The organism is Terrisporobacter mayombei (assembly GCF_020748465.1).
GTDB lineage: Bacteria > Bacillota > Clostridia > Peptostreptococcales > Peptostreptococcaceae > Terrisporobacter > Terrisporobacter mayombei.
The window spans coordinates 346,029-403,699 of the sequence record NZ_JAHZMP010000003.1 but is presented as its reverse complement, the minus strand read 5'-3'; the positions used below and the strand labels follow the sequence as shown (position 1 = coordinate 403,699).

Sequence of the window (57,671 nt, the reverse complement as noted above, 5' to 3'; positions counted from 1 at the left end):
TAAAGAAGGATTCATAAAAGCACCAACAAAATAAGCAAGATTCTATAATTGATTATTATATTTAAATAAACCTTAAGTTACAAAAAGCCTAACTGGAAGCAGTTAGGCTTTTTGCTTTTATGAATATTATTTCATAGGTACAAGTATTGAGAAAATATTTCTATTTACTTAATATTTATCACAATGTTGAAGAAGTAATACTAAATAATAGCTAGATGTATTATGATATTGGTGATAACTATTATTGTGATGAAAGTTATTTTAGAGGAGGTATAATATGATTATTAGGATTATTAGTGATAAACGTATTGTTAGCGAAAGTTATACATACATATATTGTCCTAACAATATTAATATAAAACGAAAAAATATTAAATTTGAATTTATAAAGTGGGAACTAAGTTCAGAAACTTGGGATACGGAAAGAGATAAAGAGTTTTTTGAACTTCATAAAGTAGGATATGGTTATTGTTATGACTTAGAAGATATGATGATTTATTGGATAAATAAATATCTCTTAGATTATGAACATGGAGATAAAGCATATTTGTTAGAGAGTAATAAAAATCCAGATGGTAATTACGATATGGAAATAAATGCAGATGGCATTTCCATATAAATACAACTGTCTTAATTATACAAAAACTATTTACAAAAAAATTAGATATGGTACAATAAGATAAAATTAAATGACTCGTATATTTGACGGTAATATGGTCCGTAAGTTTCTACCTGCTAACCCTAAATTAGTGGACTACGAGGTATAGTTTAAAGAAAATATAAATATAAATTAGTCAAAATTAATTTGTATTTGTTTTAGGATAAACACCTCGATATTTATATCGAGGTGTTTTTGTTTTAACTTAAGCAATGGAGTTGCCTGAAGCGGCAGCAAAGGCACATCGTTGGCTATATGAGCGAAGCGAATTTCTTATAAAACTATCAGAAACTGAGTCATACACACAAAATAAAATTACGGGAGATAGTGTTATGAGTTCATCAAACATAAAACAATTAAACAATTTAAAGTATGGTGTTGAAGATAATCCAACCGTGGCTACGAAAATTCTTCTAGGACTTCAGCATATATTTGCGGCATTTGGAGGGATTATAGTTGTTCCATTAGTAATATCTAGTGCATTAGGATTTGACGCTACTACGTCAACGGCTGTAATTAGTGCATCAATATTAGCAGCAGGTATAGCAACAATAATTCAAGCAAAAGGAGTCGGCAGAATAGGATCTAAAGTTGCATGCATAATGGGAACAGATTTTACATTTGTATCACCAGCCATATCAGTAGGTTCTGTATTAGGATTACCGGGAATAATAGGAGCAACAATTTTAGGCGCATTTTTTGAAATTATCTTAAGTTATTTTATAAAGCCTTTAATGAAGTTATTCCCACCAATAGTAACTGGTACAGTAGTTTGCTTAATAGGACTTACGCTACTACCAGTATCAATGGACTGGGCAGCTGGAGGAGTAGGAGCAGCTGATTATGGTAGTTTAACAAATGTATCGATAGCAATGCTTGTTATGATGATTACTTTACTTTTAAATAGGTATGGAAAAGGAATGTTAAGTAGTGCATCTATACTTATAGGAATGGTTGTAGGATATATAATTTGTATACCTCTTGGAAAAGTTGATTTTTCATCAGTAACACAAGCAAACTTTATAGCAATACCACAAATATTCCAATATGGTGTGACATTTGATTTAAAAGCTTTAATAGCATTTTTACCAGCATATTTTGTTACAACAATAGAGACAGTAGGTTGCTTAAAAGCTATAGGAGAAGTATCTGACGTAGATATGGATGACAAAAGAGTTGGATCAGGAGTATTGGCTGATGGTGTAGGAAGTATGATTGGTGGAGTTGTGGGAGCATTCCCAAATACATCTTTCAGCCAAAATGTAGGATTAATACCATTAACAAAAGTAGCAAGTAAACATGTTGCAATAATGGCAGGTATATTATTAGTTGTACTTGGTTTATTCCCTCAATTTGCAGCTTTAATAAATGGAATACCACAGCCAGTTCTTGGTGGTGTTGGTATAGTAATGTTTGGAACTGTTGCGGCAGCAGGAATAAAAACATTAAGTAGAGTAGAAATAAATGATAGAAATTTATTAATAATAGCAACTTCTATAGGTCTTGGTCTTGGGGTTACTTTCAGACCAGACTTTATATCACAATTACCAGAAGGATTACAAATGATATTTTCTTCAGGAATATCAACTGGTACAATAGTTGCTTTAATTTTAAATATAATACTTACAGAAGACAAAGAAGAAAAAAATAATAAAGAATCAGATAGAGAGGCAATATAAAATGAAAGAATTAAAAGATAGAATATTAAAAGATGGAAGAGCATTAAATGAAACGGTTCTTAAAGTAGATTCATTTTTAAATCATCAAGTAGATGCAAAGTTAATGTATGAAATGGGAACTTACTTTAAAGAATATTTCAAAAATCATGGTATAACTAGAATACTTACAATAGAAAGTTCAGGAATAGCACCAACTGCTATGACTGCTCTTCAAATGGAATTACCTATGGTCACTTTAAAAAAACAACAGTCTAAAATACTAAATGGAGAAGTTTATCAAACAACAGTACATTCATTTACAAAAGCTATGAACTACGAATTAACTTTATCTAAAAACTACATTCATGCTGATGATAAGGTTCTTATTATAGATGATTTCTTAGCAAATGGAGAGGCATCCCTAGGAGCAGCTAGATTAGTAGAAGAAGCTGGAGCAACTGTTGCTGGAATAGGAATTGTTATAGAAAAATCTTTCCAAGTTGGAAGAGGAAAGCTAGAAGAAAAGGGATATGATGTTTATTCATTAGCTAGAGTAGCTAAACTAGGAAAAGACTTAATCGAATTTTTAGATTAATAATAAATTAAAACTACAAGTTACAAATAATTTACCTTAGAGTACAAAACTTAACATGAATAACATTATTTTAGGAGAAATAATACAAAATCAGTATTATTTCTCCTTTTTTATTTATTAGGATATTATCGTGCACTTTTGTTTATTAAAAAGTAGTAAAAAAGTGGATTTTGAGCAAGGTCATTGCCTGAAGCGGTAGCGCCCACACAGTGGATTAAGCGAAGTGAATTTTACATAGACTTAACCTAAATCTAATATACATTTAACCTTTGAAATGTATGATTGAATTGTAGAAATACAAGATACATTTAAATAAATTGAAAGAATGAAGGGGGAAATGTTTTGATTAATCAACAAATTACAGGAAAAAATCAAATCGTCACCAAAGATAAAAATAAAAAGAACAATAATAGAAAGTATTTAATTGAGAATATATCAAGTAAAGTATTTATGATAAGTGCATCAATATCGGTAATAAGTTTACTATTGATTATAGGATTCGTATTTTATAAAGGTTTAACGCCATTTTTATTTAAAGGATATTCATTTATAGACTTCCTAACGGGAACAGATTGGTTACCAAATTCGGATAAATTTGGTGTGGCTCCGATGATAGTAGCATCTATAGTAGCTACAATGGGTTCTTTAATAATAGGAGTTCCAATAGGAATATTTACAGCAGCATTTTTAGCTGAAATCGCACCAAAACCTGTGCAAAAAATTATATCACCAGCAGTAGAACTACTTGCAGGAATACCTTCGGTATTATATGGATTATTCGGATTAGCATTTATTGTACCAAACATTCAGAAATTATTAAACTTACCAAAAGGACAAAGTTTATTGGCTGTAATTTTAGTCTTAGCAATAATGATGTTACCAACAATAATATCAGTTTCGCAAACAGCAATAAAAGCAGTACCAAAAGCTTATAAAGAAGGATCATTGGCGCTTGGAGCATCGAAGATAGAAACTATTTTTAAGGTTGTTTTACCAGCGGCGAAATCAGGAATATTAGCAGCAGTAGTATTAGGAATAGGTAGAGCTATAGGAGAGACAATGGCAGTTATATTAGTTGCAGGAAATTCACCTGTTATACCTACTTCTATTGTAGATAGTGTAAGGCCTTTAACTACAAACATAGCTCTTGAAATGGGATATGCATACGGGACGCATCAAGAAATGCTATTTGCTACGGGTGTTGTATTATTCATGTTTATACTAATACTTAATCTAGTATTAAGAAAACTTACTAGTAAGGGAGAGCAGTAAGATGAGAAAAATTAAAGATAATTTTTTAAGCTTCCTATTATATCTATCATCATTTGTAACAGTTGGGATTTTAGTACTAATAGTAGGATTTATATTTGTTAACGGAATTAAAGGTATTAACTTAAGTTATATATTTAGTGACTATTCAGCATCAGGAGATGGAGGAATACTACCAATGATAGTAAGTACTGTGTATATGGTACTAATCGCCATCGCCATAGCAACTCCAATAGGAATTTTATCAGCTATATATCTTCATGAATATGCTAAAAAAGGAAAAATAGTAGAAATAATAAGATTTGCAACAGAGTGCTTAGCAGGAATTCCATCAATAATTTATGGTTTATTCGGGGGAATATTCTTTGTTGTAACATTAAAAATGCAATACTCAATAATTGCAGGGGCTTTAACAGTATCAATAATAATACTTCCTGTAATTATAAGAACAACTGAAGAAGCTTTAAAAACAGTGCCAAATGAATTTAGAGAAGGGTCATTGGCAATGGGAGCGACAAAGTTCCAAACTTTATATAAGGTTATAATACCAAGTGCACTTCCAGGAATATTATCAGGAGTTATATTATCAATCGGACGTGTAATCGGTGAATCAGCAGCTGTATTATTAACGGCAGGAACAGTTGCTAGTATGCCAACAAGTATATTTGACAGTGCTAGAACATTAACTGTTCATTCATATCTTTTAACAAAAGAAATGGGTGATATAAGTGGGGCAGCTAGTGTAGGAGTAGTATTAATCGTAATAGTATTAATTCTAAATACAAGTACTAAGCTAATTGCTAAAAAGTTAAGTAAGGGTAATATATAGTGGGCATGATATAAAAGGAGATAAATGAGATGAGTATAAATGATTCAAATAAATTAAGTGTTAAAGATTTAGATTTGTTTTACGGAGAAAAACAAGCGCTAAATAAAATAAATATTGACATAAAACCTAATAAGGTTACTGCTTTAATAGGTCCATCAGGATGTGGAAAATCAACTTTCTTAAGAACTTTAAATAGAATGAATGACTTAATAGAAGATGTTAAAATAAAAGGAATAGTAAAAGTTGACGGTGATGATATTTACAAAAATAATGATGTAATAAAATTAAGAACAAAAATAGGTATGGTATTCCAAAAACCAAACTTATTCCCAATGAGTATATATGATAACGTAGCGTATGGTCCTAGAGTACATGGAATAAAAGATAGAAAAACTTTAGACAAAATAGTAGAAGAAAGTTTAAAAGGAGCAGCTATTTGGGATGAAGTAAAAGATAGATTGAAATCTCCAGCCCTTGGTTTATCTGGAGGACAGCAACAAAGAGTATGTATAGCAAGAACTATAGCAATGAAACCAGATGTAATTTTAATGGATGAACCAACTTCAGCTCTTGACCCTATATCTACAGCAAAAGTTGAGGAGTTAATCTTTGAATTAAAGAAAGATTATACTATTGTAATAGTTACTCATAATATGCAACAAGCGGCTCGTATATCAGATGAAACAGGATTCTTTTTAAATGGTGAACTAATAGAGTATAATAATACTAAAGACATATTCACTATACCGTCTGATAAGAGAACAGAGGATTATATTACAGGAAGATTTGGTTAAGATTAATTGTTTAAGAAAGAGGGGCGAATAATGGTTATTACTAATTTAGATGTAAGTATTCAATCTCTTAAAGAATACACTTTAAGAATGATTGAGAAGTGCCAAGATTCTGTTGATTTATCAGTAGAATATATGATAAAGAAAGATATGAAAAGCACAAAAAAAGTAATTAGACAAGATGATGATATCGACGTATTAAGGGAGTATATAAGAGATAGAAGTATCGAACTTATGGCCTTAAAGCAACCTTTAGCTAGGGACCTAAGATATATTTATGCTCTTTGTGATATATCTACAGAATTAGAAAGAATAGGCGACTATGCAGCTAATATATGTAGAGAAAGTTTAGAAATAGGTGAAGAACCATTTATAAAAGAGTTAATAGACATACCTATAATGAAAGAAATATGCTGTGAAATGCTTAAAGATTTATGGGTTGCATTAAAAGATGATAATGCAAATTTAGCTTATGAAATAGCTCAAAAAGATAGCGAAATAGATATTTTATATGAAAGAGTAAGACAAGATTGCTTACAAGTTATGCATAATGATCCAGATAAAAATATTAATCAAGGAATGAGATTAGTATTTATAGGCAGATATCTTGAAAGAATTGGTGATCATGTAACTAATATATGTGAAAAAATTATCTATGCTAAAAATGGCGAGATGATAGAAATTGGATAGATTATAAAAAATAAAACTGCTTTTAAACAGTTTTATTTTTTTTTAGCATATATTTTATAAAGAGATAAATAAAAATATATGAGGTGATTAAATGAGCAACTACTATGAATATTGTAGGAGTTTATCTATAAATTACTATCCTAAAGTTTATAATGATATTAATATTGAAATAAAAAAAGTACTTAAAGAAACTCTACAAAGTGTACTGTTACCATTTCCAATTAGAGATGATTTTGATGATTTAGTTGATAAAATTTATTTAGGTTATAAAGAAAAAGTTTACAAGGATATGAATGAAGGTAAAATTTATTATGTTCATTTTTGTAATGATGATTTAACCAGGATAATAAAAGATTTAATATCAATACTTCTTATTAATACACTGTTAGATAATAGAAAATTGTTAAAAAACTATCCATGTTATTACTAAATATATTATACGAGGTAAGGACAAATGATATGGGTGGAGGAAAGAAATGCGGTTACAAAATATTATAGGCATGAGGACTATGAAGACAGGAACAGCAGTTATGCTGTGTTGTATATTAACTAATTTTGCCGTAGACAATATGTTTTATTGCGCTACAGCATGTGTAGTTACTATGCAAGACACAATAAAGACATCTTTTAAAATGGGACCCCAAAGAGTATTGGGTACATTGATAGGAGGCTTAATAGGATTTTTGCTTGTATTAATATTTCCAGCAAATCCAATTTTATGTGGAATTGGAATTATGATAGTTATAAAATTCTGCGATATGTTTAAGTTATCTTCTTTAGTAGTGTCAAGTGTTACATTTTTCTCTTTATATTTGGGATATGTTGATAGTGCACCACTAGTTTACTCTATTCAAAGGATAATAGATACATCTGTAGGTGTTATTATGGGACTTATTATTAATTACAGCGTGGCAAGGCCGAATTATTATAACAACGCTATGAATGAATTTAAAAAGATTAAATCCCTATACAAGGAAAACTTGAGAAATATAGCTCTTGGTAAGAAAAATTTAGAACTTGATGGTATTGAAAATAAGATAAAGACTTCAGAAGCAATTTATTCAAAGCTTATAGACGAATTAAATTATAGTAATGGCAACTTTAACCTAGATATTATAGACAAATCTTTAGATTTATGCAGACACATATATTTCCACATAAAGTCAATAGAGCTATTGGAAAAAGAATTATTTTTAACTAAAGATAATTATAAAAGATTAAAAAAACTTTATAGAAATGAACCAATTTTATTACAGGTTAATGAAGATGAAAGTCCTGTATTTAACTTTCATTTAAACAAATTAATAGAAAAAACAAAGTCACTAGAGGAATTAATAGGGCCAAATTATTAATATGAGCTTGCATAAAAGTATGAGATAAAGGAAACAATTACTGTATAAAATATAATTAAAGAAGTGACTATATATGATGAGACTAAGGAAAAACATAATAATAAAATCATTTATTTTTTGTGTGTTAATTACAGTAAGTATTTTAGGCTTCAATAGCAAAGTGGTTAATGGTGTTGAAGGTAAGAAAATTGCATATATTACATTTGATGATGGACCGTCCAAATATACTAGCCGAATAATCGATACATTAGATGATAATAATGTCAAAGGAACATTCTTTATGATAAACGATAACATGATAGTGTTTAAAGATGATGTCAGAAGGATGACTGCAGAAGGTCATGGAACTGGATTCCATGGAGTGACTCACGACATAAAAGAATTATATAAAACTGAAGATTCAGCTATAGAAGAGTTTAGAACTTGCAATAGGACATTTTATAAGATAACAGGTGAAACATCAAGGTTAGTAAGAATACCATTTGGTAGCAAACCATATATGGTGGAAAGCATCTATAAAAAATTTATTGATGAAGGATTTTTAGTTTGGGATTGGACTCTTGATACAGAGGACTGGAAATCATCAGAAGACCAAATAGTAAGTAACATATTGTATTATGCAAGAGAAAGAAATGAAGTAGTAATATTATTACATGAAAATCAAAGAACGGTAGACTGCTTAAACAATATTATAGCTATATTAAAAGAAAGAGGATATGAAATAAGACCTATTACTCATGATTTAAAACCAAAAAACTTTTGGTAATATTTTTGACAATAGACAATATAGAATAATAGATAATTAAATTGACAATAATCATGAAAATTAGTTATAATAAATATTAATAATAATTTAATATAAAAACTGTGAAAAAGAGGAGTATGTAAATACACTACAAGAGAGGAAAATTAATAGCTGAAAGATTTTCTTAGTAAATGTTTACAGAAGGTAGCTTTGGAGTTTCTAAGCTGAACTAATAGTAAGTTTAGACGGTGGGAATCGTTAAGATCTATTAAGAGCCATAGTAGATATGTAATCTAGTGTGGAATTAAGGTGGTAACGCGAGCTTTTCGTCCTTATTTATAGGATGAAGAGCTCTTTTTATATTTAAAAAATTATATTTTATCTAATTTTTAGGATAAATTTTATAATCATAAATACCAATAAATTTGAAAAAAAGATATTAATAATAAAAGGAGGAAATAACGATGGCAATTAAAAACTTATCAAAAACTTATGATCCAAAAGAGTTTGAAAAAAGATTATATGATGAGTGGTTGGACAAAGGTTACTTCAAATCAAGCCCAAATCCTGATAAGAAACCTTACTGTATAGTTTTACCACCGCCAAATATAACAGGGAAATTACATATGGGGCATGCTCTTGATCAGACATTACAAGATGTTCTTATAAGATGGAAACGTATGGATGGTTTCGAAGCTTTATGGCAATCAGGAACTGACCATGCTTCTATAGCAACAGAAGTTAAAGTTGTTGAAAGAATAAAAGAGCAAGAAGGGAAGACTAAGTACGAATTAGGAAGAGAAGAATTTCTAAAGAGAGCTATGGACTGGAGAAATGAATTTGGTAGAAAAATAGTATACCAAATGCAACAATTAGGAGACTCTTGTGACTGGGATAGAGAAAGATTTACAATGGACGAAGGGTGCAATGAAGCTGTTACTGATTTCTTCGTAAAACTTTATGAAAAAGGTCAAATATACAGAGGAAACAGAATAATAAACTGGTGTCCAGATTGTAAAACTACATTATCTGATGCTGAAGTTGAACATGAAGAAAAAGACGGAAACTTCTATCACATAAAATACTTCTTAAAAGATAGTGATGACTTCTTAGAAATAGCTACAACTAGACCAGAAACTATGCTTGGAGATACAGGTATAGCTGTAAATCCAGAAGATGAAAGATATATTCACTTAGTAGGAAAAACTGCAATACTTCCAATAGTAGGAAGAGAGCTTCCAATAGTAGCAGATGACTATGTAGACAAAGATTTCGGTTCTGGAGCTGTTAAAATGACTCCTGCTCATGACCCTAACGATTTTGGTGTTGGTCAAAGACATAACTTAGAAGAAATCAACGTTATGAACGAAGATGGAACTATGAATGAACTTGCTGGTAAATACCAAGGTATGGACAGATATGAGTGTAGAAAACAATTAATGAAAGATTTAGAAGAAGCAGGGTATGTTATAGCTGTTAAAGATCATCCACATGCAGTTGGTACTTGCTACAGATGTCATACTATAATAGAGCCAAGACTTTCTGAGCAATGGTTCGTTAAAATGGATGAATTAGCAAAACCTGCTATAGATATATTAAAATCAAAAGAATTAGAATTTGTACCAGAAAGATATGATAAAACATATTTACAATGGTTAGAAAATATAAGAGACTGGTGTATTTCTAGACAGTTATGGTGGGGTCACCAAATCCCTGCTTACTACTGTCAAGAATGTGGTGAAGTTATTGTAGCTAAAGAAAAACCAGAAGAATGTAAATGTGGATGCTCTGACTTAAAGCAAGATGAAGACGTATTAGATACATGGTTCTCATCTGCTCTATGGCCTTTCTCAACATTAGGATGGCCTCATAACACTAAAGAATTAGAATACTACTATCCAACTAATGTACTTGTTACTGGTTACGATATAATATTCTTCTGGGTTGTAAGAATGGCATTTGCAGGAATGTTCTGTATGAACGAAAAGCCATTTGACCATGTATTAATACACGGACTAGTAAGAGACTCTGAAGGTAGAAAAATGAGTAAGTCTTTAGGAAATGGTATAGATCCACTTGAAGTAATAGACCAATACGGAGCTGATGCTTTAAGATTCATGTTAGTAACAGGAAACTCTCCAGGGAATGATATGAGATTCTACATGGAAAGAGTTGAAGCATCTAGAAACTTCGCTAATAAATTATGGAATGCATCTAGATTTGTATTCATGAACATAGATGAAGAAATAATGAATGGAGTAACTAGAGAATCTGTAGAAGCTAACTTAACAATAGCTGACAAATGGATAATATCTAGAGCTAATAATGTTGTTAAAGAAGTTATAGACAACATGGACAAGTTTGATTTAGGTATAGCAGCACAAAAAATCTACGATTTCGCATGGACTGAATACTGTGACTGGTATATAGAAATAGTTAAACCAAGATTATACGGAGATGATGTAGAACCTAAGAAAGCTGCTTTATACACTCTAACTTATGTTCTTGAAACTATATTAAAATTATTACATCCATATATGCCTTTCATAACAGAAGAAATATACACTTATCTTCCAACTGTAGAAGGAAGCATAGTTATAGCTAACTGGCCTCACTACAAAGAAGAAGATAGCATGGCAAGTGAAGGAGAAATGATGGAACTTGCAATGGACGGTATAAGAAATATAAGAAATGCTAGAGCTGAAATGGATGTTCCGCCATATAAGAAAGCTAAAGTGATAATAGTTCCGACAGAAGGTAAAAAACCAGCTGTAGAAGCTACTAGGGAGTACTTTGTAACTCTAGCATCAGCTTCAATGGTAGAAATAGCTGACAATGAAAACAACATACCAGAAGATGCTGTATCAGTTGTTATAAATGGAGCTAAAATATTTATACCACTTGATGAATTAGTTGACTTCGAAAAAGAAAAAGAAAGATTAACTAAAGAAAAGGCTAAATTAGAAGGTGAAATCAAAAGAGTTAATGGAAAACTTTCTAACCAAGGTTTCTTAGCTAAAGCGCCAGAAAGCTTAGTTAACGAAGAAAAAGCTAAAAAAGAGAAATTCGAAGAAATGATGAAATCAGTTCTTGAAAGACTTGAAAATATAGAATCAAAATTAAAATAATTTCTAAAGAAGGTCATGTTTATAAATTTTATAGACATGGCCTTTTAATTTTTTCTCAAATCATGTGACAAGCCTCAAAATGTATTATAATAAACTATAGATACTTAAATTTTAAAAAAAATAAAGCATAATTATATATAAATACTTAATTTAGTTGAGGGGGAAGAAGAATGAATTACCAAGAGGCGCTGGAGTTTATCGAAAAATCGCATAAATTTGGAATGAGATTAGGCTTAGAAAACACTTTTAAATTATTAGAATTATTAGGAAATCCACAAGATAAGCTTAAATTCGTTCATGTGGCTGGAACTAATGGAAAAGGTTCAGTATGTTCTTTTATTTCAAACACATTAAAGGAGCAAGGATACAAAGTAGGTCTTTACACATCTCCATATTTGGAAACTTTCACAGAAAGAATAAGACTTAATGGAAATAATATTCCAGAGGAAGACGTGGCAAGAATAAGTACCATAATGAAAGAAAAAATAGAGCAAATGGCGTCAGAAGGACATGCATATCCTACAGAGTTTGAAATAGAAACTGCTATGGCATTTTACTATTACTATGAGCAACAAGTTGATTATGTAGTGCTTGAAGTTGGCCTAGGAGGAAGATTTGATGCTACAAATGTAATAAAATCACCACTTGCTAGTGTAATAGTTTCTCTTAGTTTAGACCATATAGGAATTCTTGGTGATACATTAGGAAAAATCGCTTATGAAAAAGCAGGCATAATAAAAGAAGATAGTATTGCAGTTGTTTATAAACAAAAACAAGAAGCTGAAGAAGTAATCAAAGGTGTATGTAAAGAAAAAAATACTAAATATATAGAAGCTAATTTTGAACATTTAGTAATTAAAAAATATGATATAAATTCACAAGTATTTGATTGTACAATATTAGGTGAGAAATTTGAAGATATGGAGATAAGCCTAATAGGAGAGCATCAAGTAAACAATGCAGTATTAGCATTGACAGTAATAAAAGTATTAAGAGATGAGAGAAAAGTAGAAATAAGTTATGATGCTATAAGAAAAGCACTATTAAATACTAGATGGCCAGGTAGAATCGAAAAAATAAAAGACAAGCCAACGTTTATAATAGATGGTGCTCATAATGAAGATGGAGCAAGATCTTTATCTAAAGCTCTAGAAAAACATTTTAGTGGAAAGAAAATGACTTTATTAATAGGAATGTTAAAGGACAAGGATATTGATGGTGTTCTTGAAATACTTATGGATAAATTTGATAAAGTTATTACAACTACACCAGAAAGTGACAGAGCCATGAGCTGTGAAGAGTTAAAAGAAAAAATAGAAAAATATGTACCAAATGTTACTGCTATTGCAAATATAGATAATGCAGTAACATATGCTTTAGATAATGCTTCGGAAGATGAAATAATAATCTCGGCAGGTTCTTTGTATATGATAGGACATGTTAGAAAAATATTTAAATAATATAAAAAAGGTGGTTAAATTAATTAACCACCTTTTATAATGCCTATAAAGCCTCAACTATTGCTTTTGATAATTGATCTGGACATGAAGTATCTTTAGAACCACAAGTAGTTCCTTCTAATCTTGCAGCAACTTCTTTAGCATTTTGACCAACTATTAATTTGCTTATACCTGATAAGTTTCCGTTACATCCGCCCTCAAAATTGGCTTCTTGTATTATATTATTTTCATCAACTTCTAAAGTTATTTGACGGCAACAAACACCGCTAGTTTGGAATTCTATCTTCATATATGTACACTCCTTATTTGTAATACTCCAATGAATATGATAACAATAGATAAAATATAAAGCAACTATAATAGAATAATTATATATTTTATCTAATATATTATTATAGTATAAAAAACATAGAAGGGAGGGTAATCTATGAAGGTGTATGTTTCGAACTATCTATCAAAAAGTATTAGCATAATAGACTATGAGACTTTAACTTTAGAAAAAGAAATTAAACTGGATGACAATATTTATCCACATCACTTCTGTATAGATAAAGAGAAAAGCAAGATGTATTTACCCAGTTCTAGTAATGGTATCTTGTATGTTTTAGACATGAAGGAGGAAAAAATAATAGACTCTTCATCTATCGGAGGAAGCTTAACTCAAATAGCTATGTTCGAGGAAGAAGTGTTTATTGCCAATGAGGATTCCAACAGTATTTATTTTATGAATAAAAATACATTAGATCCAATAGGCATAATTTGTGTAGATGACATGCCCCATGGTTTTTGCTTTGATTTGCCTAGAAAAAAATTGTATGTCCCTTGTATGGACTCAATAACATGCATTGATATTATTAATAAAGTTATAGAAAGTAAAATAGATATAAATTTCAAGGCATGGCATGTGCAACTAGATAAGTATAAGAGCGAGATTTATGTATCAACTTTAGACGGGAAGGTAGTGATAATTGATGAAGATACTTTGGTTACCAAAAGAGTTTTTGATGAATTTTTGCTACCAGTGCAAATATCTTTTAATTATAAGGATAAAAAAGTGTATGTAGCGGATTTGGGATACAAAAATATAAAGATATTAGATTATAGTTTAGGAAAGTATGTTGGTAATATAGATATAGATGGAATACCTCAGGGATTAGAAATCTCCCCAGACGAAGAAAAATTATTCATATCTGATACTCAGAAAAATTCAGTTAAAGTTTATGACACTTCTACAAATAAATTAATAAAGGAAATAAAAGTAGAAAAAGAGCCTACAACAATTATTTGTATGTAGGCCCTAGTGTATATCTCGGATTAATAAATTTATAACTTCTGCATACATATTAGAAGCATTATTATTCCAATTATTGCATATTTGTTTTGCTTGTTTTTCTGATGAAACGTTTAAGTTTAAATCTATTAAGTTGCTTTGGTTTTCAATAACTCTTAAATTAACAATAAACTCATTTTCACTTTGTTTTACAAAACTAGATTTAACTTGAGTATCAGCTAATAAACTTTCTTTATTATTTTTTATGTATTCGTCAATTTTGACTGCATAAGATTCTGGTATTCTGTTTAAAAAGTACTCTAGTGTTTCAAGTCCTTTTTGTGTTAGACAATAGTACTCTCTGCCAGAGTCTTTGTATGGCTTTATAAACTTAGAATCCATAAGTTGTGATAATATTTGCTGAAATGAGAAATAATTCATCATATCAGTTTCTAAAACAACTTGTGTCATCTGTGAGTTAGTTAGGTCCATATTTATTTTGTCTAAAATATATAAAATTAAAAGTTTATGATATGCCAACTCTTCAGTTGAGTTTTCAAACATATTATTATCCTCCATAAAACAATTTATATTATTATATTAAACTAAATTATAAAAAAATAAAAGTGGTATTTAAAATAAAAAAATATATAACAAAGGCTACCTAATTAGGTAGCCTTACATTAATGTGTTTTTAAAAAAAAACTATTTACCTGCCATTTGCTTTTCAGCCATCTCAACTAATTTTTTAGTCATATATCCACCAACATAACCGTTTTGTCTTGCAGTTAAATTACCTTTGTCAATATTTTCGTAATTAGACATTCCTAATTCACCAGCTATTTCTAATTTCATTTGATTTAATGCAGCTTTAGCTTCAGGTACAACTTTGCTTGTTGACATAGTAACTTTCCTCCTCAAGTTGAAATATATTTTTTTAACATCGTTTAATTGATGTTAATTATAATTTCTCCAAATACAAAAGTTATATTCTGAAAAATAAATCCAAAAAAGTCGAATTTAGCAAAAAAAATTGAGAGCAAGTATTTATCCTATTTTCACAAACTAATATATAAATGTGGCGAATTTTAGTACATGCTTTTGTAATTTTTTTTTAATTTTAAAAATAAATATATTGTAGGAGTATTTTATATAGGAGGTAAAAAATGAACTCAGCGTATAAAAGAACAAAGGCTTTTATCTTAAGTATAACTTTATTTTTTGGAGCATTATTTATTATAGGTGGTTTCGTATTGGGAATAAAAAATATATGCTCTGCTATTCAAGGATATGAAACACCTATAAATAGAGTTCATACAAAGGATAAAAAAGTTGCGCTAACCTTTGATGTTGCTTGGGGAAGTGAAAATATTGAGGAGATATTAGACATATTAGATAAGCATAATGCAAAAGCTACATTCTTTTTGGTTGGTAGTTGGGTTGATGACAACAAAGAATTAGTCAAAGAAATACATAATAGAGGTCATGAAATAGGTAATCATTCAAACACACATAGCTCTTTTCCAGACATATCTAATGAAGACAAAATAGAAGAAATAATATCGACAAGTAATAAAATAAAAGATTTAACAGGTGAAAAAGTAAATTTATTCAGACCTCCTTTTGGAAATGTGGATAAGGACACTATGAGTACTTGCAAATCTTTAGGATATTACACAATTAAATGGGATGTGGATTCTGGAGATTGGAAAAATATTGGTTCAGTACATGTTGTAGATAGAGTAAGCAAAAATACTTCACCTGGTTCAATTATATTATTTCACGCAAATGTTAAAGACGTAGGTTTATATTTGGATAATTGTCTATCTAATTTAGAAAAGAAAAATTATGAAATGGTTACAGTGTCTAATCTAATTTATAAAAACAATTACAAAATAAATTCTTCTGGTGAGCAAAATATTCAAAGAAATGATTAAATGTAATAAAAAGTAAATACTATAAATATATTTATGGTAGAAGAAAAGATAAAGTTATAATTAACAATTTTGGGGGGATAAATAATATGATAATTGTTAAGGACGATACTAATGTTGTAAATTTAAAAGGTGAACTAGAAGATGAATTAAAATTCAGTCATGAAATATTTGGTGAAAAGTTTTATAGCACAAAAATAAAAATTGACAGGCTAAGCAATTCCTACGATGTTCTTCCAATGACTATCTCAGAAAGATTATTACAAGATATAGATTTTGAGAGTGAAAAATTGGTAAGTGTTGTTGGCCAACTAAGATCATATAATAAAAATATTGATAATAAAAATAAACTTGTTTTAACGGTATTTGTTCGCGAAATAAAGGCTATATCAGAAATTGATACAAAGGATCCTAATAGCATATTCTTAGATGGATATATATGTAAGTCACCAATATATAGAAAAACACCACTTGGAAGAGAGATAACAGATTTATTAGTTGCAATTAATAGACCTTACAATAAATCTGATTACATTCCGTCTATAGTATGGGGAAGAAATGCCAAATTTGCAAAGAGTCTTAATGTTGGAGATAGAATTCAAATGTGGGGAAGAGTGCAAAGTAGAGTCTATGATAAAAAGTTAGAGGGTGGTGATTCTGTTAAAAGAACAGCCTATGAAGTTTCTGTATCAAAAATAAAAAAAGCTACATCAGATGACGAAGAATAAATTATATTACAAATAATAATATATGTATTGAATACTTAATTAGGATTTATTATAATCTAATAATGACTGCAATTATACGAAAAGCTTTATAGGGAGGATAACGTGGAAAGTTTACTATACAATAAATACGAATCATGTTCAGGATTACTTGAGTTTTCCGAAGAAGTGCTATCATTTTTAAATAATATAAAACATGATATCGGAAGCAAAGTCTTATTAGTGGGTAAAGTTGGAGAGCTAGGCAAGAGAATAAGGGCATTTGGTGTTCAGGTAACCATTTTAGAGCATAACAATAGAGAAGAGGTTTGTTTTTCTCATGTAATGAATGAGAATTGCACAGTAGTAAGTGGACAGTTAGAATATATGCCTTTCAATGACAATTATTTTGACAAAATTATAGTATTAGATTATTTAAATCATACAGCAAATTGTAATAAGTCTGTAAAAGAAATCAATAGGGTGCTTAAACACAATGGAGAAGTAATAGTTGAAGATTTAAACTTAAAAGATTTAAAAGTAAAATTAAAATACTTTAAACATAGAATTTGTGGAGACAATATTCATTATAATTATCCTAGTGAAGTACAAAATATATTCAAAAGATTTGATTTTGAAGGAAAATTAAAAGAAATAGAAAATAAAAGATACATTTATATAGGAAAAAAAAAGTAAAAGAGCTAGAATATAATTAAATAATATGATAAAAGACTAGGTTAACCTAGTCTTTTATCATATATCAAGGAAACCTATTAGAAGGAGAGATAAAAGTGAAATTGGGTATTGATTTTACAATTGTGGGGGCAGCAATGTTATTTGTGGTTCTTATAACTATTCAAATAACATTAAACAGAATATATATTGTTTTAAAAGATATAAGATCTTTGCTAAATATTAAAAAAACTAAGGATTGATGAAGATGAATGGTCTAAAAGATATAAAAGATGATATTCAAAACATAGCTGAAGCTATGCTTTCAGTTTTAAATATTGATGTTACTATAGTTGATGAAGATTTAATAAGAATAGCTGGGACAGGAATTTATCTAGACAAGATTGGTGAAAGAGTAAATGGATATTCGGCATTTAAAAAATGTTTAGAAGAGCAAGTATTAATTTATATAGATGATTCAGAGCAAAATGATATTTGCAAAGAATGCTCTAATAGTGGTAGTTGTAAAGAGTATGCAGAAGTATGTTGTCCAATCACCTTAGACGGATATGCTTATGGAGTGGTAGGCCTTATAGCATTTAATGAAGAGCAATCTTCAATAATAACTGATAATGCAAAGGATCTAACTAACTTTTTAGGAAAAATGGCAGATTTAATATCTAATAAATTGAAGGCTCAAAATAAAACAGAAGAATTAGAGTTGGAAAAGAAAAAGCTGGAGATATTGCTAAATGGTATGAACAAAGCTGTGGTATCCATAGATACTAGGGGAAATATTGATAAATATAATGTTAAATTCAGAGAAAGCTTTAATATAGAGGATGAAAAGTTAGAAGGCGGAAATATTTTTCATCTACTAGACTTTATTAAAAAACCATCAGCTTTAGATTTTGAAAAATATAAAACAGGAATTTTTTATTATAAGAAACAAGGAAGAAATTTAAAAGGAATATATAACATTAGTGAAATAGTAGTTAAAAATAAGTTAAAAGGATATGTTATTGATTTTATTGAAAATAAAGAAGCAATTAAAAACTATAATAAAATTAATAAAGATTATAAAATTACATTAGACAATATTGTTGGTAATAGTCAAATAATGGAGTATACAAAGCAAAAGGCATTAATTGCAGCTAAATCAAATTCCACAGTGCTTATTACAGGTGAAAGTGGGACAGGTAAGGAACTCTTTGCTAGAGCTATTCATAATCATAGTGATAGAACAGACTATCCTTTTGTGGCAGTTAACTGTGCAGCCATACCAGATAATTTATTGGAAAGTGAATTATTTGGGTATGAAGAAGGTGCTTTTACAGGAGCCAAAAAGGGTGGAAAACTAGGTAAATTTGAGTTGGCTCATAAAGGAACTATATTTTTAGATGAAATAGGAGATATGAGTATTCACTTACAAGGGAAACTTTTAAGAGTACTACAAGAAAGAGAGCTAGATAAAATTGGAGGAAAGTCCAACATATTTATTGATGTTAGAGTTATTGCAGCCACTAATAAAAATTTAGAAGCTTTAGTTAAAAATGGGCAATTTAGAGAAGACTTATATTATAGACTAAAAGTAATTCCAATAACTTTACCAACCTTAAGAGAACGTAAAAGTGATATTCCTTTACTAATTAATTATATGATAAAGGAATATGCTCATAAACTAAATAAGGATGTAATTGGAATAGAAGAAGATGCTAGTAAGACATTGGCTGATTATACATGGCCAGGTAATGTTAGAGAGCTACAAAACATAATTGAATACAGTATAAATATGTCTACTTCACCTTTATTAACCTTAGATATTATACCTAACAATATAAAATCAACATATTATGATGAAAAATCACATAAAGAAGAGGAAATAAGAACTTTAGAAGACTTAGAAAAAGAAGAAATAAGAAAAGCCTTTAATAAATATAAACATTATAAAAAAGATAAGGAATTAGTAGCAAAGGCATTGGGTATATCTAGAGCTACATTATATAGAAAACTTGAAAAATATAATTTAATCTCAAAATGATACAAAAATCTCATTTTGAGATTTTTTTTGCTTATTTTGAGATTTATATAATTCGTTATAATTACACAACCTATTAAAGTATATAAAATTGGCTTGTTAATCTCATTTTTTTCATTTTATAGATTTTTAAAAGTTGGCACGAAAATTGCTATATTATAGTTTGATGACAATATAAAAATAATAATTTATTTTAAATTATGAGGAGGATTATAAAATGAGAGATTTAAGAACAAACTTAGTTGATATATTAAAGGCTGAAGTAAAACCAGCAGTAGGGTGTACTGAGCCAGTTGCTGTAGCATTAGCTTGTGCAAAAGCAAAAGAACTATTAGGAGAAGAAATAGTAAAACATAAAGTATTAGTTAGCCCAAATGTTTATAAAAATGCAATGTGCGTTGGAATACCAGGAACTGATAGATTAGGATTAAAAATAGCTGTTGCTATGGGATTTGTTGGAGGAAAATCTGAGGACGGATTAACTTTATTAGAAGGACTAAGTGATGAGCAAGTTAAGGAATCAGAAAAATATGTGGATGAAAATCCAATAAGTATAGAGCCTTTAGATACTAAGGAAAAGGTTGTTATAGAAGTAAGGTTAGAAGGAAAGAACAATACATCAAGAGTTGTAATAAAAACTAAACATGATAATTTTGTATTCTTACAAGCAAACGATTTAGTTCTATTAGATGAAGCGGACGGATTCGCAGAAAAAGCTGAAGCACAAACTACAGAGAAAAAAGAAAATATAATGGACACTATAACTATAAAAGAAATAGTTGAAAACGTTGAGAATTTGAATCTAGAAGATATTAAATTCTTATTAGATGGTGTAACTATGAATATGGATATGGCAAAATACGGATTAGAAAATGAAATCGGTATAGGTGTTGGTAGAGGTATAAAAGAATCTATGGAAGAAGGATTATTAGGAGATGGAATAATGACAGAAGCTATGCTTTTAACAGCTGCAGCATCTGACGCAAGAATGGGTGGAGCAAAACTTCCTGTTATGAGTTCAAACGGATCTGGTAACCATGGATTAACAGCAATACTTCCAATAGTTGCTTATAGTTTAAAATACCCACAAAGTGACGAAAAATTAGCAAAAGCTCTTGCAATATCTCACTTAGTAACTGCATATGTTAAAAACTTTACTGGAAGATTGTCTGCTGTATGTGGATGTGGTGTAGCTGCATCAACTGGAGCAAGTGCAGGTATAGCTTGGTTAATGGATGGAAATATTAATCATATATACGGAGCTATAGAAAATATGATAGCTGACTTAAGTGGTATGATTTGTGATGGTGCAAAAGCAGGATGTGCGTTAAAATTATCTTCAGCAGCATCAGCAGCAGTTCAAAGTGCTGTTATAGCTAAGCAAGGATATGCAGTACCACCACTAAATGGTATAGTTGGTACACAAGTTGAGCAATCTATACAAAACTTAGGTAAAGTTAGTGATAAAGGAATGCAAATAACAGACGAAATAATATTAAATGTAATGAATGATATGAATAAAGTTGACTAAAACTATCTTGCAAAAGAAGTTAATCTTTTATAAAATGGAAATATCATCATTTATTTAGGAGGTTAATCAATGGATATTGATAAAAAAGTATGGGAAGTTCTATGCTCGGAAGAACAATTAAAAGATAGAATAAAGGAATTAGGGGAAGAACTTTCAAAAGATTACCAAGGAAAAAAATTAATGGTCGTATCTCTGTTAAAAGGTAGCTTCATTTTCTGCTCTGATTTAGTTAGAGCATTAGATATACCAGTAAGAATAGAATTTATGACAACTTCAAGCTATGGACATGGAACTGCTACTTCAGGAAGAGTTCAAATAGTTAATGACATAAAGTCTGATTTAGAGGGATATGATGTATTAGTTGTTGATGATATAACAGATTCAGCTCATACTATGGCTCATGTAATGAATCATTTAGGATCTAAAAATCCAACAAGTATAAAATGCTGTGTATTATTAGACAAACCAAGTAGAAGAGAAGTAGACTTAGTACCTGATTACTGTGGATTTACAATAGAAGATAAATTTGTTGTAGGTTACGGATTAAACTATGGTGATTATTATAGAAATATACCATATGTATTTGCAGTAACAGATCAAGATAGATAGTAAGATGAAAGGGGGGAACATTTTTGTTACCCCCTTGAATTTTGTCTAAATTTATTAAGTATATGCTAATGTATTTACAGAATTTATTTATCGTTTAACTTTTCTATTCGATATCCAATTTCTTTATTGGCAAGTTTGTAACTTTCTTCAATCATATCTTCATTGTTCATATCATCACCAAATAAAGCATCTATAGTAAGTTGATTTCTTTGATGAAAATATTTTTCTAATAGAAGCTCTTCCAAGTCTTTTTGTGTTTTTAAATTACCTTCATGCATTATATGATTTACATCAAACCCCTCTTTAATTAATTCTTTTCCTACTAATATGGCACGAGGGCATCTTATAGGTTCTTGCATGGCACCAAGTAAGACTATCTTATAGCCTTTATTGCAACCTATTTTTAATCTTTCTACACCTTTTTTAAAGTCATCTTCTAATGTAACTTTCTCAAAATCTGCATATCCTCCATTATTATAACTCTCTCTATTTCTTCTTTTAGCTCCAAATTCATCAGCCATATAGATATAGGTATATCCTAACCTTTTCAAGTTTGCTTGAAAAAATTCTTTGTTGTATTGAGTATTATACTTTGAGTAAGGAATGGCTCTTATGTCAATTACACAATTTATATTGTATTTCTTTAATATTTCTATGAATTTATCAAAAGGGTAATTAGAATGACCTAGTGTATATATTTCCATTTCAATCACTTCCTTGTTATGTATTTAATTATATAAATATAATACCCTAATTTTAATGTGACATTTTAAAATAATACTATATTTTAAAATAAAATTTATACCCGATTATAATCCACTAACTAAATTAATATAAAAATATTATTAATTATACTTCGATAATATATATTATAGTTTGAACAATATGATAAGATAATTTATAACTGAAATATGGTAGGCAAAAGATGAGGGGGATGGTAAATGAAAAGAATTATAACTATGGGGCTATTAATAATAAAGATACAAATTATATAAAAGACGATCCAATTAAACTTAAACTTGAAAAAGGAGAGTTAATAAAAGTTGAGATTGAGATGAAATCCAATGAAAAACTTCAGAGTCCTATTGTAGTAACACTTCGAGATTTATCAAATAAAGAATATATATATTCAAAAAGTGTAGACAATACAAATGAAAATATATTTACAACAGAAAGAGTGGCTAAAGATGGAGAGTATGAAATATCAGTAAATATGAGTGATATAAAAAAGTATAAATTTAAAGTTATAGCTATAAAAGAATAGATATTATTTAACTGATAAAAATTACATAATTATTATGATGCTGAAAATACAAAATCAGAAAAAGTGAATCTTTATTGTAAACAATGGTAATACTGATTAATAATATATAATAAGTAAATTTATTGACATTTAAATTAAAAGATAATAATATTAAGATAGAAAATCATATAATAAATCCCATGACAAGGAAAAGTAGTTAAAATCAGGTTCGATATAGAGAGTTGAGGATGGTGGAATCTCAACAAGAAAGATTTAATGAATGGGCCTTCTAGGAGTAAATTGAAATCTATTTGAGAGTAGACTTTACCGTGTGTTGCACGTTACAGCAATTGAGGTATGATAGTACCAATAATTAAGAGGTGTATTTTTATAATACACAATTTAGGTGGCAACGCGGATATAATACTCCGTCCTATAGTTTTAGGACGGAGTTTTTTTACATTCATAGACATTATATTTTGTTCAGCAGAGTTACCTGAAGAGGTAACGAAGGCATCTCGCTGGCTATATGAGCAAAGCGAATTTTACTGAAAACTACAAATATCATAAGGAGATGAAGAAATGAGTAAAAAAGTAATATTAACAGGAGATAGACCTACGGGAAAACTTCATTTAGGACATTATACAGGTTCATTAAAAAACAGAGTGGAGTTACAAAATTCAGGATTATACGATATGTTCGTTATGATAGCTGACCAACAAGCCTTAACAGATAATGCAAAGGATCCTCAAAAAATAATAGATAGTTTAATGGAAGTAGTTTTAGATTATTTATCAGTAGGATTAGATCCAGAAAAAACTAATATATTTATACAATCTCAAATACCAGAATTAGCAGAACTTACAGTATACTATTTAAACTTAGTTACAGTGGCTAGACTTAACAGAAACCCTACTGTAAAAGATGAAATAAATCAAAAAGGATTTGGAGAAGGTATACCAGCAGGATTCTTTGTTTATCCAGTAAGTCAGGCAGCAGATATAACTGCATTCAAAGCTGATTTAGTACCAGTTGGGAACGATCAAAAGCCAATGATAGAGCAAACTAGAGAAGTTGTAAGAAGCTTCAACAACACATATGGAGAAGTATTAGTTGAACCAGAAGGAATGTATCCAGAAGGAATAGAAGGAAGAATGCCAGGAATAGATGGTAAGGCGAAAATGAGTAAATCATTAGGAAATGCCATATACTTAAGTGATGACGAAGAAACAGTTAAAAAGAAAGTTATGAGCATGTTCACAGACCCTAACCATATAAGAGTTGAAGATCCAGGATGTGTTGAAAATAATACAGTGTTTACTTATTTAGATGCTTTCTGTACAGACAAAGCGTACTTAGAAGACTTAAAGGCACATTACAAAAGAGGTGGTCTTGGAGATGTTAAAGTAAAAAGATACTTAAACGAAGTACTTCAAACTGAATTAGCTCCAATAAGAGCAAGAAGGGCAGAATTAGAAAAAGATAAAGCATATTTATATGAAGTATTAAGAAAAGGTAGCGAAAATGCTAGAGCAGTAGCGGCTCAGACTCTAAAAGAAGTAAGAGAAGCTATGGGAATAGAATACTTTAAAGGTTTATAAAAATAGATTAAAAGGTGTTGTTTATTAACAATACCTTTTATTTTTTTCTGATTTTTTGTAATTACTCCTTTCAACTATGATAATATAAGTATGGTAAAGATATTAGATATAATTTTTATATTAAATTCAAAAGAAGAGGACGGTAGTATGAAAATATTTAATCAATTAGGAATAATATTTGGAATATGGGCAGGGGGAGAATTAATAAGCTCTCTGTGTAGTGATTTTATTAAAATTCCTGGCACAATAGTAGGAATGGTAATTTTATTCTTATTACTTCAATTTAAAATAATAAAAGAAGAAGCCATAAGAGAAGTATCAGATTTTCTACTTAATAACATGGCTATATTTTTTGTGCCCGCAGGTGTATCTCTTATAAACTCTTTAGGTTTAATAGGAGAAAATATAGTAGTTTTATTATTAAGCGTGACTGTTGCAACTATGATTATTATGCTGGTAACGGGTAAAACAGTAGATGTTATGATTCATAAAAAGCAAGTAACGATAGATAAAGAAGAACCTGATGAAAGATTCGCATAGTAAGAGGGATAGGAGATAGTAAATGGAGCAAATATTAAATACACAATTATTTGGACTTGTAACAATTTTAGTTTTTTATAATATAGGTTTGTTTATACAGAAAAAAGCAAAGAAGCCTATATTTAATGGTTTATTAATATGCATAATACTAATTATATTATTTTTAAAAATTACAAATATACCTTATGAAAACTTTAAAATAGGTGCAGATACAATGAATTTTATGTTAGGACCTGTTACAGTAGTTTTAGCAGTACCACTTTACAGACAGTTTGATTTATTTAAAAAGCATTTAAAAGAAATTTTAATTGGAATTGTAGTAGGAGTAGTTACTTCTTTTATAATAATAACTATTATAGGAAAATTAACTTTGACAAATAATGAAATAGTTTATTCTATTTTACCAAAATCAATTACAACACCAATGGGTATATCATTAGTTAATGCCTTAGGTGGAGTGGAATCTATAACTGTTGTTTGTATAATTGCAACAGGGATATTTGGAAACATATTAGGAGATTTAGTGTTAAAGATAGGAAATATAAAACACCCTGTATCAAAGGGAATAGCCTTGGGAACGGCAGCTCATGCTATGGGTACAAGTAAAGCCCTAGAAATGGGAGAAATTGAAGGTGCTATGTCATCTCTGTCTATAGGTATTTCTGGTGTTTTAACAGTTATGTTAGTACCTATACTGATGAGTTTTATGGGATAATAATTATTTAGTTTATATTTAAAGTATTTTAATTTATTAATCAAAGAAATAATAGCTGATTTAGTAGTCTCAAAGCATGGCCATGTCTCCAAGTGCAATTTATGACCAATTAATATCAGAGTATGGAGAGCAATTTACGAAAAAAAAGCACAGTATGCTATAGACAATCTAGAGTAATATATTATATTGCAAATATAAAAAGATAACTAAAGCACCTAGTATAAAAACTAGGTGCTTTTTATGGTATTATGAATCATTATTAAAGCTTTTACTAATTGTATTCTTAGATTAATCTAATTTTCTTAAATCTTCCATTACTTTTGTTTTGTCAGCAGTTTTTTCGTCTTTTTTCTTAATTATTCTAGCAGGAGAGCCAGCCACTACAACACCTGGAGGCACATCTTTTGTAACAACAGAACCTGCAGCAACAACAGAGCCTTTACCGACTCTCACACCTTCAAGAATAACCGAATTTGCACCTATTAGTACATCATCTTCAATTATAACTGGAGTAGCAGAAGGTGGCTCAAGAACACCGGCAACAACAGAGCAAGCCCCAAGGTGTACATTCTTACCAAGCATTCCTCTAGCGCCTATTACAGCATTCATATCTACCATAGATCCTTCGCCAACAACGGCACCTATATTTATTACAGCACCCATCATAATTACGGCATTTTTTTCTATCGTAACCATATCTCTTATTAATGCACCGGGCTCAATTCTAGCCTCAGCATGTAAGAAATTATAAAGAGGGATAGCTGAATTTCTTCTATCATATTCTATATGAATATCATCCACAGAAGATTTAAAACTTTCCACATCTTTCATTATAGTTTGATAATCACCAATTAAAATATAAGAACCTTCTTGACCAAATACCTTGTATTTGTCGTTTTTTTCTATTTTTATATTGCCTGAAACATAAACTTTTACAGGTGTTTGTTTTTCAGCATCTTTTATATATTTAGCTATTTCATAAGCATCGTTTAAATTAACCATTGTCATCCTCCCCCAATTTGTCTAGTTCTTAGTCTAGCATGTTATTCATATTGTAATACCCAGCTTCTTTATTTGCTAAGAATTTTGCAGCTGCAATAGCTCCCTTTGCAAAAATATCCTTAGATTGAGCTGTATGTTTTATTTCTACAACTTCATCATGGCCAGCAAATATAGTAGTGTGTTCGCCTACGATTGTTCCGCCCCTTATAGCATGAATACCAACCTCAGTAGGTTTCCTCTTTTCAGAGCGACCGTATCTTCCATATATACATTCACTTTCTGGCAGAATATCTTTAATTCCATTAGCTATCATAACAGCTGTACCACTAGGTGAATCTAGTTTTTTATTATGGTGTTTTTCTATTATTTCTATGTCAAATCCATTAAGAGCTTTAGCTGCTTCTTTAACTAATTTAACAAGAACATTTACACCTAGAGACATATTAGAAGAGTGGAAAATAGGAATAATAGCCGAAGCTTTTTCTATTTCACCTAATTCTTCATCATTAAAGCCTGTAGTTGCTATTACTAAAGGAATTTTTGTTTTTGTTGCATAATCTAAAACATCATATATAGCAGAGTGATGAGAAAAATCGATAATAACATCAGCATCTTCTTCTACTTCACTCATTTTATGGTAAGTTTTGAATGGAACGTCTAATTCATCTCTAGATGTACCACAAACAAGCTGTAGATCACTATCTTCATTAACACATTTAGTTAAAACTTTACCCATACTACCACTATAACCATTTATAATTACTCTTAACATGTTGCCTCCTGTATTTTTAGTCCCCAATTAACTAATTCTCTTTTTAAAACTTCTAAATTTTGTTCTTCCATTTCAGCTAGAGGAAGTCTTAAATCTCCCACATTAAATCCTAATAAATTAACAGCAGTTTTTACTGGTATAGGATTTACTTCTATGAACAAAGCATCTATTAAAGGTTTCATACCTAATTGTAATTTTCTAGAGCCTTCTACATTACCTTCCATAAACTTAGCTACTAAATCATGAGTTTCCCTCGGACAAATATTAGCTAGAACTGATATAACTCCAGCACCTCCTAGAGAAAGTAGAGGAAGTATTGAATCATCATTACCAGAATATACAGCAAAGCCTTCTGGAACTAATCTACAAACTTCAGCTACTTGAGCTAAATCTCCACAAGCCTCTTTTAGAGCTACAACGTTATCCACATTTCTAGCTAAATCAGCAACAAGAGCAGGTGGTATATTAACCTTTGTACGTGAAGGAACATTGTATAAAATTATAGGTAGCTTAACACTATTTGCAATAGATACAAAGTGCTTTCTAAGCCCTGACTTATTAGCCTTATTATAGTAAGGAGTTATAATTAAAAGAGCATCTGCGCCTAATTTTTCAGCTTCTTGGCTCATATAGATGGAGTGAGCAGTGTCGTTTCCACCTGTTCCAGCTATTACAGGAACTCTTTTATCAACAGCATCAACAATAGTTTTGATTGCTAATAAATGTTCTTCATCACTCATAGTACTAGCCTCCCCAGTAGTACCACAAGCAACTATAGCATCAGTGCTATTTTCAATTTGAAAATCTACTAATTCTTTTATTTTTTCAACATTAACCTTTCCATTTTCATCAAATGGCGTAACTAAAGCAACTGCAGAACCTTTAAATATCATAAAAAATCTCCCCTTTACCTCAAATTTAACCTCTATTAATTAATATTTATTAAAGCTCATTTTTATACTAAATCATATTTTAATAATAATTCAGCTATTTGAACTGCATTAGTAGCAGCACCTTTTCTTATGTTGTCAGCAACAACCCACATATTAACACCATTATCCACACTGAAGTCTCTTCTGATTCTTCCAACATAAACTTCATCATGACCTTCTGCATCAACTGCTAGAGGATATTCGTTATTTGCTGGATTATCAACAATAACAACACCTTCAGTATTTTTTAGAGCAGTAAATACATCTTCTAACTCAAATGGTTTATTAAATTCTAAGTTTATAGATTCACTATGAGCACCTCTTACTGGAACTCTTACAGTAGTAGCAGTAACTTTAATGTTATAGTCTTCTAAGATTTTCATAGTTTCATTTACCATTTTCATTTCTTCTTTTGTATATCCGTTTTCTTCGAAAACATCTATATGAGGAAGACAGTTAAATGCTATTGGATGAGGATAGAAAGTGTTTGGCTTTCCTTGGATTCCATCTTCCAAGTCTTGAACTCCCTTAACTCCAGAACCTGATACAGCTTGGTAAGTTGAGTAAACAACTCTTTTTAAATTGTATTTATCATGTAATGGTTTAAGAGGAACCATAGCTTGGATAGTAGAGCAGTTTGGGTTTGCAATTATTCCCTTATGATTTTTTACAGCTTCTGGGTTAACCTCTGGAACAACTAATGGAACATTAGGATCCATTCTCCATTGGCTTGAGTTATCAACAACAATTACTCCTTTTGAAGCTGCTATTGGTGCGAATTTTTGGCTTATTCCTCCACCAGCAGAGAATAGAGCTATTTGTATATCTCTATCAAAAGAATTTTCATTTAGCTCTTCTACAACTACATCTTTGCCAGCAAATTTAACAGTTGTACCTGCAGATTTCGCAGAAGAGAACATATAGATATTATCTATTGGAAAATTTCTTTCTTCTAAAACTTTTATAAAAGTTCTTCCCACCATACCAGTGGCACCAACTAAAGCAACATTAATTTTTTTCATTTTTAATCACCCCGTAATATATTTTAGATTTAACATTAATAACATAGAGAAAATTTAAGGGAGAGCTTTATATTTATATATATAAAAAAACGTACAAAGGTATACTTTGTACGTTTAAAACGACATGTCAAAGTAAACCTTGTAGCTCATCACTTAAAAATAAGTGACAGTGCTATGCATATTATGCATAACCCCAAAAATAATCTTTGCCAAGATTACCTTTTCGGCAATAATCCCTTTCTTTGAATATCATCATCTGCCGACTACTTTCAAATACTTTTAATCATTGCTCCTCTACCCTAGGTTAAGATAGTTTTTTAAATTATTAATAATAGTAATACAAAAAAATGAAAAAATCAATAAAAATGTAAAAAATTACCTAAAACAACATCTAGATTTTTTGTCGGATTTTAGGTAAAATATTTTATATGTTATTTAATATTTATAAAAATATTTATAAAAATATTTTTTGAAAATAAATAATTCTTAAATTATTATTATTGGGAAAATATAATGTTAATTAGGAATATGTTTTCTTATTACAATTATAAAGAATATATAAATCCCCGAGGAGGAATAAAATGGAATCACTAAAAGAACTTTACAAAGTAGGTAATGGACCTTCCAGCTCACATACAATGGGACCACAAAGAGCTGCTGAACAATTTAAAAACAAATACCCAGAAGCTGCTAGCTTTAAAGCTCATTTATACGGAAGCTTAGCTGCAACAGGAGAAGGGCATTTAACTGATTATATAATCAAGAAAACGCTTGAGCCAAAGGAAGTTGAAATACTTTGGAGAGAAGACATAGTTAAACCATATCATCCAAATGGAATGATGTTAGAAGCTATTGATGCAAACGGAAACGTAATGGGAGATTGGACTATCTACTCTGTTGGTGGAGGAACAATAGCTGAAGAAGGAATGAGAAATGCAGGTGGAAACGATACTTACCCTCATTCAACTATGGAAGAAATAATAACTTGGTGTAATCAAAACAACAAAAACTTCGTAGATTACGTAAAAACTTACGATGATGCTGATATAATGGATTACTTAGTAACTATTAAAGATGCTATGAAAAAATCAGTAGAAGACGGTTTAAGCGCTACAGAAGTTATACCAGGTAAATTAAATCTAGAAAGAAAAGCTGGATACTTCTATAAGCAATATCTTGCTAATAAGCAATTAAATACATTAGTATATGCTTATGCTTTAGCTGCTTCAGAGCAAAATGCATCAGGGTATGTTATAGTAACTGCTCCAACATGTGGTTCTGCAGGTGTTATACCAGGAATATTCTTCGCAATGAAAGACTATGCAGGATACACTGATGAGCAATTAATTGAAGCTTTAGCTGTAGCAGGTTTAGTTGGTGTTCTTGTTAAGAGAAACGGATCTGTTTCAGGTGCTGAAGTTGGATGTCAAGGTGAGGTAGGAGTTGCTTGTGCAATGGCTGCTGCTGCAATAGCTTTCTTAAAAGGTGGATCATTAAGACAAATAGAATACGCTGCGGAAATCGGTTTAGAGCATCACTTAGGAATGACTTGTGACCCAGCTTACGGATATGTTCAAATACCATGTATAGAAAGAAATGCAATGGGTGCTCAAAGAGCTTTAGATGCTGCTAACTATTCATTATTAACTGATGGAGAGCATCAAGTTACTTTCGATCAAATTGTTAAAATAATGGACGAAACTGGTAGAGATATGATGGATAAATATAGAGAAACTTCAAAAGGTGGAATAGCTAAATTATTCTTCACTTGCTAGTTTTTAAATAGAATATAATTATTTAGAAGAGAAATAAGATAAGTCTTATTTCTCTTTTTTTTATTGTGAAAATAAAACAGAATCATATATGTACTTAGAGGTATTTAATAGTAAAAGATAAAATCAAACATACTAAGATAATAAGAAAAAATTTATTGACATGATTATTGAATTATGAGTTGACCAAGTGGTCTATAAATGATAGAATTTAAAATAATAGACCACTTGGTCAATTAAAGGAGGGGAAATATGAATGAACGAGAAAAAAAATCTATAAATAGTAAAGAAAAAATTATAAAAGTTGCCCTTGAAGAATTCGCTTTAAATGGATATAAGGCTGCATCAACTAATGCTATTTGTAAAAATGCAAAAGTTTCAAAAGGACTGCTATATCATTACTATGAATCAAAAGAAGTTCTTTATCTGAATGTATTACAACATGTAATTGATCAATTTAAAGGAAACATAACTATAGATATTGATGAAAATGATAAAAAAGGAACTGAGCACATAAGTGAGTACTTTAATAAAAAGTTTAAATTCTTTAGAGAAAATCCACTATATTCAAAAATAATTACAAATACAATATTAGAGAACATGGAAAGTACAAAATCAATAATGAAAGAATTTGAAGATTATAACAAGATGCTTATTTATAAAGTTATAAAAAATGTGGATATTAACCAAAAATTTGATAGAGAAAAAGCTTTTGAATTAATAATTATGATAGGTGAAAGATTAGAAGAAAAGCATATGAAAAATATTGATGCAGATAAGGAGATTGCAATTGAAGCGTTCAGAAAAGACCATAAAATAATGATTGAAATGGTATTTGAGGGAATAGATAAATAAAGGAGGCATAAGTATTATGTTTAAAGGGGTTATATTGCTAATTATATTTTTTGTAATAGCATTTTTAGTGGGGAAGTTAGTTTCAAAAATACAGCTACCAGCCATACTTGGGTGGCTAATAACAGGGATGATAATAGGTCCACATGCACTTAACTGGATGAGCCAAAGTATGATGGATGCCGGGTGGTTTCATATAATATGTAATATAGGTGAAATACTGGTAGGTATGTTAATAGGTAATGAATTAATATTAAAAGAACTAAAAAAGTCAGGAAAGCAAATCGTTACAATATGTATGTTTGAGGGAATGATGGCATTTATAATAGTTACAATAGCGTTCTTTATGTTTGCAGATATTCCGCTTTCAATAGCTTTTGTATTTGGGGCAATAGCATTAGCGACAGCACCTGCTCCTTCTTTATCAATAGTTAAGGAATATAATGCAAATGGACCTGTTGCAAAAACGTTAATACCCCTTGCAGCTCTTGATGATATATTAGCTGTGCTTGTATTTTTTGTTGTTATTGGATTGGTTTCAGGTACAATGACAGGAGAAGAAATAAAGATATTACCTATAATTATGATGATTATAGTACCATTAGCAATAGGTGCAGTTGTAGGTATTATAGGAGCTAAGATATTAAATAAAGAGTGCTCTAAAATAATGACTATTTTAAAAACATCATTATTAATAGCAATTACGATTATTGCAGGTAAACATATAAATGATAATATTATACAAGTTAATTTATTGTTATCAGGAATATCACTTGCTGCCGTTATATCTAATATGATAGAAGAAGAAAGATCACATCAAATATTTGAATCAATAAACCCTATAATAGGTGTAGCATTAATAATAATGATTATTAATTTAGGAGCTCCTCTTGACTATAATCTAATATTAGGTGCAGGACTGTTAACAGCAATATATATTATAGCTAGAGCAGTAGGAAAAATGTTAGGAGCATATATTGGAGGTAAGTTATCAAAAGCAGATAACAATGTATGTAAATATCTAGGATTAACACTTTTACCTCATTCAGGTGTATCACTTTTATTTACAGGAATTGCAGTAAGTACCCTGATGCCTTTTGTTCCACAATATGCAACTATGATACAAGGAACTATTGCAGCTGCAGCTGTTATCAATGAAATTATAGCTGTATTTTTAGCTAAACAAGGATTTAAAATGGCTGGAGAAATAGAATCTAGTGAACAGCGAAATAAAGTAAATTCGCCAGTAATAAAAGATGTGGCTGAAGTTGCTTTAGAAAAAGATAAAGCAGAATAAAATATTAAAATCACTCTTATTTTCGGTAAGAGTGATTTCTATTTTGCTATAAATGATATTAGAGTGTTGTTTAAGTAGATGAGCCTCCCTATCATAGTTATAATTTACTGATAAGGGGGAGTTTTTTTCAATTATTAAAAAAATCTATATTTGCCTTTTGAGTATAAATATTATCAATTAGACACCAATAGTGATTATCATTTATAATAAGAAAGCAATGTTAAAACATACAGAAAAAAGTTGAATTATAGGGAAATATGACAGGAGGAGAACATGAAAAGAAAAGTAATTAGTTTATTTTTAGCTACAGCCCTATTGTGTACAGCACTTACAGGGTGTAGTTCAAAAGGATCAAAAACTAGTGGTGGAGAAGCAAAGGATACTATAGTATATTCTATGAATACAGCGCCACAGGGGATATTTAATCCACTTGTTTCAGATATAGCAATGGATCACTATGTTGAATCTGTTGTTTATGCATCTTTAATGACAGTTAATGACAAGGGTGAGTTAGAAAAGTATTTAGCAGATAAATACGAGGTTTCTGATGATCAGAAAACGATTACATATAAAATAAAAGATAATGTTAAATGGCATGACGGCAAAGATGTAACAGCTGAAGATGTGGCATTTACTTTTACAAGTATGGCATCAGGTGATTATACAGGTGGCTATTATGGAGATGTTCAAAATATAAAAGGCGCTAAAGATTATCATGATGGAAAAGCTGATAAAATTGAAGGATTAAAGGTTGTTGATAAAAGCACAATAAAAATAGAGTTTGATAAAGTATATGCACCAGGAGTAACAAACTTAGGTACAGTACAAATATTACCAAAGCATATATGGTCAGAAGTTCCTGTAGGTGAATGGACAAAGAAAACTGATCTTTTAAATAAGCCAATTGGATGTGGACCATATAAATTAACTGAATATAAAAGTGGTTCTTATGTAAAATTTGAAGCTGCATCAGATTTCTTTGGTGGAGAGGTTAAAACACAAAACTTAGTATTTAAAGTTATAAATGCTGATACAACTCAAGCAGAATTTAAAAATGGATCAATTGATATAGCAAACGTTGAAGCGTTGGCAAAAGCTGATGTAGATTCATTAGTTAAAGAAGGATATAAAGAAGCAGCATTCGATAATTATCAATTTACTTACATGGGATTCAACTTAAGAGAGAAAAAATTACAAGATGTAAATTTACGTAAAGCATTTATGTATGCAATTAATTGCCAAGGATTAGTAGATAATGTTGTAGAAGGTCGTGGACAAGTTGTTAATGCACCGCTATTACCTTCAAGCTGGGCTTACCCAGATGAATCATCATTAGAGCCATATAAGTATGATGTAGAAAAAGCAAAATCTTTATTAAAAGAAGCTGGGTGGGAAGATAAAGATGGTGATGGAATAGTTGAAAATAAAGATGGAGAAAAACTAGAATTAAATCTTGTTTGTCAAACTGGACATCCAGTTAGAGAAAAAACAGCAGTAGTAATACAAGAAAACTTAAAAGAAATAGGAGTTAAAATAAATATAGACTCTATGGAGTTCTCAGCTGTTATGGACAAAGTAGTTGCTAATCATGATTTTGATTTATACATGATGGGTAATACATTATCTTTAGATCCAGATCCAAGACCAATGTGGCATTCAGATGCTATATCAAATAAAAAAGGCATGGTTGGATATAATATAGTTGCTTATGATAACAAAAAAACAGATAAGCTAATAGAAAAAGGTAATGCTACGCTAGATCAAGGAAAACGTAAAGAAGCTTATGCAAAGTTTGCTAAAATATTAAACGAAGATGTACCAGAAGCATATTTATTCTGTCAAGATATAGAACGTGTATATAACAATAAATTAGAAGGATATAAACCATCTACATTTAATGAATTCTACAATGTTCATAATTGGGTAATCAAATAAATAAAATCAGAAAGGGTTGTTTCTTGTAAACAGCCCTTTTTTTATGAAGGAGAGCAAGAAAATATATGGGAAAATTCTTAGTAAAAAGATTAGGTGTTGCATTAATTGTATTGTTTGGCGTGTCCGTTACAGTATTTACACTTATTCATATGCAACCAGGTAATCCATATTTAAATATGATTGACCCTAATGTTGCACCTGAAGTGGTAGAGCAAAAATTAAGGGCTCTAGGATATTATGATCCAATTCCAGTGCAATATTTAAAATGGATAGGAAGAGCAATAGTTGGTGATTTTGGGTATTCAACACAGTACAATGCACCAGCATTTTCAATAATAATAGAAGCTTTGAAAAATACATTATTAATATCAATAGTTTCGTTTATATTAAGCTCAATACTTGCAATAGTAATTGGCGTTATTACAGCGTCAAAATCTAAAACATGGATAGATTATATAGTTACTTTCCTTTCATTTGTAGGAATATCTATACCAACATTTTTCTTTGGATTACTGATAGTAAAGTGGTTGGGATATGATTTGGCAATCTTACCATCATCAGGAATGGAAACTTTAACAGCATCATATACAGGTTTAGAGCATGTACTTGATGTCATTAAGCACATGATTATGCCTGTTATAGTATTGTCACTTACTCAAACTGCAACATTGTTAAGATATACAAGATCTTCAATGCTTGATTCATTAAATCAAGATTATATGAGAACAGCACAAGCTAAAGGACTGACTAGAAATAAAGCTGTATGGACACATGGACTTAGAAACTCTATGATTTCTATAATAACGGTTCTATGCATGCAGCTACCAGCGCTAGTTTCAGGTGCTCTAATTACAGAAACTGTATTTGTATGGCCAGGTATAGGAACATTAAATTACAATGCAATTATGAATAGAGACTATATGTTGATAATGGGGATAACAATGCTTATAGCAGTTGTAATCGTAGTGGCCAATATAATAGCAGATATTTTATATGTAAGAGCAGACCCAAGAATTAGATTGAGTCAATAGGAGGGATCTAATGGTTGTAAATACTTTGAAAAAAGAAGAAAATGTAGAACAAGAAAAATATGTATCATTAACAGAAATATCCTTTCGTAAGTTTAAGAAAAACAAATTGGCAGTAGTAGGTGTAGTTATAATTTTAGCACTAGTTTTACTTTCAATATGTGCACCATTGCTTACGGATTATACAATCAGTCAAACTGATTTATTTAATATAAAAATGGCACCAAGTAGTGAACATATATTAGGAACAGATGATTTAGGAAGAGATGTGTTTACGAGATTACTTTATGGAGGAAGAGTTTCCATAATAGTAGGTATTGCATCAATGACAGTACAATTAGTTATAGGTGTAATAATGGGAGCAATAGCAGGTTATTTTGGTGGAATAGCTGAAAAAATAATTATGAGAATAATAGATGTAATAATGTGTTTCCCATTCTTTGTTATAGCAGTATCTGTTGCTGCAGTAGTAGGACCAGGAGTTAAAAATCTTATTATAATAATTGGTTTTTTGATGTGGCCTAATATAGCAAGGATAGTAAGAGCAGAGATTTTAGCTTTAAAAGAAAATGATTATATCATGGCAGCTAAAGCTATGGGATTATCATCATTTGAAATTATAAAAAGTCATATACTTCCAAATATCATGTCACCTATATTAGTTGCAGCAACTTTAGCCATAGCAAATGGTATTTTAACAGAGGCTTCTTTAAGTTTCTTAGGAATAGGAGTTAAATTACCACAACCAAGCTGGGGAAATATGTTGATCGCAGCTCAGAATATCGGAACATTGCAAAGAGAATGGTGGCTTTGGATACCAGCAGGTAGTTTAATAATTTTAATGGTATTATCAATCAACTTTGTTGGAGATGGGCTTCGTGATGCTCTAGATCCAAAAACTCGTCTGTAGGAGGAAATAAAAATGAGTATATTAGAAGTAAAAGACCTTAAGGTTTCCTTTCCTACAGTAATGGGAAAGGTTGAAACAGTAAAAGGTGTAGATTTAAGTGTAAATCCTGGTGAAGTATTAGGTATAGTAGGGGAATCAGGAAGCGGAAAAAGTGTTACCTCTTTAGCTATTATGGGACTTATAAATATTGGAAGTGGAAAAATTGAATCGGGGGAAATTTTATTTGAAGGAAAAAATCTTATAGATTTAGCTGAGAAGGAAATGTGCAAGGTAAGAGGAGATAAAATTTCAATGATATTCCAAGAACCTATGACATCTCTAAATCCAGTAGTGACAATATATAAACAATTGAGAGAAGTATATAAAATTCATAGACCTGATAAAAAAAATAATTGTAAAGATGAACTTATAGAGTTATTAGATAAATTAAATATACCAGATCCGAAATCTGTTTTAAATAAGTATCCATTTGAACTAAGCGGTGGTTTAAAGCAAAGGATAATGATTGCTATGGCTATGATTTGTAAACCTTCACTTATAATAGCAGATGAGCCAACTACGGCTTTAGATGTAACCACACAAGCTGAAATAATAGAACTTTTAAAACAGATTAAGGGAGAAGGAAATAGTGGAATAATGTTAATTACCCACGATTTAGGTATAATAGCAGAAATGGCGCAAAGGGTAGTTGTAATGTACTATGGTAAAGTAGTAGAAGAGTGTAGTGTTAATGAATTTTTCAATAATGCAAAACATCCATATTCAAAAGACTTATTGGGTGCAATGCCTGAAAACTTTAATGAACGATTCCAATCCATAGAAGGAAATGTTCCTAGTTTATATGAGGATGTAAAGGGATGTGCTTATTATAAAAGATGTAAAAAAAGAAAAGCGGAATGTGAAAATTCAAAGCCACCGATGATAACTTTAAAAGATAACCATATGGTTCGTTGTTTTAAATGTGAGAAGGGAGACGAAAAATAATGATAAGAAAAGAGGACAAAATCATATTTGAAGTTTCAAATCTCAAAAAATATTATCAAGTTAGGAAAAAATCTTTTATAAGAGGAAAAGAATATGTTAAATCTGTTGATGGAGTTAGTTTTTCAATAAAAGAAAACACCATATTAGGGCTAGTAGGTGAGTCTGGATGTGGAAAATCAACAATAGGAAAGACTGTTTTAGGTTTAACACCACCAACAGGTGGAAAAGTTAAATTTGGAGATAATGTTATCTTTGATGTGGAAAATAATATAAAAATATCAAATAGTGAGATGACTAAGCTGAGAAGCGAGATGCAAATAATTTTCCAAGATCCTTATGCAAGTTTAGATCCAAGAAAAAGTGTGGGACAAATTGTATCAGAAGGAATTAAAAAGCACAAAATAGTTCCAAAAGGTAATATTGAGGAAAAAACAAAAGAAATGTTAGAGTTATGTGGATTAGATGCAACAAGTATGTTTAGATATCCACATGAATTTAGTGGAGGTCAAAGACAAAGAATAGGTATTGCAAGAGCCTTGGCTATGAATCCTAAATTTATAGTATGCGATGAACCAACAGCAGCTTTAGATGTATCTATACAATCTCAAATTCTAAATTTAATGCTGGACTTAAAAGATAAGTTTGGATTAACATACTTATTTATATCTCATAACTTTAGCGTGGTAAAATCATTTTGCGATGAAATAGCAGTAATGTACTTAGGGCAGATAGTGGAAAAAGGAAGTGCTTATGAAGTGTATGATAACCCAAAACACCCATATACAAAAGCATTGATTTCATCAGTACCAATTCAACATCCAGATGAGGTTAAAGAAAGAATTACCTTAGAAGGAAGTATGCCTAGTGCTGTTGATTTACCAAGTGGATGTAGATTTCATACTAGGTGTCCATATAAAACAGAACGTTGTATAAATGAAAGCCCAACATGGAAAATTTTAGACAATAAAACTGGAGTAGCATGTCATATATATTAACTTAAAATAATTATAAAACTAAAAAGCCTGATACATTATCTCCTAGTGTATCAGGTTTTTAATTTTATAGAGATGAAAATAGTATAGTAATAATTAATGTATATGATTTATAATTTATATCAAGAGTATACAAATAAAATAAATAATTAAAATATAGATAAATAGAAGGATAAATTATAAATTCGGTAAATTTATATAAATAAAATATGTAATAAATTAGGGAGGACTCTTATGGATAAAAATGATAAATGCAAACTTAATGATATTTCAAATTATTTAGTAGAAAAGCTAAAAGCAAAAGAAATAACAACTGAGGAATTTTTAAGTATGAATAGTAATATATCCGCTGAGGAACTCAATAATAAGTCAAAAATTTATATGATAAATGATTGCAATTTAATAAAATCACTACTAAGTGAAAATGAAAAATCAGAATTAGAAATAACTTTGGACCACTTAAATAAGGACATAGATGATATAGACAAATCATCTTATGAATATCAGATAAGCACAGGAAATTTGGTAGTAATAATTTTAGAAAGCGAAGATGGAGAATATTTATCAGGTTTTATCATGGATGGTAATGGAGAATTACTATTTAACTCTTTATTAGAATTGATAGGAAATGATTTTGAAAAAAGTAATAATACTTTAGAAGACATGATTGAAGAATTAAGACGATTCAAACCATATGGTACAATCTAATTTACAAACAAGGGGGATTTTTTATGGGAACAATATATTTGGAAGATAGAGTAAAAAAACATAGGCATAACTTACACAACTTAGCAGAACTTTCTCATATGGAATTTAATACAGCAAAATATATTAGAGACTATTTAGAAAAACTAGGTGTGGAATATGAAATATATTTGGAAACAGCAACAGTGGGGATTATAAAAGGAAAAAATCCTAAAAAGACAATTGCTTTTAGGTCGGATATAGATGCATTACCTAGTCCCAAAGGGGCTGAACATTTATGTGGTCACGATGGACACATGAGTATACTCCTTGGATTGATAGAATATCTAGTAGATAACAAAGAAAAATTAAATGATAATATAGTATTTGTATTCCAACCAGCAGAAGAAGATACTGGTGGGGCTAAAAGACTTATGGATGCTGGGGTATTCAAGAAATATAAAGTGGATGAAGTTTATGGACTTCATATACATCCTGATTTTCCAGAAGGATATATAGCTTGTAGACCAGGTTATTTAATGGCTCAAAATGGAGAAATAAATATAGATATAATTGGTAAGGGTGGCCATGGTGCCATACCACAAAATACAAAAGATGCAGTTTTAATAGCATCAGAATTTATTACAAGTTTACAAAGTATAATATCTAGAAATATTAATCCTATAGAAGGGGCTGTAATAACTATAGGTAAAATAACTGGAGGAAGTGTTAGAAATATTATCGCTGAAGAAGTGAGATTAGAAGGCACTATTAGATGCTTTAACCCTTCTGTTTATGATACTATGGTAAATAGAATAAGAGAGCTTATTAAGGGATTTGAAATATCTTATGGTTGCAAAATAAATGCTGAAATTGTACATGGATATTTAGCAGTTAATAATGATAAAAAGCTGTATGATGAATTTGTGAATGCTATTGGAAAAGATATGATAATAGAAACAGATCCACTTATGATTTCGGAAGACTTTTCATATTATCAAAGGGAAGTACCAGGTTTATTCTTTATGTTAGGTGCTAGAAATGAAGAAAAAGGCTTTGTAAATGAACTTCATAATTTTAATTTTAATTTTAATGAAGATATATTAATGAATGGTTTAAATATATATAAGTTGCTGTTAGAGTATAAAAATTCGCTATGCTCATAGCGCCAACGAATTACCTTCCCTATCGCTTTAGGAAACTCCGTTGCTTAAAATTCAATTAGTTCATAGGGTTAACGGGCTGATTTTCTTTAGTTAATAATATATACCCCTTAGTTTTTTGTATAAATTTTTGTCTAGATGACGAAACTACAAAAAAAGAAGGGGTGTTTTTATGGATAAAAATAAATTAACTGAAGAATTCATTTATAAATGTGAAAAACAAAGAAAGAAAAATGAAAAAAAGGTAAAACCATTGACACAAGATGATATAATGAAATATGAGATAGCAGGAGAATTAGGGCTGCTTGATAAAGTTGATGAAAAAGGATGGGCAGGTCTTACTGCTAAGGAAGCAGGAAGAATCGGTGGAATCCTCACATCACGCAAAAAACAATTAAAAAAAAAAGCTGAAGAAGAGGATAAAAAGGATGAATCAATATAGTGATTTTGCCTTTGTCTATGATGAACTTATGAATGAAGTTGATTATGACAATTGGGTTAAATACATTGAAGATATAATAAAAAGTGAAAATGTTGAAGTACAAAATATATTAGAATTAGCTTGTGGTACAGGAAATTTAACTATACCACTTACTAAGAAAAATTATGATATCGCAGGAATAGATATTTCAGAAGAAATGCTACAAGTTGCCAGAGAAAAAGGAGAAAAAGAAAATGTTGAGTTAGTATTACTAGAACAAGACATCGTAGAACTTGATTTTGATGTGACTAACTTAGACTGTATCCTTTGTGGGTGCGATGGATTTAACTACATAACTTATGACGAAGATTTAGAAGGCGTATTTTCTAAATGTCATGAGTTACTAAAAGAAAATGGAATTTTTATATTTGATATAAGTTCTTATTACAAATTATCAAAAGTTCTAGGAAACAACATGTATGGTGAAAACAGAGAAGAGATAGCTTATATGTGGCAAAACTACTTCGACGATTACGAAAATTTAGTAGAAATGGATCTTGCATTCTTTGTTAAGGGAGAAGATGGTAGATTTGATAAATTTGAAGAAAACCACTTACAAAGAGCTTATAAAAATGAAGAAATAATCGAATTACTAAAAAATGCAGGATTTGAGTATATAAAAACTTATGGAGATTTTAAATTAGAAGCTCCAAAAGAAGACAGCGAAAGAGTATTTTTTGTTTGTAAAAAATAATCATAAATGGAGGGAAAACAATGAAGGATTACGTTATAAAAGCAACTAGCACAAATGGACAAGTAAGAGCTTATGTTGGCGTAACTAAAAACTTAGTTCAAACTGCTAGAGATAATCATAATACAATAAAAGTTGCAACTGCAGCACTTGGAAGAACATTAACAGCTACAGCAATGATGGGCTTAATGATGAAAAATGATAAAGATGAGTTAAGTGTAATCATAAAAGGTGGAGGACCTATAGGGACTATACTTACAACTGCTGACTCAAAAGGAAACGTTAAAGGTTATGTACAATATCCAGACTTAAACGGTGTGGAAGTACAGGACTATCCAAATGGAAAATTAAACGTTGCTGGAGCAGTAGGAAATGACGGATATGTTAAAGTAATAAAAGATTTAGGACTTAGAGAGCCTTATGTTGGTTCTTATCCATTAGTAAGTGGAGAAATTGCAGAAGACTTCACTCATTACTTTGCATTATCTGAGCAAACTCCATCAGTAGTTTCTTTAGGAGTTCTTACAACAGCAACAGAGGTTGAGCAAGCTGGAGGATTAATAGTTCAATTAATGCCAGATGCAACAGAAGAAACTATAGCTACTTTAGAACAAAATGTGGCTAAGTTAAAATCAGTTACTACAATGTTAAGTGAAGGAATGACTCCAGATGACATATTAAATCTAGTGTTAGAAGGATTAGATCCAAAGATATTAGATATATGTGAAGTTAAATTTGACTGTAACTGTTCAAAAGATAGAATAAAGAGGGTTTTAATATCATTAGGTAGAGAAACTTTAACTGAAATAATAGAAGAAGATAAGCAAGCTGAAATAAGCTGCCACTTCTGTAATAGTGCTTATCACTATACTGAAGAAGAATTAAGAGAAATATTAAATGAGATGTAGTTAATATAGAAAGAGAGCTGTCGTGAGACAGCTCTCTTTTGATGTGTAAAATAAGTTGAAGAAATATAACTATAAATATAATTTGTATTGAATACATTGAAAAGAGTTTGCGCTAAAGATATATTAATATGTATGCTAATGAATGGTATAAAGGCTAGGATAAGGAGATCTAAAATGTTTTGTAATTATGAAATGAAAAGATTATTAAGTAATATTAACGGTACAAATAATGATAAAAATGTGAAATTAATTGAAAAAAGATAAGTGTAAAAGGAGAATATTTTTATTGTATAAAAGAAGGATTTTTTTTATCTTGTGATAATGTTAATTTTATTAAAGATGAATTATCTAATTTTGAATGGGAAGGTAATGAGATATATTTATCTTCAGATGATTCTTTAGATAAAGTATTAAAAGAAGCCTTAATAATGATTGAGCAACTAAAAACACAAATGATGAGTGAGTTTAGAAAAACATATTTTGATATTGTTTTATCAGTTGACCTTGGAGATGAAGATGTAAGTCCATCAGCAACAATTAGATTTTACTCAATTAGAGATGAATATCATATTATAGAATATGATGAATTAGAAGAATACAATCAACCTATGTTAATTTGCAATATAGTTAATAAATAAATTCTTTATAAAAATTATGTGGAAAAGAGTAATATCAAATTTAAATGTCATTAAAACCAATGGACTTGATAGAAAACTTAATGTTTTTTATTAAGTCCATTCTACTTATGATAAACTTGATAGACTAGTCGGCTATATTGAATTAGACGTTGATGATATATAAGGAAACTTACCAATAGACGCTGAAATAGAGAGACAAAAAATTACTTATGAGTATGATATAGATGGCAACATAACAAATGTAACATATGCTTAGTGGTGTAAAAGGATTAAAATTCATTTATAATAATGATAAGTGGTTACAAAAAAAGAGGCAAAAGATCAAGCTAGTTATAAGCTTCTTAGAGAATATAATTACTTAAACGATGGAAAAGTTGCAAGTATAAAAGATTACAGAGATTTTGCAAAAAGAAGTAAACGATATAAGTGGAAGGACTAATAACAACGATTTTAAGAATGTGCTATCAGTAGAATTTAATTTGAAAGGGTAAATATGGAATGAATAAATCGGAAAAGATAGATATTATAAAGCAAAACATAGATATTTTGCACGAAGTTAAGATTAAAAGAAGTAAAATAGATTCAGAAGATCTTAATGTTATACCTTTAGCTGTGGGGCAAAACCTTGTTCTACTTCAAGATTTATATGATTTTGATTTGGATGGTTATACAATTGTTAGAATTAAGGATATTACTTCTGTAGTGATAACTAAATCTCAGCAATTTTCACAGCGTATATTAAAGGAAGAGGGTATATTGGATCAAATTAGAAAGCCATTCATAAACTCTTTGGATAATTGGAGAAATGTATTAAATGAGTTGTCTATCCAGAATAAGAATATAATAGTTGAATGTGAAGATATGGAATCTTCAAAATTTTTTATTGGTAAAATTATAGCTATTGATAAGAAATATCTTTACTTATTATACTTTAACGGTGCTGGAGAATGGGATAAAGAACCCACAGAAATTCTGTTGAAAGATATTACTTCGCTTAGTTTTGATTCAAAATACATTAATGTAATTTCAAAATATTTAAGGCCTTGTATAGAAAGTGACAATAATATGAAAAAACATTTAAATGTGAAAGATGTTAAAGAAGATTAATCATAACTAAAAATGCTAAAGTTAATTAATATATATCAAAAATATGCACTAATATAATTAGGGCATATTTTTATTTATAATACATGATTATTTTTAATTATTAAGGAGGTTATTATGGAAAATACGAGGGAAAATTTTGATTGTACACAATTTATTACTTTTAATTGTTGCAAAAAAGATGAAGAAAATATATTAAAAGCATTATATAAAATATTTGAAAGTTCAGGTTTTGTTTGTTTGCCTGATTACAAAATAAGGAAGGTTAAAACCGAATATTTTTCTAATTATGCTTATGACTACTTTTTTGAACTAGATAATGATACCTTTTTAGGAGAATTTGATGATTGGAAAGAAGAGAAAGAACCGTCAGAGATAGTTAATAAATTTATAAAAGCTATTAAAGAATTTAAAGCGTGTTGTAATATAAAGGAAATGCGTATAATACTAACAGAATTTGCTGAAAAGAATATTACATCAGAAACTTATGCAAAAATTAAAGAGGAACAATTATTAGAGTTTTTATTTAAAATGTCTATATATTATTTTGATGAAGATGCATCGCAAGCTAATTTAATATTAGAGTTATTAAATTAAAAATGAAATACACTTGAACAATTTTAGTTAAATAGATAAAAATATAAAAAATAATAAAAGATGGGCACTTTAAAAATGGTGATAATAGAAGATAATAGGAGATTATAAATGGAAGATTATGAAAGAGTGATAAGTATAATTAAAAAATATTTTCCTGAAAATTTAAAGTATGAATCTTATGAATACCAAAATTCTAAACAATTTATGTTATATAAAAAGAAACGAAGACAATATAAAAGAAATAGTGTATATAATAACTATATTGAAAAAAAGGTAAAAGGTATTTTTAAGGGATATGCATTTAGAAATTATATTGATTGGGATGATTATAAATGTATAGAGTTTAAAATTAATATGCATAAAAACTGGCCTTTATTAGATGATGATTTTGAATTGATAAAGGCGTTAGGAGGTAAAAGAAGAGAGTTGTACATATCTATAAGCATATTAGCCAATTACTATTATTACTATTTTGGTGAAACATGTTATGATTTCAATAAAGAAAATATTTTTGAAGGATGGCATTTCTATGATGATTCGGAACCTAACTCAGAAGAAGAGAAAGAACTTTTAATAAAACTAGATAATATTCTAATGAAAGAAGGATATAAAAAATTAGACAAAAAATTAGCTAATTTAGTAATTGAAGATATAGAAACTGAATTTGTTGAATTAGGGAAGGTAAAAACTTTTGATTGTTTATTTACTGATTTTACAATATTTTTTTCATAGTTTAGCTAATAGAATTAATAGTTTAATGTAGCTAATGTAAGCAATGAATTATAGATTGTTAACATTATTCCAATAAGATGATAGGACAAAGGATATGAAAAATTGAATTATCAGATTAAATTTAAGTTTATAAATATTAAAGAGACTTGTTCGCCAATTATTGAGCTTGGTATGATTAGATAAGAAGTTATTTTTAATTTTTTATCCGAAGATTAAAATAAAGCTAAACAATAAAAATTCAGTAGACTGTATGAAATGAATATTTAGAATAAAGAAGTAGGGAAATTATACTTTATAAGAAAAAATTATACATAAATATAAAGGAGTAAAAAGTTGCTTAGTATAAAATTGTTTATAAGATTATTTGTATATTCAAATAATAAAAAAGAATCTAGGAATATCACTGAAGGCATAGTTAAACCTCTTAACGATTATATAAATAAAATTAAATACAAAAGCAATAAACCTTATTGGAAAATAGATGGCATGTATGTTGTAGAAATAAAAATTGAATTCAATGATAAACTTAATCAGAATAAATTTAATAAATTTTTAAAAGAAATATCTAATAATTGGTTAACATTAGGTATGCAGGATGAGGAATTAATATCATCTGATACAAATTTCATAGAATTAGAAATGATTAATATATTCTTTGATTATAAGTCAGAAATAAAATTGGACTGTGATTAATTTTAGTAAGTGACTTTGACTATTAGAAAGTAGGAAAATAATGAATATAGATGAATTTTTAAATTATGTTCAAAATATTATGCCTAATATTGAATCAAAGTATATTGAGCATGATATTTTGAACAATGAACTTCTGGCGCATGTATTCTTTGAAGATGATGTATGCTGTGAAATACGAGACATAGCAATACAACAAGATGAATTAAAGCTTAAACAAATTTTTGATTTAATTGAGTTGGCATTATCTGAAGGGGATGCTTATTTACAAGAAGTTATCATCATTACAATTCTAGCAGGGATAGGTGATGATAAAAAAGTATTGAGTAATTCAAGACAATATATGGGAAAAAATACAATAATAAAGTCAAATGAAGTTGAGAAGTATTGGGGAAGAATATAGTTTTATATTGTAGAATTGGTATAGATAAGAGAGTAAAAAAGAGTTAGGAGTAATTGGTATGAATTTATTAGAGTGGTTAGAAAATTGGTACAATAGTAATTGCGATGGAGATTGGGAGCATATGTATGGTGTAAAGATAGAAACTGTTGATAATCCAGGATGGTCAACTTACATTGACTTAATAGATACTTATTTAGAGCAAAAGGAATTTAGCACAGTTCGATACGACAAAGGTAATAAAGATTGGATTATTTGTATAAAAGAAGATGGTGTATTTAAAGGTTCAGGAGGTCCTAAGAAATTAAACGAAATTATATATATATTTAAAAGTTGGATAGAAAAATATGAGGAAAAGTAAAATGATTAATAAATATTTAGAAAACAATGTAATGGATGGCATGGGGAGATGTTCTGATATGATTTGGATTTCATTTGGTAAGGAATTATTAGTAAGGAACTACCGAAATGAGGAAGTTAAGAAATCAGAATATGCTCTTCATATCCAATGTCCTTTTAGAATATCTAGAAACAATAAGATTTTATTGAGCAACTATGATATTTATACATTAATAGAAGGTTCCATAAATGATGATTGGGATGTTATAGGAAATAACAGGTATGATAAAATTGTTAATGGAATATTATTGCCTATGTTACCGCTAAAAGTAAACAAGGTGAACTACAGTGAGATCGGAGATATTGAGATTTTATTAGAAGACAACATAGTAATAAATATATTTGTAAACTCTTCTGACCTTGTTGAAGAATGGAGATTTATAAATAATCATACTGGTAATCATTATGTATTCAGAGAAGAATAATCTATTAAACTCAATTTAATGAAAATTTAAGGTTTTGAACACGTACAATAAAAACAACTATCTAACAAGTGAATATTTTGGAATATACATAATGAGCCTATTGAATAAGGAGATATGATAGGCACAGCATGGCACAGAAATAATTATAAAAATAGTGTGCCTATATTTGTTCCTAGTTATTTAATAATTGTAAAAATATAAGAAAAATTAGCGTGTATGTGTATGCACGCGCGTATAGAGTTTTTGGGGCTTAGGCACAGTACATAGGCACAAGTTATAATTGGCAAGATAAATTCATAAAGAAGGTGTAGAAAGTTAACTGAAATCGCCTTGTGGAAATAATTTTTATTTGTAGTATAATCACTATTGTAAGAACAAGATAATTTAAATCAATGGGAAATTATAAACAGATTATATTAAGGGGGACAAATATGAAATACAATTTTGACAATAAAATAGACAGAAAAAATAATAACTCTACTAAATGGTCAGGTATGGAAGGGGGATTCATATCAAACGACTTACTGCCATTTTGGATAGCAGATATGGATTTTGAAATATGTCCTAATATAAGTAAATCTATGAAAAACGTCTTAGATCAAAATATATTTGGATATGTAAATACGGGGAAACATTACTTTGAAAGTGCATGTAATTGGACAGAGAAAAGATACGGATATAGTATGAATCCAGAAACTTTAATACACACTTCAGGAGTAGTATTATCCTTAGTTTTTGCAGTTGAATTATTAACATGTGAAGATGATAATATTATGATTAGCTCACCAGCATATCCTCCATTTTATGATTGCGTATTAGACAATAATAGAAAATTATTTTTAAATGAATTAATAATAAAAGACAATAAATATGTAATTGATTTTGAGGATTTTGAAAAGCAAATAATAGAAAATAATGTGAAGTGGTACATATTATGTAATCCTCACAACCCTACAGGAAGAGTATGGGACAGAGATGAATTGAAGAAAATAGCTGATTTATGTTTAAAACATAATGTAAGAGTAATAAGTGATGAAGTATGGAGAGATTTAGTATTTAAAGATTATAAATATACTCCTTTTGCATCTTTATCAAAAGAAGTTGAAGAAATAACAATAACATGCTTTTCTGCAAGCAAGACTTTTAATTTAGCTGGATTACAAGCATCATTTATTTCCATACCAAAAGAAAATGAGCGTGAAAAATTTAAAAAAGAATTGGCAAAATATCATATGGCAAGAAATAATTCTTTTAGTGTTGCAGCCGTAGAAACAGCTTTCAATGGAGGTGAAGAATGGCTAAGTCAATTATTAGACTATCTAAAATGTAATTTAAATTATTTAAGTGATTTTATACATGAGAATTTACCAAAGATTAAATTTATAAGACCTGAGGGAACTTATGTAGTTTGGCTAGATTTTTCAGAATACAAAATAGATGATATTAATTTATATTTACAAGAAAATGCTAAAGTTGCATTAAATAAAGGAGAAGCCTTTGATAAAAACTGCAAAGACTTTGCAAGAATTAATATAGCTTGTCCAAGGTATCAGTTAGAAGATGGTTTAAACAGAATAAAAGAAGCTTTAGGTAGATTATAAATTATGAAAAAGGATGCTTAATGCATCTTTTTTTGTGCTTAAAATTTATATAAAAATCATGACATAAAAAAAGGTAATAATTGAGCTTTATATATACAAAAATACAATAAGACAGGCATTTATAACTATGTTAGAATTGACCTTGGAAAAGGGTATCATAAAAATATTTAATATTACAAGGAGAAAAAGGGAATGGGTGTAACGAGTAAAAAAATTATTACAGTTTTATCAAGTTTAATGATTGGGGTAACAATGTTAGTTGGATGTAGTGGGTCTAATGATAAGTCAGAAGATTCATCAAATAAGGATTCTAAAGAAAAATTAGTAGTAGGTGTCTCTACAGAATATTATCCATGGTGTTTCAAAGAAAATGATGAGAATAAAGGTTTTGAAGTAGATGTATGGAAGGAAATAGGAAAAAGAACAGGATATGATATAGAATTCCAAACAGCTAAATTCAGTGGATTAGTTGGTATGTTAGATGCTGAAAAAATAGATACAGTTGCTCATCAAATGTCAACAACAGAAGAAAGAAGAGAAAAGTATGATTTTACTGAAACATATGCTTATAGTAAATATAAGTTTATAGTTCCAGAAAATAGTAAAATAAGTAAAATAGATGATGTAAAAGGTATGAAAGTTGGTTGTGTATTAGGTGGAAATGGGGAAAAAACTATAAAAGATCTTAATGAAAAATATAAATTAGGTTTAGATATAGTTACATATGACGGGGTACCTATGGAGCAAGATGTAGTAGATGGAAGAATAGATGTTGCTTGGTTATCAGAAGTAAAAGCAAAAACTACAATTGAACAAGGAAAACTACCTTTAAATATAGCTGATATAGATACAGGTGTTTATGAAATAAATCAATATCCATTTAGAAAAGAAGAAGCAAGTAAAGATAAAATATCAAAAGTTAATGAAGCTATAAAAGCTATGCATGAAGATGGAACATTTACTGAGCTATCAAATAAATGGTTTGGAATAGATACAACTAAAGAATAAAAGGTGGAAAAATGCATATATTTGATTTTGAATTTGTAGCAAACTTAATACCAATAATGATTAAATACCTAGGCATAACTTTTAAAATGTCATTATTAGCATTAGTGCTAGGCATTGTAGTAGCTATGGTTATTGCATTGATTGTAGATTCTGAAATACCTGCACTTAAGAGACTATCAAAAATATATATTTCATTTTTTAGGGGGACTCCATTAGTAGCCCAATTATTTTTTATATATTTTGGATTAATAAAAATAATACCGTCTCTTAAAGAATTAAGCGCATTTAATGCAGCAGTAATCGTACTAGGTCTTAACTCATCAGCATATTTTGCTGAAAGCTTGAGAGGAGCCATATCTTCAGTAGATAAAGGACAAGCTGAGGCATGTTATGCTTTTGGTATGACTTATACTCAGGCTATGATGAGAATTATTTTGCCACAGGCTATTAGAGTTGCCATACCAGCTATGACAAATACTTTTGCAGATATTATAAAAGGGTCTTCCTTAGCTTTTACAATAGGTGTTACTGAAATAATGGCTACTGCTCAATCAGAAGCGGCAGCCACATATAAGTATTTAGAGGCATTTACTTGTGTAGTAATCATTTATTGGCTTATAAATCTAGCAGTTGTATATGTTCAAAATAAGCTGGAGAAAAAGTTAAGTGAAGCATATTAAATGGAGAAGTACTTATGTTAAAAATAAATAGTTTAAGTAAAAAATTTGACCAAAATACTGTATTGAAAAATATTAATTTAGAAGTCAAAAAAGGTGAAGTAGTTGTTTTAATAGGACCATCAGGTACAGGGAAATCAACTTTACTAAGATGTATAAATATCTTAGAAAAAGCTGATAGTGGAAGTTTAACCATAGGAGATTTAAATGTAAATTTAGCTAATTTACATAAAAAAGACATACTAAAAATAAGAAGAAAGACGGCTATGGTTTTCCAAAATTATAATTTGTTTAATAATAAAACAGTAATTGAAAATATAACTGAACCACTAATTGTAGTAAAAAAAATGGACAAAGAAAGTGCAAATAAAATAGCTCTAGAAAAGCTTAAATTGGTTGGCATAGAGGAGAAAAAAGATCAATATCCATCTAGACTGTCAGGAGGACAAAAGCAAAGAGTTGCCATAGCAAGAGCTTTGGCTATAGACCCAGAAGTTATACTAATGGATGAGCCGACTTCAGCCCTTGATCCAGAATTAGTTGGAGAGGTTCTAGACGTTATAAGATCCTTGGCAGAAGCCCATATGACGATGATAATAGTAAGTCACGAAATGAAGTTTGCTAGGGAGATAGCAGATAGAATTATATTTATGGAAAATGGTGTTATAGAAGAAGAAGGAAGTCCATCAGAGCTATTCAGAGAAAATAAGAATACACGTATAAATCAATTTGCTAGAATTGTGGTATAAATTTAATATGAATGAGAGGGAGTTGTCATAAGGCAACTCCTTTATTTCTATATAAATACAAAAAAATGTATAACGTATATTAAAAAAACTACATAAAATTACAAAAATATCTAGTAAAATGATTGACAGAGGCTTGGAAATCGTTTACATTAATAAATGAGATAATATAAAATAATGGCATCAAGCTTTTGGAGAGATAAACCCTGATTATGATAATCTAGTAGCTAAAATGTCAGAAGAAGAAACTGATGATGTGAGAAGTAAAGAGCTTAAGAAAATTTCAGATGTTTGTTATAATGTACCAGCAAATCTATCAAGAAACTTCTATAAAAACATACAACTTGCTTGGTTTACATAAATTGGGGGAGTAATTTCCGAAAAAAATTAGCATTAAATAAACCTTACTGTAGGTGGAAGAACTAGATATGGTGCAGATGTAACAAATGAACTTTCTTACCTTTGTTTAGAAGTAACTGGATTTCACGTAATACACAACGATTAAGCTGGTACACAGGTACTTTTCATACAGGAAAAACCTTATAAACTTACGTTTAAGTGAAGAAATGATTTAGGATATATTATAAGGGGTAATTCTCACTTGATGCATTTCATGTTAAAGATGCACAAGAAGTTGTTAATTGTGTAAGTAAAGAACAAATATTCTTTAGATATACAGGCGTTGGAATTTGTATACAATATATTTAAAGAATCTAGAATTATAATATAGGAATATAAATAAAAAGAGATATTTTAGGAGGAAGATTGATGACTGAATTTATAAATAGAATAAATGGACCAATTAATAGTTTTGTATGGGGGCCAATAATGCTAGCCTTATTAGTTGGTTTTGGTATATACATGACTACTAGAACAGGTTTTTTTCAAATTAGAAAATGCAACACAATAGTAAAAAGCACTTTAGGTTCCATAAGTAAAAATAAAGATGCAGCAAAAGATGGTGTTTCACCCTATTCAGCAATGTCGGCAGCTGTGGCAAGTAGTGTTGGAGTTGGTAGTATAGCTGGTGTTGCAACTGCCATAGTTACAGGTGGACCAGGGGCAGTATTTTGGATGTGGATGTCTGCACTATTTGGAATGATGACAAAATATTCAGAAGTTGTACTGTCTGTATATTATAGAAGTAAAGATGAAAAAGGCGCATATTACGGTGGTCCAATGTATTACATGGAAAAAGGTCTAAAAAGTAAAGGATTAGCAATATTATTTGCTATATTTGCTGGTACTGCTTGTTTTGGAACAGGTAATATGACTCAATCAAACTCAATAGCAACAGCTTTACAAGGTTCATTTGAAATACCTACGTATGTTACAGGACTAGTGCTTGCAGTATTAACAGGTCTAGTTATATTTGGTGGTGTTTCTCGTATAACAAAAACTGCTGAAACTTTAGTTCCAGTTATGGCATTATTTTATATTTTAGGATCTCTTGTAGTTATAGTTGTAAATAGAGATACAATACCAGCTGTTATATCTTCAATATTTACTGAAGCATTTAGTTTTAAATCTGCAGGTGGAGGTATAATGGGATATACAATAATGAGAGCTATGAGATTTGGGGTAGCAAGGGGGGTATTCTCAAATGAAGCGGGACTTGGATCAGCTCCGATGCTTCATGCAACAGCATCTACAGACAATCCAGTAAAACAAGGTATGTGGGGAATTTTCGAAGTATTTATAACAACAATTTGTATTTGTTCTATGACAGCTTTAGTTATACTTACTACAGGTGTCGTAGATTCTGGATTAACGGGATCAGTTCTTACAGCAGAAGCTTTTAGTACAGTATTTGGTTCATTTGGAGGAGCATTTGTATCTTTAGCAATTACTTTCTTTGCATTTACATCAATATTAGGATGGTCATATTATGGAGAGTGTAGCTGGAGTTATATTTTCAAAGGAAAACAAAAACAAGTATCAAAAATAATAAGATTATTGTGGATACCTACAGTATTTATAGGTTCAGTAGGTAGTCTTGATTTAATATGGAATGTTTCAGATACATTTAATGGACTTATGATAATACCAAATATTATTGCATTATTTGGGCTTTCAGGAATAGTAATAAAGCTTACAAAGTCATATATTAAGGATCCAAATTCAGTAAGAATGGCAGATGAGGATACAGAAGGTATAGCATAAGTAAGAAATATATTATAATAAAATCAATACTAAAATAAAAAAAGATTACTTCTATATTATACAGAAGTAATCTTTTTGTTTTAGATGGTTATTTAAGACTCAAATCAATCATATTCTTTTAATATTTCATTCATTAAATCCGGATAGTCTGAAAATACACCATCTACATTAAATTTTATCATTTTTCTCATTGCATTAGGCTTATTAATAGTATAAACAAATACTTTCATATTATTTTTGTGGGCCAGATCTACGATTTCCTTGGAAACTAGTTGTTTTGAAATATTAATACTATAGACATTTAATTTTTTAGCATGCTCGACAACATTAGCTTCTGGAGCATAGTCTTTTTCATACTCATAAAGAGCACCATACTTAAATCTATTATCTAAGTTTTGTAAAATATTTAAGCACTTATGATTAAAAGCAGAAATAAAAATTTTATCTTCAACACAATATTCTTTGATTAAATTCAAAAGATCTTGTTCTAAGTCATAGTGTATTAAATCAGTTTTTGCTTCAATATTTAAAATAATATTTTCATTTTTAATTAGTTCAAAAACTTCTTTTAATGTGGGTATTTTACAATCTTCATTTTCAATAAATTCAAATTTCCTACACATAAAGCTTTTGATTTCATCTAGAGTATAATCTTTTATAAGTCCTTTACCTTTAAAGGTTCTTTGGACATCTTCATCATGTATAACAACTAATTGTCCATCTTTACTTTTGTGAACATCTAATTCAATTCCATCTACACCTATTGATAAAGCTTTTGAAAAAGCCAACATAGTATTTTCAGGATAGTCACCACTAGCTCCCCTATGAGCAAAAACTTTCATTCTACTTCCTCCCTTGTGCAAAAATCAATCAAATTTAGTATAGTGTTTAATAATGTTACCTGTCAACGCTTGACATCTATTTAATATACTTCCTACAATTTAGATATGATGTTTAGTTAATACATTGTTTTAATATTTATTACTGTAGATTTTGATGTATAACTTTAGGAAGGGATAAATTAAATAATTATGAGAGAGTTATTAGAATGTAATCCAATAATAGGAGCTATAAAAGATGACGAAGATTTAGAGAAAGTTATAAATTCCGATTGCAATGTTGTATTTTTATTAAATGGAGATATTTTAACATTAAAGGAAAAAGTAAATAAACTTAAGTTAAATAATAAAAGTGTATTTGTTCATTTAGACATGATAGGGGGAATTTCTAGTAACCCTGTAATTGTAAAATACTTAAAGAACGAATTTCACATAGATGGGATAATAACAACAAAGATAAGTTTAGTAAAAAAAGCATTAGAAGAAAATATAAATGTGGTACAAAGAATATTTTTATTAGATTCTATATCCCTACAAACTTCTATGGAAAATATAAGAAGAGTAAAACCAAGTGCAATTGAAATTATGCCTGGTGTAATTACTAAAGCAGTTAAAAGATTACATAAAGAGTTTCCAGATCTACCTATAATTTGTGGTGGACTAATTGATGATAAACAAGAAATTATTGATGTACTAAAATATGGGGCTATGGCAGTGTCTACTACAAAAAAAGAACTATGGTAATATTGTTATAAAAATAGTGACAAAAGAATTCCATTTGAATATAATGATTAGTATATAAGGAAATTTTAAACAGAAAAACAATAAAAGTTAATATATATGGCGGGAGAACAGAGAGCCTTTTCTATAAGTAATTATAGGGAGACTCTCTGTTTTTTTGAGCAACGGAGTTGCCTGAAGCGGTAGCGAAGGCATCTCATTGGCGACATGAGCGAAGCAAATTTTTGTGATCAAAAAGGAGGCAATAATATGTTTGATGTAGCAATTATAGGTGCTGGAATTGTAGGAAGTGCAATAGCTAGACAACTATCAAAATATGATTTAAAAACGGTAGTTTTAGAAAAAGGTGTAGAGGTTTGCCAAGGTACAACTAAGGCGAATAGTGCCATAGTGCATGGCGGATTTGATGCAAAAGAAGGAACATTAAAGGCTAAGCTAAATGTTTTAGGTTGCAAGATGTATCCGAGCATTTGTGAGGAGTTAAGTGTTGAATACAAAAATAACGGATCATTAGTTTTAGCTTTTAATGAAAATGATATGGAACATATACATGAACTATATGAAAGAGGACTGAAAAATGGAGTAAATGAGATTGAAATAATAGATGGAGAAAAGGTGAAAGAAATAGAACCTAATGTTAATGAAGAAGTAATAGGTGCACTTTGGTGTAAAAGCTCTGGAATAGTTTGTCCATTTAATTTCAACATAGCTCTTATGGAAAATGCTATTACAAATGGTGTTGAGTTAAAATTGGAAAGTGAAGTTTTAAATATAAAGAGAATAGAAGAAGAAAATTATTTTAAAATAAAAACAAATAAAGAAAATATAAAATCAAAATATATAATAAATGCAGCTGGAGTATATTCAGATAAAATTAATAACCTAATTGGTGGAAATGAGTTTTATATTATACCAAGAAAGGGAGAATACAAGATTTTAGATAAATCTGAAGGGCGTAAAGCAAGTCATACCTTATTTACTAGTCCAACAGAAAAAGGCAAGGGAGTACTAGTAACTCAAACAGTTCATGGAAATTTATTAGTAGGACCAAATGCGCAAGTGGTGGAAAAAGATGATATAACTACAAGCAAATCTGGATTAAAAAAGATTACGGATGGTGGGAGAAAATCCATTTCTAATATAGATTTTTCAAAAACAATAACTTCTTTTGCTGGAGTTAGAGCTACACCAAATACAGGAGATTTTATGATATTTAAGTCAAAAGTAGCTAAAGGATTTATAAATGTGGCAGGAATAGAATCACCAGGATTAGCATCAGCACCAGCCATAGCCTTATATGTGGAAGATTTATTAAAAGAAGTAATGAATGAAGATAATGAAGAACTAGAACTAAACAAAAAATTCAATCCAATAAGGCCAAAAAACAAGCCTTTTATGGAAATGAGCCTAGTAGATCAAAAAGAGATTTTAAGCAAAGATAAAAGATATAAAA

The 57,671-nt window shown here is 29.5% G+C and carries 65 protein-coding genes, 2 riboswitches and 2 other annotated features (2 of these 69 cut by a window edge); of the genes, 56 read left to right on the top strand and 9 right to left on the bottom strand.

All coding sequences use genetic code 11. The features are described from left to right. From K0039_RS12660 to K0039_RS12600, 13 genes are all read left to right on the top strand, one after another. Nucleotides 1-34, top strand: partial view of a phosphate ABC transporter substrate-binding protein gene (locus K0039_RS12660; RefSeq protein WP_228105434.1) — the 3' end only. Its footprint begins 797 nt before the window's first position; only the last 34 of its 831 coding nucleotides appear in the window; the start codon falls outside the window, past its left edge; it ends in the stop codon at nt 32-34. A gap of 243 nt (nt 35-277) precedes the next feature. Then, nucleotides 278-619, top strand: a complete 342-nt coding sequence (locus K0039_RS12655) for a hypothetical protein (protein ID WP_228105433.1) — start codon at nt 278-280, stop codon at nt 617-619. A 55-nt stretch (nt 620-674) separates the two neighbouring features. Next, nucleotides 675-777: riboswitch (purine riboswitch) on the top strand. A 93-nt stretch (nt 778-870) separates the two neighbouring features. Then, entirely contained in the window at nt 871-2,337 is a 1,467-nt protein-coding gene (locus tag K0039_RS12650; RefSeq protein WP_331476753.1) for a nucleobase:cation symporter-2 family protein, read from the top strand. A gap of 1 nt (nt 2,338) precedes the next feature. Beyond that, a complete protein-coding gene (locus tag K0039_RS12645; protein WP_228105432.1) occupies nt 2,339-2,911 on the top strand; it encodes a xanthine phosphoribosyltransferase in 573 nt (190 codons plus the stop codon). Between the two features lie 342 nt (nt 2,912-3,253). Next, nucleotides 3,254-4,183: a phosphate ABC transporter permease subunit PstC gene (gene pstC / locus K0039_RS12640; protein WP_331476752.1), complete on the top strand. Its 930-nt coding sequence runs from the start codon at nt 3,254-3,256 to the stop codon at nt 4,181-4,183. Between the two features lies 1 nt (nt 4,184). Continuing rightward, nucleotides 4,185-5,009: a phosphate ABC transporter permease PstA gene (gene pstA / locus K0039_RS12635; RefSeq protein ID WP_228105431.1), complete on the top strand. Its 825-nt coding sequence runs from the start codon at nt 4,185-4,187 to the stop codon at nt 5,007-5,009. Between the two features lie 29 nt (nt 5,010-5,038). Then, a complete protein-coding gene (pstB, locus tag K0039_RS12630) occupies nt 5,039-5,803 on the top strand; it encodes a phosphate ABC transporter ATP-binding protein PstB (RefSeq protein WP_228105430.1) in 765 nt (254 codons plus the stop codon). Nucleotides 5,804-5,833: 30 nt separating this feature from the next. Further along, nucleotides 5,834-6,490, top strand: a complete 657-nt coding sequence (phoU, locus tag K0039_RS12625) for a phosphate signaling complex protein PhoU (RefSeq protein WP_228105429.1) — start codon at nt 5,834-5,836, stop codon at nt 6,488-6,490. A 91-nt stretch (nt 6,491-6,581) separates the two neighbouring features. Further along, nucleotides 6,582-6,920 carry a hypothetical protein gene (locus K0039_RS12620; RefSeq protein ID WP_228105428.1) on the top strand — a complete coding sequence of 113 codons (339 nt, stop codon included), beginning with the start codon at nt 6,582-6,584 and terminating at the stop codon, nt 6,918-6,920. Between the two features lie 46 nt (nt 6,921-6,966). After that, nucleotides 6,967-7,842 (top strand): FUSC family protein, encoded by an 876-nt coding sequence (locus tag K0039_RS12615; RefSeq protein ID WP_228105427.1) that lies wholly within the window; start codon nt 6,967-6,969, stop codon nt 7,840-7,842. A gap of 121 nt (nt 7,843-7,963) precedes the next feature. Continuing rightward, nucleotides 7,964-8,608, top strand: a complete 645-nt coding sequence (locus tag K0039_RS12610; RefSeq protein WP_228105426.1) for a polysaccharide deacetylase family protein — start codon at nt 7,964-7,966, stop codon at nt 8,606-8,608. A 92-nt stretch (nt 8,609-8,700) separates the two neighbouring features. Then, nucleotides 8,701-8,924 (top strand) — a binding site (T-box leader). Between the two features lie 127 nt (nt 8,925-9,051). Further along, the gene (locus K0039_RS12605) at nt 9,052-11,715 is read left to right on the top strand and encodes a valine--tRNA ligase (RefSeq protein ID WP_228105425.1); all 2,664 of its coding nucleotides are present in this window, start codon (nt 9,052-9,054) and stop codon (nt 11,713-11,715) included. A 170-nt stretch (nt 11,716-11,885) separates the two neighbouring features. After that, on the top strand, nt 11,886-13,175 hold the full coding sequence (locus tag K0039_RS12600) for a bifunctional folylpolyglutamate synthase/dihydrofolate synthase (protein ID WP_228105424.1): 1,290 nt from the start codon (nt 11,886-11,888) through the stop codon (nt 13,173-13,175). Between the two features lie 43 nt (nt 13,176-13,218). On the opposite strand, the gene K0039_RS12595 is transcribed toward K0039_RS12600, so the two are convergent. Continuing rightward, nucleotides 13,219-13,464 carry a TIGR03905 family TSCPD domain-containing protein gene (locus K0039_RS12595; RefSeq protein ID WP_228105423.1) on the bottom strand — a complete coding sequence of 82 codons (246 nt, stop codon included), beginning with the start codon at nt 13,462-13,464 and terminating at the stop codon, nt 13,219-13,221. Nucleotides 13,465-13,602: 138 nt separating this feature from the next. Between K0039_RS12595 and K0039_RS12590 the strand changes: the two genes are divergently transcribed. After that, the gene (locus tag K0039_RS12590) at nt 13,603-14,469 is read left to right on the top strand and encodes a YncE family protein (RefSeq protein WP_228105422.1); all 867 of its coding nucleotides are present in this window, start codon (nt 13,603-13,605) and stop codon (nt 14,467-14,469) included. 3 nt (nt 14,470-14,472) lie between these two features. Here the strand turns inward: K0039_RS12590 and K0039_RS12585 are convergent, their stop codons facing one another. After that, nucleotides 14,473-15,009: a DUF4364 family protein gene (locus tag K0039_RS12585; RefSeq protein ID WP_018591799.1), complete on the bottom strand. Its 537-nt coding sequence runs from the start codon at nt 15,007-15,009 to the stop codon at nt 14,473-14,475. A gap of 141 nt (nt 15,010-15,150) precedes the next feature. Continuing rightward, on the bottom strand, nt 15,151-15,348 hold the full coding sequence (locus K0039_RS12580) for an alpha/beta-type small acid-soluble spore protein (protein ID WP_228105421.1): 198 nt from the start codon (nt 15,346-15,348) through the stop codon (nt 15,151-15,153). Between the two features lie 263 nt (nt 15,349-15,611). On the opposite strand from K0039_RS12580, the gene K0039_RS12575 reads away from it, so the two are divergent. The 7 genes from K0039_RS12575 to hpt all read left to right on the top strand — a co-directional run bounded on the left by K0039_RS12575 (nt 15,612) and on the right by hpt (nt 21,933). Beyond that, nucleotides 15,612-16,382 carry a polysaccharide deacetylase family protein gene (locus K0039_RS12575; RefSeq protein ID WP_228105420.1) on the top strand — a complete coding sequence of 257 codons (771 nt, stop codon included), beginning with the start codon at nt 15,612-15,614 and terminating at the stop codon, nt 16,380-16,382. Between the two features lie 86 nt (nt 16,383-16,468). Further along, on the top strand, nt 16,469-17,107 hold the full coding sequence (locus K0039_RS12570) for a single-stranded DNA-binding protein (protein WP_228105419.1): 639 nt from the start codon (nt 16,469-16,471) through the stop codon (nt 17,105-17,107). A gap of 102 nt (nt 17,108-17,209) precedes the next feature. Beyond that, complete coding sequence (locus K0039_RS22245) at nt 17,210-17,779, top strand: class I SAM-dependent methyltransferase (protein ID WP_228105418.1); 570 nt, start codon at nt 17,210-17,212, stop codon at nt 17,777-17,779. Nucleotides 17,780-17,874: 95 nt separating this feature from the next. After that, nucleotides 17,875-18,018, top strand: a complete 144-nt coding sequence (locus K0039_RS12560) for a hypothetical protein (RefSeq protein WP_228105417.1) — start codon at nt 17,875-17,877, stop codon at nt 18,016-18,018. A 5-nt stretch (nt 18,019-18,023) separates the two neighbouring features. Continuing rightward, complete coding sequence (locus K0039_RS12555) at nt 18,024-19,796, top strand: sigma-54 interaction domain-containing protein (RefSeq protein WP_228105416.1); 1,773 nt, start codon at nt 18,024-18,026, stop codon at nt 19,794-19,796. A 214-nt stretch (nt 19,797-20,010) separates the two neighbouring features. After that, nucleotides 20,011-21,324 carry an L-cysteine desulfidase family protein gene (locus tag K0039_RS12550; protein WP_228105415.1) on the top strand — a complete coding sequence of 438 codons (1,314 nt, stop codon included), beginning with the start codon at nt 20,011-20,013 and terminating at the stop codon, nt 21,322-21,324. A gap of 69 nt (nt 21,325-21,393) precedes the next feature. Continuing rightward, on the top strand, nt 21,394-21,933 hold the full coding sequence (hpt, locus tag K0039_RS12545; protein WP_228105414.1) for a hypoxanthine phosphoribosyltransferase: 540 nt from the start codon (nt 21,394-21,396) through the stop codon (nt 21,931-21,933). Nucleotides 21,934-22,016: 83 nt separating this feature from the next. On the opposite strand, the gene K0039_RS12540 is transcribed toward hpt, so the two are convergent. Then, entirely contained in the window at nt 22,017-22,637 is a 621-nt protein-coding gene (locus K0039_RS12540; RefSeq protein ID WP_228105413.1) for a DUF488 domain-containing protein, read from the bottom strand. 230 nt (nt 22,638-22,867) lie between these two features. Between K0039_RS12540 and K0039_RS12535 the strand changes: the two genes are divergently transcribed. The 5 genes from K0039_RS12535 (at nt 22,868) to K0039_RS23890 (ending at nt 26,196) form a co-directional block, all read left to right on the top strand. Continuing rightward, nucleotides 22,868-23,197 (top strand): hypothetical protein, encoded by a 330-nt coding sequence (locus K0039_RS12535; protein WP_228105412.1) that lies wholly within the window; start codon nt 22,868-22,870, stop codon nt 23,195-23,197. 170 nt (nt 23,198-23,367) lie between these two features. Then, nucleotides 23,368-23,615 (top strand) — a binding site (T-box leader). 143 nt (nt 23,616-23,758) lie between these two features. Further along, nucleotides 23,759-24,778, top strand: a complete 1,020-nt coding sequence (gene trpS, locus K0039_RS12530) for a tryptophan--tRNA ligase (RefSeq protein WP_228105411.1) — start codon at nt 23,759-23,761, stop codon at nt 24,776-24,778. 147 nt (nt 24,779-24,925) lie between these two features. Beyond that, nucleotides 24,926-25,318 (top strand): CidA/LrgA family protein, encoded by a 393-nt coding sequence (locus K0039_RS12525; protein ID WP_228105410.1) that lies wholly within the window; start codon nt 24,926-24,928, stop codon nt 25,316-25,318. Nucleotides 25,319-25,340: 22 nt separating this feature from the next. Further along, nucleotides 25,341-26,033, top strand: a complete 693-nt coding sequence (locus K0039_RS12520) for an LrgB family protein (protein WP_228105409.1) — start codon at nt 25,341-25,343, stop codon at nt 26,031-26,033. A gap of 76 nt (nt 26,034-26,109) precedes the next feature. Then, on the top strand, nt 26,110-26,196 hold the full coding sequence (locus K0039_RS23890; RefSeq protein WP_228105619.1) for an Ltp family lipoprotein: 87 nt from the start codon (nt 26,110-26,112) through the stop codon (nt 26,194-26,196). A gap of 125 nt (nt 26,197-26,321) precedes the next feature. Here the strand turns inward: K0039_RS23890 and dapD are convergent, their stop codons facing one another. From dapD to K0039_RS12495, 4 genes are all read right to left on the bottom strand, one after another. Next, on the bottom strand, nt 26,322-27,035 hold the full coding sequence (gene dapD, locus K0039_RS12510) for a 2,3,4,5-tetrahydropyridine-2,6-dicarboxylate N-acetyltransferase (RefSeq protein ID WP_228105408.1): 714 nt from the start codon (nt 27,033-27,035) through the stop codon (nt 26,322-26,324). A gap of 28 nt (nt 27,036-27,063) precedes the next feature. Next, nucleotides 27,064-27,807: a 4-hydroxy-tetrahydrodipicolinate reductase gene (dapB, locus tag K0039_RS12505; RefSeq protein ID WP_228105407.1), complete on the bottom strand. Its 744-nt coding sequence runs from the start codon at nt 27,805-27,807 to the stop codon at nt 27,064-27,066. Continuing rightward, entirely contained in the window at nt 27,801-28,700 is a 900-nt protein-coding gene (gene dapA, locus K0039_RS12500) for a 4-hydroxy-tetrahydrodipicolinate synthase (RefSeq protein WP_228105406.1), read from the bottom strand. Before dapA ends, dapB begins: the two co-directional genes overlap by 7 nt. Before the next feature lie 62 nt (nt 28,701-28,762). After that, complete coding sequence (locus K0039_RS12495) at nt 28,763-29,761, bottom strand: aspartate-semialdehyde dehydrogenase (RefSeq protein ID WP_228105405.1); 999 nt, start codon at nt 29,759-29,761, stop codon at nt 28,763-28,765. Between the two features lie 134 nt (nt 29,762-29,895). Beyond that, nucleotides 29,896-30,066: riboswitch (Lysine riboswitch) on the bottom strand. 276 nt (nt 30,067-30,342) lie between these two features. Here K0039_RS12495 and K0039_RS12490 point away from each other — a divergent pair. The 28 genes from K0039_RS12490 to K0039_RS12355 all read left to right on the top strand — a co-directional run bounded on the left by K0039_RS12490 (nt 30,343) and on the right by K0039_RS12355 (nt 54,638). After that, complete coding sequence (locus K0039_RS12490) at nt 30,343-31,536, top strand: L-serine ammonia-lyase, iron-sulfur-dependent, subunit alpha (RefSeq protein WP_228105404.1); 1,194 nt, start codon at nt 30,343-30,345, stop codon at nt 31,534-31,536. A 249-nt stretch (nt 31,537-31,785) separates the two neighbouring features. Then, entirely contained in the window at nt 31,786-32,388 is a 603-nt protein-coding gene (locus K0039_RS12485; RefSeq protein ID WP_228105403.1) for a TetR/AcrR family transcriptional regulator, read from the top strand. Nucleotides 32,389-32,404: 16 nt separating this feature from the next. Beyond that, the gene (locus K0039_RS12480) at nt 32,405-33,682 is read left to right on the top strand and encodes a cation:proton antiporter (protein ID WP_228105402.1); all 1,278 of its coding nucleotides are present in this window, start codon (nt 32,405-32,407) and stop codon (nt 33,680-33,682) included. Between the two features lie 273 nt (nt 33,683-33,955). Further along, nucleotides 33,956-35,617, top strand: coding sequence for a peptide-binding protein (locus K0039_RS12475; protein WP_228105401.1), 1,662 nt, complete (start codon nt 33,956-33,958; stop codon nt 35,615-35,617). Nucleotides 35,618-35,682: 65 nt separating this feature from the next. Continuing rightward, entirely contained in the window at nt 35,683-36,648 is a 966-nt protein-coding gene (locus K0039_RS12470; protein ID WP_228105400.1) for an ABC transporter permease, read from the top strand. 10 nt (nt 36,649-36,658) lie between these two features. Further along, on the top strand, nt 36,659-37,555 hold the full coding sequence (opp4C, locus tag K0039_RS12465; protein ID WP_228105399.1) for an oligopeptide ABC transporter permease: 897 nt from the start codon (nt 36,659-36,661) through the stop codon (nt 37,553-37,555). Between the two features lie 12 nt (nt 37,556-37,567). Then, nucleotides 37,568-38,539, top strand: coding sequence for an ABC transporter ATP-binding protein (locus K0039_RS12460; RefSeq protein ID WP_228105398.1), 972 nt, complete (start codon nt 37,568-37,570; stop codon nt 38,537-38,539). After that, entirely contained in the window at nt 38,539-39,534 is a 996-nt protein-coding gene (locus K0039_RS12455; protein WP_228105397.1) for an ABC transporter ATP-binding protein, read from the top strand. Before K0039_RS12460 ends, K0039_RS12455 begins: the two co-directional genes overlap by 1 nt. Nucleotides 39,535-39,765: 231 nt before the next feature. Continuing rightward, nucleotides 39,766-40,239 (top strand): hypothetical protein, encoded by a 474-nt coding sequence (locus K0039_RS12450; protein ID WP_228105396.1) that lies wholly within the window; start codon nt 39,766-39,768, stop codon nt 40,237-40,239. Nucleotides 40,240-40,262: 23 nt separating this feature from the next. Beyond that, nucleotides 40,263-41,381 carry an amidohydrolase gene (locus K0039_RS12445; protein ID WP_228105395.1) on the top strand — a complete coding sequence of 373 codons (1,119 nt, stop codon included), beginning with the start codon at nt 40,263-40,265 and terminating at the stop codon, nt 41,379-41,381. A gap of 169 nt (nt 41,382-41,550) precedes the next feature. Continuing rightward, nucleotides 41,551-41,820 (top strand): alpha/beta-type small acid-soluble spore protein, encoded by a 270-nt coding sequence (locus K0039_RS12440; RefSeq protein ID WP_018591770.1) that lies wholly within the window; start codon nt 41,551-41,553, stop codon nt 41,818-41,820. Continuing rightward, nucleotides 41,807-42,553 carry a class I SAM-dependent DNA methyltransferase gene (locus tag K0039_RS12435; RefSeq protein ID WP_228105394.1) on the top strand — a complete coding sequence of 249 codons (747 nt, stop codon included), beginning with the start codon at nt 41,807-41,809 and terminating at the stop codon, nt 42,551-42,553. The genes K0039_RS12440 and K0039_RS12435 overlap by 14 nt, the downstream gene beginning before the upstream one ends. Nucleotides 42,554-42,573: 20 nt before the next feature. Next, complete coding sequence (gene hslO / locus K0039_RS12430) at nt 42,574-43,458, top strand: Hsp33 family molecular chaperone HslO (protein WP_228105393.1); 885 nt, start codon at nt 42,574-42,576, stop codon at nt 43,456-43,458. A gap of 260 nt (nt 43,459-43,718) precedes the next feature. Next, complete coding sequence (locus K0039_RS24615; RefSeq protein ID WP_500303640.1) at nt 43,719-44,096, top strand: PM0498 family protein; 378 nt, start codon at nt 43,719-43,721, stop codon at nt 44,094-44,096. Between the two features lie 295 nt (nt 44,097-44,391). Next, a complete protein-coding gene (locus K0039_RS12420) occupies nt 44,392-44,535 on the top strand; it encodes a hypothetical protein (protein WP_228105391.1) in 144 nt (47 codons plus the stop codon). 59 nt (nt 44,536-44,594) lie between these two features. Next, nucleotides 44,595-45,203, top strand: coding sequence for a hypothetical protein (locus tag K0039_RS12415; RefSeq protein WP_228105390.1), 609 nt, complete (start codon nt 44,595-44,597; stop codon nt 45,201-45,203). Nucleotides 45,204-45,317: 114 nt separating this feature from the next. Continuing rightward, nucleotides 45,318-45,797, top strand: coding sequence for a hypothetical protein (locus tag K0039_RS12410; protein ID WP_228105389.1), 480 nt, complete (start codon nt 45,318-45,320; stop codon nt 45,795-45,797). Nucleotides 45,798-45,905: 108 nt separating this feature from the next. After that, the gene (locus tag K0039_RS12405; protein ID WP_228105388.1) at nt 45,906-46,529 is read left to right on the top strand and encodes a hypothetical protein; all 624 of its coding nucleotides are present in this window, start codon (nt 45,906-45,908) and stop codon (nt 46,527-46,529) included. Nucleotides 46,530-46,862: 333 nt separating this feature from the next. Next, nucleotides 46,863-47,222, top strand: coding sequence for a hypothetical protein (locus tag K0039_RS12400; RefSeq protein WP_228105387.1), 360 nt, complete (start codon nt 46,863-46,865; stop codon nt 47,220-47,222). 40 nt (nt 47,223-47,262) lie between these two features. Next, nucleotides 47,263-47,622 carry a DUF7674 family protein gene (locus K0039_RS12395; protein ID WP_309164841.1) on the top strand — a complete coding sequence of 120 codons (360 nt, stop codon included), beginning with the start codon at nt 47,263-47,265 and terminating at the stop codon, nt 47,620-47,622. A 58-nt stretch (nt 47,623-47,680) separates the two neighbouring features. Next, complete coding sequence (locus K0039_RS12390; RefSeq protein WP_228105385.1) at nt 47,681-47,980, top strand: immunity 53 family protein; 300 nt, start codon at nt 47,681-47,683, stop codon at nt 47,978-47,980. 1 nt (nt 47,981) lies between these two features. After that, complete coding sequence (locus tag K0039_RS12385) at nt 47,982-48,443, top strand: hypothetical protein (protein ID WP_228105384.1); 462 nt, start codon at nt 47,982-47,984, stop codon at nt 48,441-48,443. A 431-nt stretch (nt 48,444-48,874) separates the two neighbouring features. Further along, the gene (locus K0039_RS12380) at nt 48,875-50,044 is read left to right on the top strand and encodes a MalY/PatB family protein (protein WP_228105383.1); all 1,170 of its coding nucleotides are present in this window, start codon (nt 48,875-48,877) and stop codon (nt 50,042-50,044) included. Nucleotides 50,045-50,236: 192 nt separating this feature from the next. Beyond that, complete coding sequence (locus K0039_RS12375; protein ID WP_228105382.1) at nt 50,237-51,052, top strand: transporter substrate-binding domain-containing protein; 816 nt, start codon at nt 50,237-50,239, stop codon at nt 51,050-51,052. An 11-nt stretch (nt 51,053-51,063) separates the two neighbouring features. Beyond that, on the top strand, nt 51,064-51,732 hold the full coding sequence (locus K0039_RS12370; RefSeq protein WP_228105381.1) for an amino acid ABC transporter permease: 669 nt from the start codon (nt 51,064-51,066) through the stop codon (nt 51,730-51,732). Nucleotides 51,733-51,746: 14 nt separating this feature from the next. Then, complete coding sequence (locus K0039_RS12365) at nt 51,747-52,478, top strand: amino acid ABC transporter ATP-binding protein (protein ID WP_228105380.1); 732 nt, start codon at nt 51,747-51,749, stop codon at nt 52,476-52,478. Between the two features lie 196 nt (nt 52,479-52,674). Continuing rightward, the gene (locus tag K0039_RS12360) at nt 52,675-52,836 is read left to right on the top strand and encodes a pyruvate formate lyase family protein (protein WP_228105618.1); all 162 of its coding nucleotides are present in this window, start codon (nt 52,675-52,677) and stop codon (nt 52,834-52,836) included. Nucleotides 52,837-53,243: 407 nt separating this feature from the next. Next, the gene (locus tag K0039_RS12355) at nt 53,244-54,638 is read left to right on the top strand and encodes an alanine/glycine:cation symporter family protein (protein WP_228105379.1); all 1,395 of its coding nucleotides are present in this window, start codon (nt 53,244-53,246) and stop codon (nt 54,636-54,638) included. 104 nt (nt 54,639-54,742) lie between these two features. On the opposite strand, the gene K0039_RS12350 is transcribed toward K0039_RS12355, so the two are convergent. Beyond that, the gene (locus K0039_RS12350) at nt 54,743-55,480 is read right to left on the bottom strand and encodes a glycerophosphodiester phosphodiesterase (RefSeq protein ID WP_228105378.1); all 738 of its coding nucleotides are present in this window, start codon (nt 55,478-55,480) and stop codon (nt 54,743-54,745) included. A 189-nt stretch (nt 55,481-55,669) separates the two neighbouring features. Here K0039_RS12350 and K0039_RS12345 point away from each other — a divergent pair, with 189 nt between their 5' ends. Next, nucleotides 55,670-56,221 (top strand): glycerol-3-phosphate responsive antiterminator, encoded by a 552-nt coding sequence (locus K0039_RS12345; protein ID WP_228105377.1) that lies wholly within the window; start codon nt 55,670-55,672, stop codon nt 56,219-56,221. Nucleotides 56,222-56,467: 246 nt separating this feature from the next. Further along, nucleotides 56,468-57,671, top strand: partial view of an NAD(P)/FAD-dependent oxidoreductase gene (locus K0039_RS12340; RefSeq protein ID WP_228105376.1) — the 5' portion only. It continues 269 nt past the right edge of the window; the window shows 1,204 of its 1,473 coding nt (coding positions 1-1,204); its start codon is at nt 56,468-56,470; its stop codon lies off the right edge, out of view.

What these genes read in the sequence shown, in the direction of transcription:
- K0039_RS12460 (WP_228105398.1), top strand. Translation starts at nt 37,568, where the DNA reads ATGAGTATATTAGAAGTAAAAGACCTTAAGGTTTCCTTTCCTACAGTA.
- K0039_RS12645 (WP_228105432.1), top strand. Translation starts at nt 2,339, where the DNA reads ATGAAAGAATTAAAAGATAGAATATTAAAAGATGGAAGAGCATTAAAT.
- pstB (WP_228105430.1), top strand. Translation starts at nt 5,039, where the DNA reads ATGAGTATAAATGATTCAAATAAATTAAGTGTTAAAGATTTAGATTTG.
- K0039_RS12585 (WP_018591799.1), bottom strand. Translation starts at nt 15,009, where the DNA reads ATGTTTGAAAACTCAACTGAAGAGTTGGCATATCATAAACTTTTAATT.
- opp4C (WP_228105399.1), top strand. Translation starts at nt 36,659, where the DNA reads ATGGTTGTAAATACTTTGAAAAAAGAAGAAAATGTAGAACAAGAAAAA.
- K0039_RS12445 (WP_228105395.1), top strand. Translation starts at nt 40,263, where the DNA reads ATGGGAACAATATATTTGGAAGATAGAGTAAAAAAACATAGGCATAAC.
- K0039_RS12390 (WP_228105385.1), top strand. Translation starts at nt 47,681, where the DNA reads ATGAATTTATTAGAGTGGTTAGAAAATTGGTACAATAGTAATTGCGAT.
- K0039_RS12540 (WP_228105413.1), bottom strand. Translation starts at nt 22,637, where the DNA reads ATGGAAATATATACACTAGGTCATTCTAATTACCCTTTTGATAAATTC.
- K0039_RS12470 (WP_228105400.1), top strand. Translation starts at nt 35,683, where the DNA reads ATGGGAAAATTCTTAGTAAAAAGATTAGGTGTTGCATTAATTGTATTG.
- hslO (WP_228105393.1), top strand. Translation starts at nt 42,574, where the DNA reads ATGAAGGATTACGTTATAAAAGCAACTAGCACAAATGGACAAGTAAGA.
- K0039_RS12600 (WP_228105424.1), top strand. Translation starts at nt 11,886, where the DNA reads ATGAATTACCAAGAGGCGCTGGAGTTTATCGAAAAATCGCATAAATTT.
- phoU (WP_228105429.1), top strand. Translation starts at nt 5,834, where the DNA reads ATGGTTATTACTAATTTAGATGTAAGTATTCAATCTCTTAAAGAATAC.
- hpt (WP_228105414.1), top strand. Translation starts at nt 21,394, where the DNA reads ATGGATATTGATAAAAAAGTATGGGAAGTTCTATGCTCGGAAGAACAA.
- K0039_RS12375 (WP_228105382.1), top strand. Translation starts at nt 50,237, where the DNA reads ATGGGTGTAACGAGTAAAAAAATTATTACAGTTTTATCAAGTTTAATG.
- K0039_RS12555 (WP_228105416.1), top strand. Translation starts at nt 18,024, where the DNA reads ATGAATGGTCTAAAAGATATAAAAGATGATATTCAAAACATAGCTGAA.
- K0039_RS12365 (WP_228105380.1), top strand. Translation starts at nt 51,747, where the DNA reads ATGTTAAAAATAAATAGTTTAAGTAAAAAATTTGACCAAAATACTGTA.
- K0039_RS12650 (WP_331476753.1), top strand. Translation starts at nt 871, where the DNA reads ATGGAGTTGCCTGAAGCGGCAGCAAAGGCACATCGTTGGCTATATGAG.
- K0039_RS12615 (WP_228105427.1), top strand. Translation starts at nt 6,967, where the DNA reads ATGCGGTTACAAAATATTATAGGCATGAGGACTATGAAGACAGGAACA.
- K0039_RS12410 (WP_228105389.1), top strand. Translation starts at nt 45,318, where the DNA reads ATGGAAAATACGAGGGAAAATTTTGATTGTACACAATTTATTACTTTT.
- K0039_RS12575 (WP_228105420.1), top strand. Translation starts at nt 15,612, where the DNA reads ATGAACTCAGCGTATAAAAGAACAAAGGCTTTTATCTTAAGTATAACT.
- K0039_RS12620 (WP_228105428.1), top strand. Translation starts at nt 6,582, where the DNA reads ATGAGCAACTACTATGAATATTGTAGGAGTTTATCTATAAATTACTAT.
- K0039_RS12405 (WP_228105388.1), top strand. Translation starts at nt 45,906, where the DNA reads ATGGAAGATTATGAAAGAGTGATAAGTATAATTAAAAAATATTTTCCT.
- dapB (WP_228105407.1), bottom strand. Translation starts at nt 27,807, where the DNA reads ATGTTAAGAGTAATTATAAATGGTTATAGTGGTAGTATGGGTAAAGTT.
- K0039_RS12525 (WP_228105410.1), top strand. Translation starts at nt 24,926, where the DNA reads ATGAAAATATTTAATCAATTAGGAATAATATTTGGAATATGGGCAGGG.
- K0039_RS12495 (WP_228105405.1), bottom strand. Translation starts at nt 29,761, where the DNA reads ATGAAAAAAATTAATGTTGCTTTAGTTGGTGCCACTGGTATGGTGGGA.
- K0039_RS12385 (WP_228105384.1), top strand. Translation starts at nt 47,982, where the DNA reads ATGATTAATAAATATTTAGAAAACAATGTAATGGATGGCATGGGGAGA.
- K0039_RS12485 (WP_228105403.1), top strand. Translation starts at nt 31,786, where the DNA reads ATGAATGAACGAGAAAAAAAATCTATAAATAGTAAAGAAAAAATTATA.
- K0039_RS12535 (WP_228105412.1), top strand. Translation starts at nt 22,868, where the DNA reads ATGGTAAATGAAAAGAATTATAACTATGGGGCTATTAATAATAAAGAT.
- K0039_RS12345 (WP_228105377.1), top strand. Translation starts at nt 55,670, where the DNA reads ATGAGAGAGTTATTAGAATGTAATCCAATAATAGGAGCTATAAAAGAT.
- K0039_RS12655 (WP_228105433.1), top strand. Translation starts at nt 278, where the DNA reads ATGATTATTAGGATTATTAGTGATAAACGTATTGTTAGCGAAAGTTAT.
- pstA (WP_228105431.1), top strand. Translation starts at nt 4,185, where the DNA reads ATGAGAAAAATTAAAGATAATTTTTTAAGCTTCCTATTATATCTATCA.
- K0039_RS12350 (WP_228105378.1), bottom strand. Translation starts at nt 55,480, where the DNA reads ATGAAAGTTTTTGCTCATAGGGGAGCTAGTGGTGACTATCCTGAAAAT.
- K0039_RS12370 (WP_228105381.1), top strand. Translation starts at nt 51,064, where the DNA reads ATGCATATATTTGATTTTGAATTTGTAGCAAACTTAATACCAATAATG.
- K0039_RS12440 (WP_018591770.1), top strand. Translation starts at nt 41,551, where the DNA reads ATGGATAAAAATAAATTAACTGAAGAATTCATTTATAAATGTGAAAAA.
- K0039_RS12590 (WP_228105422.1), top strand. Translation starts at nt 13,603, where the DNA reads ATGAAGGTGTATGTTTCGAACTATCTATCAAAAAGTATTAGCATAATA.
- K0039_RS12380 (WP_228105383.1), top strand. Translation starts at nt 48,875, where the DNA reads ATGAAATACAATTTTGACAATAAAATAGACAGAAAAAATAATAACTCT.
- K0039_RS12570 (WP_228105419.1), top strand. Translation starts at nt 16,469, where the DNA reads ATGATAATTGTTAAGGACGATACTAATGTTGTAAATTTAAAAGGTGAA.
- K0039_RS12605 (WP_228105425.1), top strand. Translation starts at nt 9,052, where the DNA reads ATGGCAATTAAAAACTTATCAAAAACTTATGATCCAAAAGAGTTTGAA.
- K0039_RS12435 (WP_228105394.1), top strand. Translation starts at nt 41,807, where the DNA reads ATGAATCAATATAGTGATTTTGCCTTTGTCTATGATGAACTTATGAAT.
- K0039_RS12475 (WP_228105401.1), top strand. Translation starts at nt 33,956, where the DNA reads ATGAAAAGAAAAGTAATTAGTTTATTTTTAGCTACAGCCCTATTGTGT.
- dapD (WP_228105408.1), bottom strand. Translation starts at nt 27,035, where the DNA reads ATGGTTAATTTAAACGATGCTTATGAAATAGCTAAATATATAAAAGAT.
- K0039_RS12450 (WP_228105396.1), top strand. Translation starts at nt 39,766, where the DNA reads ATGGATAAAAATGATAAATGCAAACTTAATGATATTTCAAATTATTTA.
- K0039_RS12455 (WP_228105397.1), top strand. Translation starts at nt 38,539, where the DNA reads ATGATAAGAAAAGAGGACAAAATCATATTTGAAGTTTCAAATCTCAAA.
- K0039_RS23890 (WP_228105619.1), top strand. Translation starts at nt 26,110, where the DNA reads ATGGCCATGTCTCCAAGTGCAATTTATGACCAATTAATATCAGAGTAT.
- K0039_RS12415 (WP_228105390.1), top strand. Translation starts at nt 44,595, where the DNA reads ATGAATAAATCGGAAAAGATAGATATTATAAAGCAAAACATAGATATT.
- K0039_RS12480 (WP_228105402.1), top strand. Translation starts at nt 32,405, where the DNA reads ATGTTTAAAGGGGTTATATTGCTAATTATATTTTTTGTAATAGCATTT.
- dapA (WP_228105406.1), bottom strand. Translation starts at nt 28,700, where the DNA reads ATGATATTTAAAGGTTCTGCAGTTGCTTTAGTTACGCCATTTGATGAA.
- K0039_RS12490 (WP_228105404.1), top strand. Translation starts at nt 30,343, where the DNA reads ATGGAATCACTAAAAGAACTTTACAAAGTAGGTAATGGACCTTCCAGC.
- K0039_RS12580 (WP_228105421.1), bottom strand. Translation starts at nt 15,348, where the DNA reads ATGTCAACAAGCAAAGTTGTACCTGAAGCTAAAGCTGCATTAAATCAA.
- K0039_RS12595 (WP_228105423.1), bottom strand. Translation starts at nt 13,464, where the DNA reads ATGAAGATAGAATTCCAAACTAGCGGTGTTTGTTGCCGTCAAATAACT.
- K0039_RS12520 (WP_228105409.1), top strand. Translation starts at nt 25,341, where the DNA reads ATGGAGCAAATATTAAATACACAATTATTTGGACTTGTAACAATTTTA.
- trpS (WP_228105411.1), top strand. Translation starts at nt 23,759, where the DNA reads ATGAGTAAAAAAGTAATATTAACAGGAGATAGACCTACGGGAAAACTT.
- K0039_RS12355 (WP_228105379.1), top strand. Translation starts at nt 53,244, where the DNA reads ATGACTGAATTTATAAATAGAATAAATGGACCAATTAATAGTTTTGTA.
- K0039_RS12550 (WP_228105415.1), top strand. Translation starts at nt 20,011, where the DNA reads ATGAGAGATTTAAGAACAAACTTAGTTGATATATTAAAGGCTGAAGTA.
- K0039_RS12395 (WP_309164841.1), top strand. Translation starts at nt 47,263, where the DNA reads ATGAATATAGATGAATTTTTAAATTATGTTCAAAATATTATGCCTAAT.